This is a genomic window from Pseudomonas sp. QS1027 (assembly GCF_002814235.1).
Lineage (GTDB): Bacteria > Pseudomonadota > Gammaproteobacteria > Pseudomonadales > Pseudomonadaceae > Aquipseudomonas.
The window spans coordinates 1-57,671 of record NZ_PHSU01000024.1 but is presented as its reverse complement, the minus strand read 5'-3'; the positions used below and the strand labels follow the sequence as shown (position 1 = coordinate 57,671).

Here is a 57,671-nt window from a genome sequence, read left to right as displayed (position 1 = left end):
GGGTGGCAAGCTCAAGGCCAAGAAGGAAATCCGCATCGCCTCGCTGTTCAAGGAGGCGGCGCCGCAGTTTCTGAAGATGATCGTGGTGCACGAGTTGGCGCACCTCAAGGAATCCGATCACAACAAGGCCTTCTACCAGCTGTGCGAATACATGCAGCCCGGTTATCACCAGCTGGAGTTCGACCTGCGGGTGTACCTGACCTGGCGCGATCTGCCGGGCAAATCCGCAACCCCGTAGGCGCCAGGTGTGCGCTTGAGTCGAAGCATTGGAAGGTCAACCTTAAGGACTACCGGATGGACGTCAGCAAGACCAAGAGCAGTTTCTACCGCCGTCTGTATGTGGCCTGGCTGATTGATCGCGAGATTGCCAGCAGCGTGCCGGCCCTGACCGAAGTCACCGGCATGCCACGGCGCACGGCGCAGGATACGATCCTGGCCCTGGCGGACCTGGACATTGTTTGTGAGTTTGAGCAGGAAGACGGCGCGCGCAATCACGCCGGGCAATACCGGATTCGCAGTTGGGGGGCGATCGACAAGAGCTGGATTGGTCGACATGTGCAGCAGATCAAGGATGTGCTGGGGTATCCCTGAAGTGTTGTGGTGTCTGTGCTGGCCTCTTCGCGGGCAAGCCCTGCTCCTACAGTTATGTGTCGAACACACCTTTTGTGTACGGCCTAACTTTGTAGGAGCAGGGCTTGCCCGCGAAGAGGCCCTGGAGAACACCCAAAAACCTCAGCTTTTGCGCATGCCGATATGCGGGATATCGTCCTCCAGATATACCTCGCCCACCACCTCGAACCCATAGCGCCCGTAATAAGCCTGCAAGTGCGCCTGGGCCGACAGATAGATCGGCACCTCCGGCCAAAGCTTCCCGGCCTGCTTCAACGCCTCGCTCATCAACGCGTGCCCCAGCCCCTGGCCGCGGGCCTCGGGGGCGATCACCACTCGCCCGATCACCACGTCACCCCCCTGGGATTCCGGGTCGAGCAGACGCAGGTAAGCCACCAGTCGATCATCGCGCCAGCCCATCAGATGGCAGGTGTCGCCCTCCAGATCGCGCCCGTCGACTTCCTGGTAGGGACATTTTTGCTCGACCACGAAGACTTCGGTCCGCAGTTGCAGGATGCTGTACAACTGTTCCTTGCTCAGGTCGCCGTGATGTTTGCAGAGCCAGTCGGTGGTCATTCTCGCCTCGGGATTCAATCAGTCGCTATCGATACTAGGCGGGTTGTCGACGGTCGCCAATCGCGGATTTTCTTTGTCCGTCAGGGTTGGGGCTGGAAGGTTCTTTGCAAGGGATTCTGAACCGGTGTTCCGGTACGATGGCGGCTAGTGGCTACCATTCATTTTGCGTGGCGCCGTCATCTTTGTGTAATCTGCTGAGCCGTGCTTTTGCTCTGGCTCGGATGAGCTAATGTTAGGACCAGGGATGTGGCCGGTTGCTTCGAGACGGCCTCCTCGGGCTTCGGCTAACTCTGCTGGGCTATGTGCCCGCTAAGGATCTTTAGCATGCCGCGATTGCATCGAGCTTTTGTTTTGCTTGGATTGCTGCTGCTTTCACAGGGTGCCAGCGCGGATAAATTGCGTTTGGTGGCCGATGGCTGGCCGCCGTTTACCGATGCGACATTGGTCAACGGCGGCCTGGCCACCGATATCGTCAGCACGGCGCTGGCACGGGCCGGCTATGCCAGTGACTTCGAGCAGGTGCCCTGGGCGCGGGCGCTCAAGGGCGTGGGCGAAGGGCGCTATGACGTGCTGATCAATGCCTGGTACAGCGACGAACGCACCTTGCTGGGGCAGTTCTCGGCCGAGTACCTGGTCAACCGTGTGCTGTTTCTCAAGCGCAAGGAGTCGGCCATCGAGTTCGACAACCTGGGCCAGTTGCATGACCTGCCGATTGCGGTGGTGCGTGACTATGCCTATAGCGCCGATTTCGACGGCGACACGCAGTTGCAGAAAATCCCGGTGCACAACTTTGCCATGGCCGTGCGCATGCTCGCGGCCGACCGCGTGAAGCTGACCCTGGAAGACGAGTATGTGGCGCGCTACTACCTCAAGAGCGAGGCGCCCCGGGTGCGCAACGCCGTGGAGTTCCTGCCCAAGCCGCTGAGCGAGAACAGCCTGCATATCCTGGTGAGCCTGAAGAATCCGCAGCATGAGCAGATTGTCGCCGGCTTCGACCGCGAGATCGCGGCGATGAAGGCCGACGGCAGCTATGAGCGCCTGCTCAAGCTGCATGGGATGTAACGACCCTCGCGAAACCCTGTGGGAGCCGGCTTGCTGGCGATGGCGGCCGCAAGGGCGATGCAAGGCTCAAGGGCCTGTTCGCGGCGGTGCGGCGACCCGACAAGCCCTGCTCCTGCGGGTTTTGTCGTACGCGAAATCTGTGTCCGGTGCGGTCTGTAGGAGCCTGGCTTGCCAGCGAAGCTTTTGGCGGTCTTGAAGGCCTCATCGCCAGCAAGCCGGCTCCTACAGGGGGGAGCGTGGCGTTTTCAGGATTCTGCGTTTTCTTCCGGATCCTTGATCAGGTGCGCCGCCAAAGTACGCAACGGTCCTAGCTGGCGGCAGATCAACGCCAGTTGGGTCTGCACCAGCCGCTGGATCTCGTCGATCTCGTCCGGCATCTGTTCCAGCTCATTGGCCAGGGCTTCCTCGGCATCGCTCTGAATGGCGATGGGCGTCTTGTTCGCCAGGCCCACCGCGACTTCTTCGATACTCGCCGCCAGCGTCGCACCGACACCCTCGAGCAGATGATCGCGCACCGCTTCCGGCAGTTGGTTATCGCGGTGCGCACCCAGCCCCGAGAGGTAGCTGAGCAAGGTGTGCGAGAGCACCAGGAAGCGGAACCCCACGTCGGCTTCCTTACGGAAGTGCCCCGGCTCCATCAGCATGTTCGCCAGGGTGGTCGACAGCGCCGCATCGGCGTTGTGGGCGTTGCGTCGGGCCAGTCGGTAGGCGAGGTCGTCGCTCTTGCCCTGGGCGTACTGGCGCATGATCTGGCGCAGGTACAGGCTGTTGCAGCTCAGGGTGTTGGCCAGCACCTTGTTCAGGCGCCGACCCTGCCAGTCCGGCAGGAACAGGAACACCGCGAGGCCGGCGATCAGCGCACCGAGCAGGGTGTCCAGCAGGCGCGGCAGGAACAGGCCGTAGCCGTCGCCCACCTGGTTGAAGCAGAACAGCACCGTCAGGGTCATGGCGGCGGTCGCCAGGGTGTAGCGGGTGGTGCGGTTGATAAAGAACACCACCCCGGCGGCGATGGTGAACAAGGCCTGGATCAGCGGGCTCGGGAACAGGTCGAACAGCGCCCAGGCGGCGGTCAGGCCGATGGCCGTGCCGAGGATCCGCTGGCCCAGTTTGCGCCGGGTGGCGCCATAGCTCGGCTGGCAGACGAACAGCGTGGTGAGGATGATCCAGTAGCCCTGGGACGGGTGCACCAGGTGCACCATGCCGTAGCCGATGCTTAGCGCCAGCGGCAGGCGCAGGGCGTGGCGGAACAGCAACGAGGTCGGGGTCAGTTGGGTGCGCAGGCGCGTCCAGACATCCTTGAAGTTGCGCGGCGAACGGTCCAGCAGGCTGCTGTCGGTGGCGTCGGCGAGGCTGTCGGGGTTGCTCGCGTCGCTCAGCAGGCGGTCGAGGGTGCCGAGGTTGGCGGCCAGGGCCCGCAGCGAACGCAGCAAACCGCGCCAGGCCGGGTTGCTCTGGATGCGCAGGTGTTCCAGGGAGGCGTGCAGGTCTCCCAGGGCTTCGGCGAAGCTGGCGTTGTAGACGAACGGCTGGCGCAGCTGGATCGACACCGCCAGGGCCTGGCAGGCCTTGCCTTGCTCGCGCAGCAGGCGCTGGCAGCGGAACAGCACGTCGCTGTGGAAGAACGCGTCGGCCAGGGCGTTGTACGGGTAGTGCGAGGAACTGGCGCGCTCGTGGATATCCTGGGCGAGGAAGTAGAGCTTCAGGTAGCGACTGACCTTCGAGCCCGGCCGGCCGTTGCCGACCCGGTGCAGGATGATTTCCTTGGCGCTGTTCAGTGCCGCCACCACCTTGCCGTTCTGCTGGGCCAGCTCCAGGCGCCGGGCTTCGACGTCGAGTTGGCGGATCGGTTCGAACAGCGAGGACTTGAGCTTGAGGTAGTAACCCAGTTCGCGGAACAGCCGGGCCAGGCTCTGTTGCACCGGCTGGTTGGAGAACATCGCCTGCCAGAGCACCGAGAGCACGCCGTACCAGGCCGCGCCGGTCACCAGCAGCATCGGTTCGTGCCAGAGGTTGGCGACTTCGCCGCCGCGCTGGTCGACGCCGATCATGGTGTAGACCGAGAGGATCAGGGTTGCCGAGGCAATCGCGCCATAACGTTCGCCCAGGGCGCCGAGCATGGTCAGGGCAAAGGCGGCCAGGGCCATGGCGCAGACGAACACCAGCGGATAGGGGAACAGCAGCTCGACCGAGAAGGCCGCGACACTGAAGCACACCAGGGTCACCGCCAGGGCATTGAGGCGGCCTTGCCAACTGTCGTCGGTCTCGGCCAGGGCGCAGGCGATGACCCCGAGGAACAACGGGATCAGGAGCTTCATCTCGTTCTGGAACCAGCACAGGGTCATGATGCCGGTCAGGGCGATAAATACCCGAACGCTATAGCTGAATTTGTCCAGGGCCCAGAGACGGCGCAGGGACTGGTTGAACGAGGTGGATGCCATGAAGGTGAGAGAGCCTGCCAAGCGGTTGATCTGAATGATGGGTAGACGGGCGGCATTGCAATGGCGCCACATCGTCTACAGCAAAATTTGTTCCGTGATCAGCGATTGTCCCAAGGATCAGGCGAATTGCGCCGCCGCGTACCCCGAGGCCCAGGCCCACTGGAAGTTGAAGCCGCCCAGGTGGCCGCTGACATCCAGGACTTCCCCGATGAAATACAGCCCCGGGCTTTTCAGCGATTCCATGGTTTTCGACGACACTTCCCGGGTATCGACGCCGCCCAGGGTCACTTCGGCGGTGCGATAACCCTCGGTGCCGGCCGGCACCAGGCGCCAGTCGCCGAGTTTCTGCGCGACGTCGGCCAACTCCGCCGGGGTGTACTGTTTCATCGGCTTGGAGACGAACCAGTGGTCGGCCAGCAGGTTGGCCATCTTTTTGGTGAACAGTTCGCCCAGCAGGGTTTTCAGTTCGCTGTTGGGGCGTTCGGCCTGTTGCTGTTGCAGCCAGTCCAGCGCGTCGTGGTCCGGCAGCAGGTTGATGTGCAGCGTATCGCCGGGGTTCCAGAACGAGGAAATCTGCAGGATCGCCGGGCCGCTGAGGCCCCGGTGGGTGAACAGGATATTTTCCCGGAAGCTCTGCTCGTTGCAGCTCACCAGGCAATCCACCGAAGTCCCGGAGAGCTCGGTGCAGAGCGCCTTGAGTTGATCGGTAATGGTAAACGGCACCAGCCCGGCGCGGGTCGGTAACACCTGGTGACCGAACTGCCTGGCCACCTGATAACCGAAGCCGCTGGCGCCCAGGGTCGGGATCGACAGGCCGCCGGTGGCGATCACCAGCGACTGACAGGTGATCTGGCCGAGGGTGGTTTGCAGCAGGTAGCCGCTTTCCAGTTTTTCGATGTGCTGGATCGCGGTGTCCAGGTGCAGGCTGACGCCGGCCTGGTCGCACTCGTCGAGGAGCATGCCGAGGATGTCGCTGGACTTGTTGTCGCAGAACAGCTGGCCGAGTTTTTTCTCGTGATAGGGCACGCCGTGCTTGGCCACCATCGCGATGAAATCCCACTGGGTATAGCGGGCCAGGGCCGACTTGCAGAAATGCGGGTTCTGCGAGAGAAAGTTGCCGGGTTCACTGTACATATTGGTGAAATTGCAGCGGCCGCCGCCGGACATCAGGATTTTCTTGCCGGCCTTGTTGGCGTGGTCGATCAGCATCACCTGGCGCCCACGGGCGGCGGCGGTAAAGGCGCACATCAAGCCGGCAGCACCGGCGCCGATGATCACAACTTCAGTAACGGGCACAACGATGTCCTTCTTCAGAGAATCCGCACGCGCAGCGAACGGCCCTTGATCTTGCCGTCGTTCAGGCGCTGCAAGGCCTGCTTGGCGACGCCGCGTTCCACCGCCACATAGGCCTGGAAGTCGAAAATCGCGATCTTGCCGACCTGGGCACCGGGAATCCCGGCGTCGCCGGTCAATGCTCCGAGGATGTCGCCCGGACGGACCTTGTCCTTGCGCCCGCCACTGATGCACAGGGTGCTCATGGCCGGCAGCAGCGGGCTGCCACCCTGGGACTTGAGGTTGTCGAGCTGGTCCCAGCTCAACGGCGACTTCTGCACTTCCTCGATGGCCCGCGCGCGCAGGCTTTCGGATGGCGCCACCAGGCTGATCGCCAGGCCGGTCTCGCCCGCCCGGCCGGTACGGCCGACACGGTGGATATGCATCTCCGAATCACGGGCCAGCTCGACGTTGATCACCATGTCCAGGGCATCGATATCCAGGCCGCGGGCCGCCACATCGGTGGCCACCAGCACGGAGATGCTGCGGTTGGCGAACATCGCCAGGACCTGGTCGCGGTCGCGCTGTTCCAGGTCGCCGTGCAGGGCGACGGCGGACACGCCCTTGGCGGTCAGGTGGTCGACGGTTTCCTGGACCTGTTGCTTGGTGAAGCAGAACGCCACGCAGGACTCAGGCCGGAAATGGTTGAGCACCTTGACCACTGCTTCCATGCGCTCTTCCGGGGAGATCTCATAGAAGCGCTGCTCGATCTGGCTGTCGGCGTGCATCGCCTCGGCCTTGACCTGCTGCGGATTGCGCATGAACTTGGAAGCCAACTGCTTGATGCTCACCGGGTAGGTGGCGGAGAACAGCAGGGTTTGCCGACGTTCCGGGAGCTGGGCGATGATTTCCTCGATGGCGTCGTAGAAACCCATGTCGAGCATGCGGTCGGCTTCGTCGAGGACCAGGGTGTTGAGGCCGTGCAGGACCAGCGAACCTTTGCGCAGGTGCTGCTGGATGCGTCCCGGGGTGCCGACGATGATATGGGTGCCGTGTTCCAGGGAGGCGATCTGCGGGCCGAGGGACACACCGCCGCAGAGGGTCAGCACCTTGATGTTGTCTTCGGCGCGGGCCAGGCGACGGATTTCCTTGGCGACCTGGTCGGCCAGCTCGCGGGTAGGGCAGATCACCAGCGCCTGGCAGCCGAAGAAGCGCGGATTGATCGGGTTCAGCAGGCCGATGCCGAAGGCGGCGGTCTTGCCGCTGCCGGTCTTGGCCTGGGCGATCAGGTCCATGCCCTTGAGGATCACCGGCAAGCTTTGCGCCTGGATCGGCGTCATCTGGGCATAACCGAGGGAGTCGAGGTTAGCCAGCATGGCGGCGGACAGTGGCAAAGAGTTAAACGCGGTGGCGATGGTGGTCACGGGACTGGCCTGCAAAACAAAATGTCGCGCAGTGTATCAGTCCCGGCTGGCGGCGCCGCAAATTCTGGACGAAAAGTAGCCAAATACTGGCAGTACTGTCTTTTCAGGCGCGAGCTTTGAACTGTAGGAGCCGGCTTGCTGGCGATTCAGGCGACGTGGTCTATCAGACACACCGGGTCATCGTTCATCGCCAGCAAGCCGGCTCCTACAGGTGGCGCACCTAGTGCTCGATATGCTGCTCCTGAACCACCCTGGCCCGCCGCCCGTCCTGGGGTGAAAGCTGCAGGAAAATCGTCGCCGCCAGCATTGCCAGGATGCCAACGGTGAGGAAGGTCAGCTGGAACGCACCGAGCACCGTCTCCACCCCATCGTTGCCGACCGCGGCGGTAAAGCCGCCGAGCAGGGCGCCGGCACAGGCCACCCCGAGGCTCAGGGACAACTGCGCCACCACCGAGAGCAGGCTGTTGCCGCTGCTGGCGGATTTGTCGTCGAGGTCGATCAGGGTCACGGTGTTCATCGCCGTGAACTGCAGCGAGTTGATCGCCCCGGCAATCGCCAGCATGCACAGCAGCAAGGGATAAGGCGTGTGCTCGGTGACCAGGCCCATGACCGCGAGCATGATGCCCAGGGCCAGGGTGTTGCCGGTGAGCACGATGCGATAACCCAGGCGCTCGATCAGCGGCCGGGCAATCGACTTGGCGAACATTGCCGCCGCCGCCAGGGGCAGCATGCTCATCCCGGCCTGGGACGGCGAGTAACCCAGGGCCACTTGCAGCAGCAGCGGCACCAGGAACGGCAGGGCGCCGCTGCCCAGGCGGGCGAACAGATTGCCGAGGATGCCCACGGCAAAGGTCCGGGTCTTGAACAGCGACGGGGCGAACAACGGATTATCGATATGCCCGGCCCGCAGCCAGTACGCCGCCAGGCAGGCGAGACCGGCGAACAGCAGCAACATCACCCGCAGGTGCGGCAGTTGCAGCTCGCCCAGGCCCTCCATGGCGATGGTGATCAGCAGCATCGCCGCGCCGAACAGCAGGAAACCGATGCCGTCGAAGCGCGTGCGCTCGCTGCCGCGCAGGTCCGGGATGAACTTCCACACCGCGTAGCAGCCGAGCAGGCCCACCGGCAGGTTGATCAAAAAAATCCAGTGCCAGGTCAGGTATTGCACCATCCAGCCGCCCATGGTCGGGCCGATCAACGGGCCGAGCAGGCCGGGGATGGTGATGAAGCCCATGATCCGCACCAGCTCCGAGCGCGGGTAGGCCCGCAGCACCACCAGCCTTCCCACCGGCAGCATCAGGGAGCCGCCGAGGCCCTGGATGATCCGCGCGCCGACCAGCATGTTCAGCGAGCTCGACAGGGCGCAGAGCAGGGAGCCGATGCTGAACAACAGGATCGCGCCGAAGAAAATGTGCTTGGTGCCGAAGCGGTCGGAGAGCCAGCCCGAGGCCGGGATCAGCAGGGCCACGGTGAGCATGTAGGCGATCACCACGCCCTGCATGCGCAGGGGGTTTTCCGCCAGGTCGAGGGCCATGGCCGGGAGTGCGGTGTTGAGGATGGTCCCGTCGAGGGACTGCATGAAGAAGGCAATGGCCACCACCCACGGTAGCCAGCGAGCGGTCGTTGCATCGAGAGGGGCACGGTCGGGCATGGGCGGCTCTTTTTGTTAGCTGGCTACGTAGTTGCAGTATGCCTGATCGGTCAGGAACGGTGTAGGCGCATGCTCGTTGCCGGAGATCCTGAACACACCCGCCACCTGTGCAGGAGCCGGCTTGCTGGCGATTCAGGCAACGCGGTTTATCAGACACACCGCGTCATCGTTCATCGCCAGCAAGCCGGCTCCTACAGGGCGTGGTGCTATCCGGGGGGGAGCAGAAAACCCAGCAAGGCCTGATGCACCGCATTGGCGGACTGGCGTGATTCCAGGTCGAGCAGGTGACCGGTGTCCTCGGCGACGGCAAAGCTGCAGCGGGGGATGTACTCCTGAAACACCCGCGCACCATCGGCCGGGGTGTAGATGTCCTTGGCGCCGTTGATGAAGTGCACCGGGCTCTGGATCGCGGACAACGCCCGCAGGTAGTTGCCGTCGCCCAGTTGCAGGACCTGGTCGATATGAAAGCGCGCCTGGCGGTACTCGGTGCTGGGCATCGACGACAGATGCTGGTGGTTGGTGGCCTTGAGGCGTGGCGGCAGGAAGTGGCCGACGGTGTCGTTGAGCAGGTGGCCGATGGCGGATTTGTCGTCCACCGCGATCAACTCGTGGACCCGCTGCACGTAGGCCAGCATCGGTGGGTTCAGGTCGGGCGCCAGGGCCATCACCACCGAGCTTTCGATGGTCGGCGGGTGTCGGGTGAGGGCCAGCAGGGTGGAAATGCCGCCCCAGGAGGCGGACACCAGATGATTGACCTCGAAGCGCTGCACCAGGGCCAGAAGGATTTCCACCTCATCGTCCTTGGTCACCAACCCCGGATCGGGATTGCAGGGTTGCGAGCGCCCGGCGAAGGGCAGGTCGAACAGCACCACGTTGAAGTGTTCGGCCAGGCACTTGCTGGTGCGGGTGAAGGAACTGGTGGTGGCCAGGGCGCCGTTGACCAGCAGGACCGTCTTGCGTCGCGGATCGTCGCCGATGCGCTCGACATGGATGTTGAAGTGCCGGTAGAGGTTATTGAGGACAAAGCTTCCATGATTCATATCAAGCTCCAGCAAAGCACTTTCGGGGAGAGAAAGAGGTGCGGCATTGAGTGAGGAAATCGCGGGTCGAGCCTGGTTTTTCTGGATGTTGCCGTACGAGGGTGGCGTTATGAGGGTGTGAAAAAAGCAGAGGGGATGTATAGCGCGCCAGGCGGTGTCGGGGCAACTGGCTGAACGGATAGGTATGCGGGTGTTTCGGTCAGCAGGATCGATACGATCCTGTGGATGCGATGGATGCGATGCGATGGACGCCGTGGACCTTGTAGGAGCCGGCTTGCTGGCGATTCAGGCGACGCGGTGCATCAGGTACGCCGCGTTATCGTTCATCGCCAGCAAGCCGGCTCCTCCAGGGGGGCGCGAGAGCGGACTCCGGGTTACAGGGTCAAGGTCAACTTGCTGATCAGCGCCCCCGGCAGCAGGTTCGACGCGGTCTGCCGCTGATCGTAAGTGCTGGCCGACAGCAGCAGCTCGCGTTCCTGGGTCAGGGCTTCCAGCTGGCTGCCCAGCAGGCTGTAGACACTGTCATCGAAACGCATGGTGCTGACCGGCGCCTGGATCTCGCCGTTCTCCACCCAGAAGGTGGCGAAGCGGGTCATGCCGGTCATCCGCGCCGCCGGTTGGTCCGAGTAGTTCAGGTACCACAGGTTGCTGATGTACAAGCCGGTGCCCAGTTGCTTGAGGATATCGGCCTGGGCCAGCTGCCCGGCACGCATCTGCAAGGCCCCGGGATACTCGCCGCCGCTGGCGCCGTTGGTGGTCAAACCATATTCGGCGGCACTGCGCGAGTTGATCAATTGTTGATCAGCCGCACCCGCGGCCACCAACGACACATCGCCACGCGGATACCCTTCGTTGGAAAACGCCGGGCTCAACGAACCACTGATCTGCTCGCTGAGCCAGACGCTGGGACTGAAGCTGGCTTCGCCGGCGTAGAGCTTCTGCAAGGGGCTGTGCTTGCTGCCGATGGCCTGGGCCGAGAAACCGCCCCAACTGAGCATGCCCATGACTTCTTCCAGCGCCGCCGGAGCCAGGTAGGCGCGATAGGCGCCCGGCGCCAGGGTGCGCAACGGTCGGCCGAGAAACTCGAGCTGTTCACGGGCCTGCTGGAAGCGCCGGGCGAAGCCGTCGCTGTTCCAGTCATGGCCGGCGTAGCTGGCTTTCACCGCCTGGCCGTTTTCGTGGAACAGGCTCCAGTCGAAGTTGAAACTATTGGCCTGGTGCCAGCCGAAGGCCCCGTCGGAACTGGCAAAACCCCGGCTGATGGGGCCGGCGGCGTAGAACCCGACCAGGTCCAGGCCGACCGAGGCCTGGCTGATTTCTTCCAGTACCCGAGCCGTGTCCGGCAACGCATGGCTCTGCACGTTCTGGCTTTGCCAGGCGTTGTGGTTGAGCAGCAGGTACGGGTCCGCCGGTAACAGCGGAAGGATTTCGCGCAGTTGTTGCAGGCCGTCCGCCAGGCGCTGACGGTCCGCTGCCCGTTCACCGGAGAGGGTGATCTGCAAGTCGGCATGGCGCCCGTCGTCGATCAGCTTGAAGCTCAAGCTGGCCTGTTGCACCTGCCCGGCCTGGCGCACCCGACCGTGATTGAAGCGGATAAAGTCCGACGCTTCGGCGGCATAACCCAGGGTAAAGCGTTCCGTGGCGTGCAGTTGTTCCTGCAAACCGTCGACCAGGGCGCGGAAGTGTTCGGCCTGACTCAGTGAAGTACTCATCAGGCATCCCCTCCAAACACATCGACATTGCTGAAGACACAGGCGGGCGAGGCGTGCCCGACCCGGATCACCTGGTTCGGTTCGCCCTTGCCGCAATTCGGCGTACCCAGTACCTGGAAGGTCTCGGTGTTGCCGACGGCGCTGAGATTGCGCCAGAACTGTGCGGAAATCGCCCGGTAGTTGGGATTTTTCACCACGCCCTTGAACTCGCCGTTCTCGATCAACTGGCCCCATTCGCAACCGAACTGGAATTTGTTGCGGGCGTCGTCGATGGACCAGGAACGGTTGGTGGACATCAGGATGCCTTTCTCGATACCGCCCACCAGCTGTGCGAAGGACTGGTCGCCGGGTTCGATATTGAGGTTGGCCATGCGGTCGATGGGTGCGCGGTTCCAGCTGCAGGCGCGGCTGTTGGCGACGCCGTCGAGGCCGGAGCGGAACTGCGACAGCGCGCCGCCGAGTGGACGCAGCAGGCGACCTTCGCGAATCAGGAATTCCTTGTGGGCCGGGGTGCCGTCGTCGTCATGGCCGTAGCTGGCCAGTTGTTGCGCGATGGTCGGGTCGAAGGTCACGTTGAGCAGGGGCGAGCCATATTGCAGGCTGCCGAAGTCGCTGGCCTTGACGAAGCTGGTGCCGGCGTAATTGCGTTCGTCGCCGAGGATGCGGTCCAGCTCCAGCGGGTGGCCGATGGATTCGTGGATCTGCAGGATCATCTGGTCCGGGGTCAGCAGCAGGTCGCGCGAGCCTTGTGGGGTGTTGGGCGCCAGCAGCAATTGCAGGGCCTGGTCGGCGATCCGCGTACCGGCGCCGATCAGCCCGGAACGGCCGATGACATCGGCGCCGCCTTGCTGGCCGAAGTTTTCCCGGCCGAGGGTGCGGGTCTGGCTGTCCGCGCCGTCGTAGGCGGTGACGCTCAGGCCCGGGTAGACGAAGCGCAGGGCCTGGCGCAGTTCGGCGCCGGCGTTGTTGAGGTAGATCTGCTCGACCTGGGTCAGGCCGAGGCTGACCTCCCAGTTGACCAGCCGCTCGTCCTTGGGCACGGCGGCGGACTCGGCGCCGAGCAAGGCGTAGCAGTCGCTCAGGGAGGGGAAGGGCTGGTCGAGCTGGGGCGAGCGGTAATCGGCGCGGTCGCTGGACACGGCCTGCTGGCGCAGGTCGAGCAGGGCGTGGGGCGCCATCAACCGGGCGTAGTTTTCGGCACGTTCGAGGGCGCTTTGCAGGCCAGCCTGGGACAGGTCGTTGGTCGCGGCATAGGCTTCGACGCCGTTGACCCGCACGGTCAGCATCGCGCCTTCGTCGAGGCGCAGGCTCGGGGGTTCCGCCACGTTCTTGCGTACCGACAGGTATTGACCGGATTCGCGCACGTAACGCAGCGAGAAGAATTCAGCGCCCGTGCGCAAGCCGGCGAAACGCTGCTTGAGCTGGGGGTGGAAGTCGAACATGGGGAACCTCCCTGGAGATGGCGGTGGCCGTGGGGGACGCCTTATGGGCGGCCCCAAGTACCAGTCTGTCAGGGAAAAGGCGATTTTGCGAACGGCGCAAACCTGTAGGCGCCGGCTTGCTGGCGATTCAGACGACGCGGTGTCTCAGGGAGACCGCGTTATCGTTCATCGCCAGCAAGCCGGCTCCTACAAGGACCTACGCTGTTCCCTTTGGAGGGATTACTGCGCGGTACGGCTCACTTCACGCAACGGCTTGCCACGCACTGGCGCCTCACCGGCCACGTAGTAGTCGGCCTTGCTGCGCGGCAGCGGCTGGCGGCCACGGATCTTGTCGGCGATTTTCTCGGCGATCATGATCGTCGGCGCATTCAGGTTGCCGGTGGTGATGATCGGCATGATCGACGCATCGACCACCCGCAGGCCCTGCATGCCATGCACGCGACCCTGGCCGTCGACCACTGCCATCTCATCGGTGCCCATCTTGCACGAGCAGGACGGGTGGAACGCGGTCTCGGCGTGCTCGCGGACAAACTGGTCCAGTTGCTCGTCGGTCTGCACCTCGATGCCCGGGCTGATTTCACGCCCACGGTAAATATCCAAAGCCGGCTGCTGCATGATTTCCCGGGTCAGGCGGATGCCGTCGCGGAATTCCTGCCAGTCCTGCTCGGTGGCCATGTAGTTGAACAGGATGCTCGGGTGCTGGCGCGGGTCCTTGGACTTGGCCTGCACACGACCGCGGCTCGGCGAACGCATGGAGCCCATGTGCGCCTGGAAGCCGTGTTCTTTCACGCCGTTGCTGCCGTTGTAGTTAATCGCCACCGGCAGGAAGTGGTACTGGATATTCGGCCACTCGAATTCCGGGCGGGTACGGATGAAGCCGCCGGCTTCGAACTGGTTGCTGGCGCCGATGCCGGTGCCGTTGAGCAGCCACTCGGCGCCGATGGCCGGTTGGTTCCACCACAGCAGCGACGGGTACAGCGAGACCGGCTGGGTGCAGGCGTATTGCAGGTACAGCTCCAGGTGGTCCTGGAGGTTTTCACCGACACCCGGCAGGTCGTGGACCACCGGGATATCCAGGCTTTGCAGGAGCTTGGCCGGGCCGACGCCGGAGCGCTGGAGAATCTGCGGCGAGGCGATGGCGCCGCTGCACAGCAGGACTTCCTTGCGCGCACGGACTTCGACCGGCTCTTCGGCCGAACCCAGCAGGTAACGTACGCCGACCGCACGCTTGTCTTCGAACAGAATCTTGTCGGTCAGGGCGTGGGTGACGATGGTCAGGGTCGAGCGCTGCTTGGCGGTATCCAGGTAACCACGGGCGGTGCTGGCGCGACGGCCCTTGGGCGTCACGGTGCGGTCCATCGGACCGAAACCTTCCTGCTGGTAGCCGTTGAGGTCGACGGTACGCGGATAACCGGCCTGCACGCCGGCTTCGACCATGGCGTGGAACAGCGGGTTGTTGCCGGCCTTGGGCGTGGTCACGCTGACCGGGCCTTCGCCACCGTGGTAGTCGTTGGCGCCGATGTCACGGGTTTCGGCCTTGCGGAAATATGGCAGGCAGTCGAGGTAGGCCCAGTCTTCCAGGCCGGGCAGCTTGGCCCAGCCGTCGTAGTCCAGGGCGTTGCCACGGATGTAGCACATGCCGTTGATCAGCGAGGAGCCGCCGAGGCCCTTGCCGCGACCGCACTCCATCCGGCGACCGTCCATATGCGGTTCCGGGTCGGTTTCGTAGGCCCAGTTGTAGCGCCGGCCTTGCAGCGGGAAGGCCAGGGCGGCGGGCATCTGGGTGCGGAAGTCGAAGCGGTAGTCGGGACCGCCGGCTTCGAGCAGCAGCACGGTGACGCCGGCGTCTTCGGTCAGGCGGGTGGCCAGGGTGTTACCGGCGGAGCCGGCACCGATGATGATGTAATCGAATTCTTGGGACATGAAATGCAGCCCTCGTTGAGGTGGGTCGGGCGGGGCGTCTTGGGGCGAGTGCCTTGCACTCGATCGCCAGCAAGCCGGCTCCTACAGGTTTGCGTCGTACACCAGTCAGGTGAACGCCCCAACCTTGTAGGAGCCGGGCTTGCCCGCGAAGACGGCCTCACGGGCAATACAAGGCTCGGGGCTTAGAACACCGAAGCGTATTCGCCCAACTCGACCTGTACCGATTTGATCCGGGTGAAGTTGTTCAGCGAGCTGATGCCGTTTTCACGGCCGACACCCGACTGCTTGTAGCCGCCGACCGGCATCTTGGCGTCGGACTCGCCCCAGGCGTTGATCCAGCAGATACCGGCTTCCAGTTGATGAATCACGCGGTGGGCGCGGTTCAGGTCGCGGGTCACCACACCGGCGGCCAGGCCGAAGTCGGTGTCGTTGGCGCGGCGGATCACTTCTTCTTCGGTTTCGTAGCTGAGGATGCTCATCACCGGGCCGAAGATTTCTTCGCGGACGATGGTCATGTCATCGCTGCAATCCGTGAACACGGTCGGTGCGACGAAGGCACCCTTGGCGAACTCACCGGCGGTCAGGCGTTCGCCACCGCACAGCAGGCGCGCACCTTCTTCCTTGCCCTTGGCGATATAGCCCAGCACGCTTTCCATATGGGCGAAGCTGACCAGCGGGCCGAAGTTGGTGTTCTCGTCTTCCGGGTTACCGACGCGGATCCGCGCCACACGCTCGACGATCTTGGCTTCGAAGGCAGCTTTCAGGTGGCTCGGCACGAACACGCGGGTACCGTTGGTGCAGACCTGGCCGGAGCTGTAGAAGTTGGCCATCATCGCGGTGTCGGCGGCGCGATCGAGGTCGGCGTCGTCGAAAATGATCAGCGGCGACTTGCCGCCCAGTTCCATGGTCACGTCCTTGAGCGACGAGCTGGAAGCGCTGGCCATGACTTTCTTGCCGGTGTCGGTGCCGCCGGTGAAGGAGACTTTCTCGATGCGCGGGTGCTCGGTCAGCCAGGTGCCGACTTCACGGCCGCTGCCGGTCAGGACGTTGAACACGCCGTCCGGTACGCCGGCCGCGGTGTAGATCTCGGCCAGTTTCAGGGTGGTCAGCGAAGTGACTTCACTGGGCTTGAAGATCATCGCGTTGCCGGCGGCCAGGGCCGGGGCGGATTTCCACAGGGCGATCTGGATCGGGTAGTTCCACGCGCCGATACCGGCGACCACGCCCAGCGGCTCGCGACGGGTGTAGACGAACGAAGTGGTGCGCAGCGGGATCTGCTCGCCTTCGATCGCCGGCACCAGGCCAGCGTAGTATTCCAGCACGTCGGCACCGGTGACGATGTCGACATAACGGGTTTCCGAGTAAGCCTTGCCGGTGTCCAGGGTTTCCAGGGCGGCCAATTCGTCGTTGCGCTCACGGAGGATGTCGACGGCGCGACGCAGGATGCGCGAACGCTCCATGGCGGTCATCGCGGCCCAGATTTTCTGGCCCTTCTCGGCACTGACCACGGCCCGCTCGACGTCGTCCTTGGTCGCGCGCTGCACTTTGGCGAGAACTTCACCGTTGGCCGGGTTGATGGCATCGAAAGTGGCATCGCCGCCGGCGTCGGAGTAACCGCCGTCGATGTAGAGTTTTTGCAGTTCGAAACGGGCCATAGTGTCCTCGCAAGTGCATAAGTGGTTGGCGTTGACCGCCGGGTGCGCCAGTAACGTTCTGGCAACACCGGTCGGCAGTCGTTCAGGGGCCGAGCGTTTCTCGGTGCTCTAGCGCTCCTGCTTAGCCAGTTGGAAATCCATGTATTCGTAAGCGATCCGTTGCGCCTGCGCGGTGTCGAAAGCGTCTCCCGACAACGCGCCGCGCAACCACAAACCGTCAATCAACGCTGCCAGTCCGCGTGCCGCACTGCGGGCTGCGGGCAGCGGCAGGACGCGGCGGAACTGGCAACACAGGTTCGAATACAGACGGTGATCGTTGATCCGCTGCAACCTGTGCAAAGACGGGTGGTGCATGCTGGTGGCCCAGAAGGCCAACCAGGTTTTCATTGCCGGGCCATTGACCTGGCTGGCGTCGAAGTTGCCTTCGATAATCACCTGCAGATGCGCCCGCGGGCTGCCATCTGTCAGCGCCAGGCGGCGCGCGGCGACATTCTCGGTGAGGACATTCATCAGGTACCGCATCGTGGCGGCGATCAGGCCATTCTTGTCCTGAAAATAGTGACTGATGATGCCATTCGAGACACCGGCCAAACGGGCGATCAGCGCAATGCTGGCGTCCCCCATCCCGACCTGATCGACCGCCGTCAAGGTGGCTTCGATCAATTGCTGGCGGCGTATGGGTTGCATACCGACCTTGGGCATCGTGCACCTCTCCTTAGGCCCGACGGCAGACGTAGAACGGCTACCGGCATGTGGGCCAGTCTATTTTGTTTTGATTGAACGTTCAATCAACAAAGAATAAGATCTGCGACAAATCGTCGCTGCCTAGGGATTTTTCCTACATGCAGCTGGCGGAAAAACGACCTCCGAAACAACGCCGAACCTGCGGGGCAGACACGCTGCGCAGGCGAAGACGGACGTTGCCAACAGGCACGAAAGGCACCCGCCAGCGCGATCATTTTTCGCGCAGGGTCCTTGCGCGCCGGTTTTGGCGCAATCCCCGCAGGCTCGGGGTTTTTTCGGGGTGTCTTTATATCACCCGCCGGTCGACTGCCCACTAACCGATCGGCCGGGTGCCGTGTTGCCTTGTGTCTTTCTCCCGCACTGCCTGGAGCCTCCGTGCAATGAGTTCTGCCTCTCTTATAAAGACCCCCGCCGAAAAGGTGCGGGTCAACGGTTGGGTGTTCTACACCTCGACCGCGTTGATTCTGTTGCTCACCGCTATCCTGATCATCGCCCCGCAAGAGGCCGGCAAACTGCTCGGCGTGGCCCAGGCCTGGCTGTCGCGCAGCTTTGGCTGGTACTACATGGTGGTGATCGCGTCCTACCTGGTGTTTGTCATCGGCCTGGCGTTTTCTTCCTACGGCAAGTTGAAACTGGGCACCAAGCAGGACACCCCGGATTTCAGCTACGGCGCCTGGGCCGGGATGCTGTTCTCCTCGGGGATCGGCATTTCTTTGCTGTACTTCGGCGCTTCCGAGCCGCTGGACCACTATTTCAACCCGCCGGAAGGCGTGGCCGGCAGCCATGCCGCCGCACGCCAGGCGTTGCAGCTGACCTTCCTGCACTGGGGCCTGCATGGCTGGGCGATTTATGCGCTGGTGGGTTTGGCCGTGGCGTACTTCGCCTATCGGCACAACCAGCCGCTGGCCTTGCGCTCGGCGTTGTACCCGCTGGTGGGCGAGCGCTGGGTCAAGGGCGCGGCCGGTCATGCGGTGGACGGCTTCGGCATGTTCGTTACGCTGCTGGGGCTGGTGACCAACCTTGGCATCGGTTCGATGCAGGTGTCCTCGGGGTTGGAAAGCCTGTTCGGCATGACCCACAGCAACACCAACCTGCTGATCGTGATCCTGGTGATGAGCACCGTGGCGACCATCGCCGCCGTGTCGGGCGTGGAGAACGGCATCCGCCGTCTGTCTAACCTGAATATCGTGCTGTTCAGCGGCCTGCTGATCTTCGTGCTGCTGTTCGGCCCGACCCTGCACCTGCTCAACGGCTTCGTGCAGAACATCGGCGACTACCTCAACGGTGTGGTGCTGAAGACTTTCGATCTCTATGTCTACGAGAACGACGCCGAGAAGTCCGACCGCTGGCTGGGCCTGTGGACCCTGTTCTACTGGGCCTGGTGGATTTCCTGGGCGCCATTCGTGGGCATGTTCATCGCGCGTATTTCCCGTGGCCGTACCGTACGTGAGCTGGTGGCCGGCGTACTGCTGATCCCGTTGGGCTTCACCCTGGCGTGGCTGTCGATCTTCGGCAACTCGGCCCTGGACCTGGTGATGAACCATGATGCGGTGGCGCTGGGCAAGACGGCGCTGGAACAGCCGTCCATGGCTATCTACCAACTGCTGGAACATTACCCGGCGTCGAAAATCGTCATCGGCGTGTCGATCTTTGTCGGCTTCGTGCTGTTCCTGACCCCGGCCGACTCCGGCGCGGTGATGATGGCCAACCTGTCGTGCAAGGGCGGCGAGGTGGATGAGGATGCGCCGCACTGGTTGCGGATCTTCTGGTCGGCGGTGATCACCCTGGTGACCATCGGTTTGCTGTTCGCCGGTAACTTCGAAGCGATGCAGACCATGGTGGTGCTGGCGGGCCTGCCGTTCTCCGTGGTGCTGGTGTTCTTCATGTTCGGTTTGTACAAGGCCATGGCCCAGGACGTGCGCATCGAAGAGGAACAGGCGGAACTGGCGGCCCGTGGTCGTCGCGGTTTCAGCGAGCGCTTGAGCACGCTGGACCTGCAACCGACCCAGGCGGTGGTGCAGCGCTATATGGACAAGCAGGTGACGCCGGCGCTGGCGGAGGCCGCGGCGCAACTGGGCAAGCTGGGTTTGAGCGTGCAGACGCAGTGGGGCAAGGCCAAGCACCTGATCGGTTTGCGGGTGGAGATGGAGGAGGGCAACCCCTTCGTCTACGAAGTGAGCCTGGACGGTTACCTGGCGGCGCCGAGCGAGTCGGCCCAGGTGGCGGGTGGTGAGTCTGAAGTACAGGCACGTTACTACCGCGCCGAGGTGTACTTGCACAACGGCAGTCAGGAATACGACTTGATGGGCTTTACTCAAGAGCAGATCACCCGTGATGTGCTCGAACAGTTCGAAAGCCATCGGCAGCTCCTTGGCCGGGTTTATAGCTGAGGGTTGAGCATCCGTTGCTCCTACAGGTTCGGCGTCAGCTCGCGGAAGGTGCTGCTTCCCGCTACCCCTAAAACAAAAACGCCGCGAGACTCTCGCGGCGTTTTTGCATCGGTCTCAACCGAGGTTCTTGCCCAACAGCGCGTGATACAGCTCGCTGTCGCCGAGAATCCCCACCACCTTGTTGTTGTCGTGCAGCACCAGCTTGTGGCCGGTCTGGTAGCGGATCTGCAAGGCATCGCGCATACCGATGTTCGAGTCCACCAGGGTCGGCGTACGGCCCAGGCCTTCCACCGCTTGGCCCTGCACCCAGCTTTGCAGGTTCAGGGTCGCACCGTTCTGGCGGGCACCCTTGACGGTGTTGCCTTCGGCCAGGTCGATCCACGAATCGCCGCCCGGGTCGATGCACACCGAACCGTTGACCCGCTTGCAGTTGTCCAGGGTGCGCATCAGGCTGCGCCCGCAGAGCACGTTGAGCGGATTGGTGTGGGCGACGAAGGTGCGCACATATTCGTCCGCCGGGTTGAGCACGATGTCTTCCGGCTTGCTGTACTGGATGATCCGGCCATCTTTCATGATGGCGATGCGGCTGCCCAGCTTGAGGGCTTCATCGAGGTCGTGGCTGACGAACACGATGGTCTTTTGCAGCTTGCGTTGCAGGTCGAGCAGTTCGTCCTGCAAGCCTTGGCGGATCAGGGGGTCGAGGGCCGAAAAAGGTTCGTCCATCAACAGAATGTCGGCGTCCATCGCCAGGGCGCGGGCCAGGCCCACGCGTTGTTGCATCCCGCCGGACAGTTCGTCGGGCTTCTTGTTGCGCCATTGTTCCAGGCCCACCAGTTGCAGCTTCTCGTCCACCAGCTGGCGACGTTCCTTCTCAGGGCGACCCTGCATTTCCAGGCCGAAGCTGATGTTCTCGCGCACCGTCAGCCAGGGCATCAGGGCGAACTTCTGGAACACCATGGCGATGCGCTTGGTGCGCATCATCTTCAGCTCGGCGTCGGTGCAGTTGGCGATGTCGATCTGCCGACCTTCATGCTCGACGAACAAGTGACCGCGGCTGACCGTGTTCAAACCGTTGATGCAGCGCAGCAGACTGGACTTGCCGGAGCCGGACAGCCCCATCAGTACGCAGATCTCGCCTTTCTCGATTTCCAGGCTGGCGTTTTCCACACCGACGATCTGGCCGGTCTTTTTCAGGATCTCTTCACGCTTGAGGCCTTTGTCCAGCAGCGCGAGGGCCTCTCGCGGGTTCTTGGAGAAGATGACGTCTACCTTGTCGAAGCGAATGATGCTCATGCGTCACCCCTTACCTGTGCGTCGGGTTGTTTGCAGATACGGTCGAGCATGATTGCCAGCAGTACGATCGCCAGGCCGGCTTCGAAGCCCAGGGCGATATCAGCGGTGTTCAGTGCGTTGACCACGGGTTTGCCCAAGCCATCGGCGCCCACCAGCGCGGCGATCACCACCATCGACAACGACAGCATGATGCACTGGGTGACACCGGCGGCGATGCTCGGCATGGCGTGGGGCAGTTCAATCCGGGCGAGCAGTTGACGGCGCGAGCAGCCGAAGGCCTTGCCGGCGTCCATCAGTTCTTGCGGGACATCCTGGATACCCAGGTAGGTCAGGCGGATGGGCGCGGCAATCGCGAACACCACCGTGGAGATCAGGCCAGGGACGACACCCAGACCGAACAGGGTCAGGGTTGGAATGAGGTACACGAAGGTCGGTACGGTCTGCATCAGGTCGAGGACCGGACGCATCAGGGTGTAGAACATCGGCTTGTGCGCGGCGACGATGCCCAGCGGCACGCCGATCACCACGCATACCAGGGTGGCGAACATCACCTGGGCCAGGGTTTCCATGGTTTCCTGCCAGTACCCCAGGTTGAGGATCAGCAGGAAGGAGGCGATCACGAAGGCGGTCAGCCCCCATTTGCGCTGGATCAGGTGGGCGATCGCCGCGATCAGCGCGATCAATGCCAGCGGATTGAACCAGGCCAGCGCGAAGGTCACGCCGTGGATCATCGCTTCCAGCGTCGAGGCGATGAAATCGAAGTAGTTGGCACCGTGCTTCGTCAACCATTCGACGAACGCCGCGATGTACTGGCCCAGGGGGATTTTATGTTCAGTCAGCATGGTATTGAACGTCCACATGCGGGGAAATAAATGCCAGTCCAGGCGGGCGAACCCGCCCGGACAGGGCGGTTATTGCGCGAGCTTGGCTTTCACGGCTTCCAGGCCTGGTTTACCGTCAATGGTGGTCACGCCCGCCAGCCAGGTGGTCAACACCTGTGGGTTCTTCTGCAGCCACGCCTTGGCGGCGGCTTCAGGCTTCATCTTGTCGTCGAGGATGTTGCCCATCAGCGAGCTTTCCATGTCGACGGTGAACTCGAGGTTCTTCAGCAGTTGCCCGACGTTGCTGCATTCCTGGGTGTAACCCTTGCGGGTGTTGGTCAGGACGGTCGCAGCGCCGAAGTCAGGGCCGAAGTAGTCGTCACCCCCGGTCAGGTATTCGATCTTGAAGCGCTTGTTCATCGGATGCGGCGCCCAGCCCAGGAAGACCACGGCGGTGCCGCGTTTCTGCGCACGGTCGACCTGCGAGAGCATGCCGGCTTCGCTGGACTCGACGACTTTGAAGCCGGCGTCTTTCAGGCCGAAGGCGTTCTTGTCGATCATGCTCTGGATCAGGCGGTTGCCGTCGTTGCCTGGCTCGATGCCGTAGATCTTGCCGTCCAGTTCCTTCTTGAACTTGGCGATGTCGGCGAAGTCATGCAGGCCCTTGTCGTACAGCGCTTGAGGGACGGCGAGGGTGTACTTGGCGCCCTTGAGGTTGGTGCGCACGGTTTCCACGGTGCCGGCATCACGGTAGGCCTTGATGTCGTTTTCCATGGTCGGCATCCAGTTGCCGAGGAACACGTCCATGTTCTTGCCGTCGGCCAGGGACTTGTAGGTCACCGGCACGGAAATCATCGTGGTCTTGGTCTTGTAGCCCAGGGCGTCGAGTACCACGCTGGTGGTGGCGGTGGTGGCGGTGATGTCCGTCCAACCGACATCCGAGAAGTTAACGGTACTGCACTGTGCTGGCTCTGCGGCTTGGGCCAGCATCGGCAGACTCAGCATGGCGGCCAACAACAACGACGGGGAACCTTTCATGGGGTGGACTCCTGGATGTTTATTTTTGGCAGTGGTCCGACTGGACGATCGCGCTTAGTTATTTTGTGTTGCGGTTGTAGGCGCTGAGGACGGCTCTACCCCGGTGCCTTGCAATCGAGTCGAGACTGATCATGTACCAGCCTAAATCTGTCGCCTACAGGGTGCGTCGTATCCAGTACAGGGAGGGTCGCTTCCAGTGTCGGTGAGGTCGTTTACAGCTTTTTTCCCTGGTTTTTTCCCCTCTGCGCCGCAAAAAAACGCCGAAAATTACCTGTGCGCGGACGCTGGCGTTGCTGGGCATGGGTGCGTCGGTGTGAGACGTCGTGTGGGCTTTCAAAAGGCTGATGATGCTTTATCCCGGCGGATTGCGATGCTTGAGCGTAGCAGCTTCGCCACCGGACGCTCAGGCGTCTGGAACAGGCACTCAGAGGACTTCGCAACAATGGCAATCAGCGTGTTTGACCTGTTCAAGATCGGCATCGGCCCTTCCAGCTCCCACACCGTGGGGCCCATGCGCGCCGCGGCGCTGTTCGTCCAGGGGCTGCGTGAGCGCGGCGAGCTTGCGCAGGTGACGCGGGTTGAAGTGCAGCTTTACGGTTCGCTGTCGGCCACCGGCATCGGTCATGGCAGCGACAACGCGGTGATCATGGGCCTGATGGGCGAATGGCCGGACGCGATCGACCCGTCGCAGATCGGCCTGCGCATCGCCACCTTGCGGGAAACCGACACGCTGCTGCTGGATAACCGCCTGGCGATTCCCTTTGTCTGGGCGCGAGACATGCGCCTGATCGACGAGAACCTGGCGTTCCATCCCAATGCCATGACCCTGGTCGCTTTCGGCGAAGAAGGTAAAGAACTGCATCGCGATACCTACTATTCGGTGGGTGGCGGTTTTGTCGTCGACCAGGCCCAGGCGGAAAGCGGCGTGGCGGACATGGACCGGACGGTGCTGCCGTATGATTTTTCCAGTGCGGTGGAATTGCTCGAGCTGTGCCAGCGGCATGGCCTGAGCGTTGCCGAGCTGATGCTGGCCAATGAAAAGGTCTGGCGGGGCGAAGATGAGATTCGTAGCGGTTTGATGAAGCTCTGGCGGGCCATGCAGGATTGCGTCGAACAGGGGCTCAAGCACGAAGGCATCCTGCCTGGCGGCTTGAATGTGCGCCGGCGTGCGGCCAAGTTGCACCGCAGCTTGCAGGAGCTGAACAAGCCCAATGTCATCGGTTCGACCTTGAGCGCGATGGAGTGGGTGAACCTGTTCGCCCTGGCGGTCAACGAAGAGAACGCGGCGGGTGGGCGCATGGTCACGGCGCCAACCAACGGCGCGGCGGGGATTATCCCGGCGGTGCTGCACTACTTCATGAAGTTCAGCGAGGTGGTGACCGACGCCAATGTCGTCGACTATTTCCTCGCGGCGGCGGCGGTGGGCATCCTGTGCAAGAAGAACGCCTCGATCTCCGGGGCCGAGGTGGGTTGCCAGGGCGAAGTGGGCTCGGCTTGCGCCATGGCGGCGGCGGGCTTGGCGCAGGTGCTCGGGGCGACGCCGGAGCAGCTGTGCAACGCGGCGGAAATCGGTCTGGAACACAACCTGGGGCTGACCTGCGACCCGGTGGGCGGTCTGGTGCAGGTGCCGTGCATCGAGCGTAATGCGATTGCGGCGGTGAAAGCGATCAATGCGGCGCAGATGGCCTTGCGTGGTGATGGTCAGCACTTTATTTCCCTGGACCGGGTGATCCGCACCATGCGCGATACCGGCGCCGATATGCATGACAAATATAAAGAGACTTCGCGGGGTGGGTTGGCGGTTAGTGCGGTGGAGTGCTGAGGTCGGCCCACTGCCAAGACTGTGCATAAATCGACCACTGTCCCCGGGACGCGCCACCTTTTGGCGCGTCGCAAACAGGTAACTGGTAGGCCTTCGCAACACCCGGTTTTCACCCCGTTACCGCCGGTCGACTGTGCTTGCGGTGACACTCCTTCCCGGCGCCGCTCAGCGCCCGGCACACAAGTGCTACCGAAGTGCTCAAGCCCCTTGGGGCGGGCGCTTACAGACCTTTCCCACGCCTTATAACCCGCACTCGTGGCAAGGGCTATATAGACACACCGCGACGTCGTTTTCAGGAGTTATTGAATACCCATTCAACTTTCGGCATGGCAATTGCTCTGTCATTGCAAAGCCCCTCTCCGCGAGAGATCGAGGGCCATAACAAGAGCCTCCGCCTGAGGCCATCACCCGCTTTGTGTGAGGAGATATCGCGATGACGTCGTTCCAGTCCGGGGCTCAACCCCAGAACCGTGCGCCTCAATCCATCGGCTTCCTGCTGCTGGACAATTTCACGCTCATTTCCCTGGCTTCCGCCGTAGAACCCCTGCGGATGGCCAACCAATTGTCCGGCCGCGAGCTGTATCGCTGGACGACCCTGAGCGTCGACGGCGGACAGGTCTGGGCCAGCGACGGTCTGCAGATCACCCCTGACGCCTCCATGCACAAAGCGCCCGCCATGGACACCGTGATCGTCTGCGGCGGCATCGGCATTCAACGCACCGTAACACGTGAACATGTGTCCTGGTTGCAGAGCCAGGCGCGTCAGTCGCGTCGCCTCGGCGCCGTGTGCACCGGCAGTTGGGCCCTGGCTTGCGCCGGGTTGCTCGACGGCTTCGATTGCAGCGTGCACTGGGAATGTCTGGCCTCGATGCAGGAAGCTTTCCCGCGGGTGGCCATGAGCACTCGCCTGTTCACCCTTGACCGTAACCGTTTCACCAGTTCCGGTGGCACCGCGCCGCTGGACATGATGTTGCACCTGATCAGCCGTGACCATGGCCGTGAATTGTCGGCGGCGATCTCGGAGATGTTCGTCTACGAGCGTATCCGTAATGAACAGGATCACCAGCGTGTGCCGCTCAAGCACATGCTCGGCACCAACCAGCCGAAGCTGCAGGAAATCGTCGCGCTGATGGAAGCCAACCTGGAAGAGCCGATCGACCTGGACGAGCTGGCGGTGTATGTCGCCGTGTCCCGTCGACAGCTGGAGCGGTTGTTCCAGAAGTATCTGCATTGTTCGCCGTCGCGCTACTACCTGAAGCTGCGGCTGATCCGGGCGCGGCAATTGCTCAAGCAGACGCCGATGTCGATTATCGAAGTGGCGTCGGTGTGCGGGTTTGTTTCGACACCGCACTTCTCCAAGTGCTACCGCGAGTACTTCGGTATTCCGCCGCGTGACGAGCGTGTGGGTTCCAACACTACGCAGCAGGTGGCGATGATGCCGATTCCGCAGGCGTTGGTATTGGCGCCGTTGTCCGGGCCGATGTCGGCGTTGAGCCAGGCGCGTAATGAGTCGACGTTTGCCAGCGTAAGACTGTAAGACCGATTGCTTGGGGCGGCCCCGTGTGGCGGCTGCCCTGGTACCTATCCATGTAATTTGAACCCGAGCACGGTCTTGTGGCGAGCGGGCTTGCCCGCGCTCGGCTGCGCAGCAGCCGCAAAACCGGGCTCCTCGTTCTAACTGATAGACCGCGATCTCTGGTTTTAGGGGCGCTTCGCACCCCAGCGCGGGCAAGCCCGCTCGCCACAAATCTCGCCAGACTTTAGATCGTTCTTAACTGAACGACATCAGCGCAAGCCCTCACCACAACGAGGGCTACGTTCAGGACCGCGTTTGCTGATACTGCGCCAACGCCGGCAACAACTGCCTGTCTATCGCCTGGCGCACGGCCGGCAGGATCGTCGCGCTGCTGGTGTACATATCCTTGACCATCTTGCGCAGCTCATAGGCCCGGGCGTCGTCCAGGCCGCGTACCGCACATTCGCAGGCTTGCTCGGCGGTGGCACCGCTCGGCACTTGCAGGCCGAGGGATTTGAGCTGGCCCAACAGGTCTTCCTGGTCAATCAAATCCGCGTACATCATGGCGCTGGTCCTTGTTCCGATGTGATCGTGTTTCGATTCTGGTAGCCCTGCGCGGTGTCGGCAAGAGCCGATTGCCCGAGTGGCTCTGATACCTATGAACAGGTCGTTTTCGGCTAACTCGTGGGCAGGGCAAGCGAGCACACTGGGTACCAGTAGACCTGTCGACGGTTTGGTCACCCTCGGCGCGGGTCTCTGCGGACACACTCTCTCACCCCGATCCTGTCACGGCTTGATCGGGGTTTTTTTTGCCTGTGGAAAAGGGTGTGAGATGCCGTGCTTGGCGGGTTGTGAAACTGCTGAACGCAATGGGGGGATATTGGATGTTACATCTGCTCAACTGAAGGTGATTGCGATTGGAGCGGCAGTTGCCTAGCATCCGGCCACGACTACGCAGACAGCAGAAAATTTGTCGGCGGAGCTGCGAAGGCCTGGGCAAACCAGAGCCATATGAAGGGAAATTGCAGGCGTTTGGGTTGTTCTGCTTCAGTGCGGGAGACTTGTCTGCAAGGCCGTCCTTCCTCGTAGTCGGCGAATGTTTTGAATCTTGGCGTCGGTCGGACGATTGAGTGATAACCCTGAAGTATTTGCTCAAACATCCCGGCTCGTACTTGCTTGCACATGGCTGTGCAACGTTTCTATAGTCCTCCCTGTCATTGCCACTCAATGACTGGACGTCGCGGTCCATTTACGGAACCACACAATCGCCATCATACTGATGGCGATTGGCTGCCCAGCACCTGCGTTATGGCGGCTGTGCGAGGGACACCTTCGGGTGTGCCGGTAGGTTCCGTTTCCGGTCCGCGAACCCTTGCGCAGCTGCCACCTAATCAGCATCGCGGCTGATGGTGGTGGTTCCTTTATGAAACGGAGCCATTCATGACGAACTTCATTGCATTTCAATCCAACACCACCGATACCCCCGTCTTGTTCTTCAATCCTGATGCACCCCTGCGCGACCTTTGCGCATTCGCCAGTCGTCGACTGCGTGGTGCCCGCGATCTTTCGCAAACCTTGACCTGTGCCACGATCAACAATCTGGATGAGCATGATTTCCGGCATGTGTTGGAGGTGATGTATACGTTGCTTGATGACGGTTGTGATGTGTTGGGTGTGGTAGAGCAACGGGTGATGATGTTGGCGGATAAGGCGAGCACTCTTCGCGAGTAAACTTTAATGGCGTCAACCCAGGAAATTTAAATCTGGATACGATTTTGTAGCGGGCAGACTTGTACTTACGGGTTGCGTGACATCACGTTCAAATCAACCGATGTTATTATTGCCCGCTACTTTCATATCGCACGGCTATACCAAATGCAATGGAATGACCTGATCATTGGTGGGCGGACGTTCACGATGAAACACCTGCAGCCGTTCGAGCTGGTGTTTGATATCGCACGACAACAAGTGACGGTAAAGTTCGAGTTTGGCTTTCACTGCTTCACTGATGACAAAGGCCATGGTGAGCGGCTCACGTTCCGTGGTGAACGGCGATATTTTTGCGCTGACCGCTACCATTGCAGTACCCAGGTCGTTGACTATATACACAGACGCTTTATCGACAGCATTGTTCTGCCATTCTTTGTAGTGAACAGTCAGCGTTATTTTTGTCTGGATCTGCATGATTACGCTATTTTCTTCTCGATCAGCAAACCGGCGGGAACGAGCAACTTACTCAAGGTGCGGATCGTCTCTGCGTACGAAATAGCAACTTGGGGGCGTGGAAATCTCCCCAAGAAGGGTAAGCCCCACAATGTGCGATATATTCTGGAGATGCGGAATGCTGGTAAGTCTGTTTAAAACAGAGCATCCATATTGCTGTTCATATAAGTGCCAGGACTGGCGATTCTGTTATATTTTGCAAACAAAAACCCCGGTGCTTTCGCATCGGGATCTTTGTGAATCACTTTATCGGCCTGTCCTTTCGCGTTTCCGCTTATCCCGCTCACTGGCTGGGAGTGATTTACATCACCGAAATCAACACCCCTTGCTTCCAAGGTTCCGGTCCGTGTCGACGGGAAAAATATTAGCGCTTTGATCAACAAATAGCAATCGCCGCCAAATATCCGTTCAACCGAGATAGTGTGTTCGAACGATCAGCCCTCAGCGCTGCAACACCAATATCCGCGATAACAATTCATCCCTATCGATATAGCAGCCCTGGAAATGCCGGGCCCCGGTGGCCGGGTCGAAGGCATTGCGGGCGTGTAGCGTGCGGCGGTTGTCGAAGCACCACAGTTCGCCGGGGTTGAGCCGCCGCACGATCCGGAAACGCGCTTCGCGGGTCATGGCGATAAAGCGTCGATAGGCGTTGTACAGCAGCGGCATCTGTTCCACCGACGCCTCGAACGGGCCCCGCAGGAAGTTGGCCATGCGGATCTCGCTGACCTGCCCGGTACTGTCCAGCGCAATGACCGGCGCCAGGCAGCGGTAGTCGCTATGCCGGTCCTTGTTGCGAAACTCCACCGGGATCTCGCTCAGGGCGCGGAACGCCGCCGGATCTTCCCGGCGCAGGGCATCGGCAATGGCAAAGCCATCGACGAAAATGCTCTCGCCACCCTCGGCGTCATTCACCAGGCAATGCAGGAATTGCAGGCCCGGTTGCAGCTCGCGGGTTGGCAGGTCGCTGTGCAATGGCAGGTTGAAGGCGGTGTAGGCGTTGCTGTCGGCGTCGGCCTTGGATTGCACGTTGAACAGCACGCCGAAGTTGGTCTGGCGGATAAACGAGATCAGCTTGGCCACCTCGGTCAACGAACCTGGCTCGGTCGGTACGCCGCGGACTTGGGTCAGGCCGGTGTCGCGCAAGGCCAATAACCAGTGCAGCAAGGTTTTCGGGTCTTCCTTGAGGGCGGCGAACTCGAATACCGGCAACTCCAGGCTACTGGTCCACAACCGGCTTTTCGATTTGCCGGCCTGGCGTTCGACGCGCGACTCGTCGTCATAGGCATGCGCCCGCAACCAGCCCGGGTCGAAGCGGCTGGCGTGGCCGTCCTGCCAGTCGATGCACAGGCAGCCAGTGTTGTCGATGCGGATGGCGGCGGGGGCCAGGCCCTCGGGCACATCGACGATTTCCAGCACCTGTTCCCGGGTCACCGTGTACACGCACTGCGGACACGGGCAGTTGTCCCGTAGCCACACGTGATGGTACGGGCTGATACGCCCGTCCGCCCAATACACCTCGATGCGATCCGCCAGCGGATGCGCGGCGGTCAGGGCACTGATCAGCGGGTAACTGCGGAAATCGGCAAACGCGGAGGCGGTGTTCACGGTGAGCTCCTTTTCGGGGATTCTTATTTTTTCGCAGGCAATCCAATCACGCGGCCAATGTATTCCGGGGGCGGCAGGTCGCTCTGGTCTTCGACGATGGCCTGCAGTTTTTCCAGCACGGCGTCGGTGAAAGGCGCCGAGCGCGGGCCGGCGAGGTCGACGTGCAGCAGCATCTGTTCGTTGCCGGCGAGTTCCTTGTCGCCGCCCACCAGGTGCAGGCTGTGGTAGAGGTGCAGGCGCTTGGCGTCGTGGCCGATGATCTGGGTGCGCACTTCGACCTGGGCGCCGAGTTTGACTTCGTGCAGGTAGTTGAGGTGCAGTTCGAGGGTGAACAACGAGCTGCCGGTGGCTTCGCGGTTGTCGCTGTCCATGCCCAGGCGCAGCATCAGGGCGTCGGTGGCGTAGCTGAAGATCAGCAGGTAGAAGGCGTCGCGCAGATGGCCGTTGTAGTCGACCCAGTCAGGGATGACTTCGGTGGTGTAGGTGGTGAGGGTGGGCATGGTGGATCTTCCACAATGATGGCGTCGAATGGTATCCATGTGGCGAGCGGGCTTGTCGGAGCGCCGCACCGCCGCTCTGGGGCGCGAAGCGGCCCTGAAACCAGCGAGCGCGGTCTGTCAGGTAGACCGAGATAACCGGTTTTGCGACTGCTTCGCAGCCGAGCGCGGGCAAGCCCGCTCGCCACAGGTCCCGCGTCTATTTATTACTCGCTGAAACTCATACCATGTTTGGCCTTGGTGGTTTTCACCGCTTCCAGCACCGCCAGCAGGCAGTCGTCGCGATAGCGCTCCAGGGCCGAGATGCTGTGTTTGCCCAGTTGATCGCTGGTCCCGTCGACCACATCGTCGATCAGCTTCTCGGTCAGTTCCGGTGCAGGCAGGTAAGTCCAAGGCAACTGCAACGCAGGACCGAACTGGGCCATGAAGTGCCGCATACCCGCATCGCCACCGGCCAGGGTGTAGGTCAGGAAGGTACCCATGAACGACCAGCGCAAGCCGGCGCCAAAGCGGATCGCATCGTCGATTTCGCCGGTGGTGGCAACACCGTCGTTGACCAGGTGCAGCGCCTCGCGCCACAACGCTTCCAGCAGACGGTCGGCGATAAAGCCCGGGACTTCCTTGCGCACATGCAGGGGGCGCATGCCGAGGGATTCATAGACTTTCATCGCCGCTTGCACGGCTTCAGGGGCGGTGTTCTTGCCGCCGACCACTTCCACCAGCGGCAGCAGGTACACCGGGTTGAACGGGTGACCGACCACGCAGCGTTCCGGGTGGGTGGCGCCTTCGTAGAATTCGCTGGGCAACAGGCCCGAGGTGCTGGAGCCGATCAGGGCATTGGGCTTGGCCGCGGCGCTGATCTTGCCGTGCAGTTCGAGTTTCAGTTCCAGGCGCTCAGGGGCGCTTTCCTGGATAAAGTCGGCGTCCTTCACGCATTCTTCGATGGTCGCGACAAAACGCAGGCGGTCTTGCGAAGCGCCTGGAGCCAGGCCTTGTTTCTCCAAGGCACCCCAGGCATTGGCGACGCGCTTGCGCAGGGCCGCTTCGGCGCCGGGCGCCGGGTCCCAGGCGATCACATCCAGGCCATGGGCGAGGGCGCGGGAGACCCAGCCACTGCCGATGACACCGCTGCCCAGGGCGGCGAAGGTTTTGATTTCGGTGATAAAGCTCATGGCAACTTCCTGCGCAATTGGGTTTTGGCAATACAGTCCCTGCTGGGAGCCGGGACTAAAAAATCGTCTGTCATGACGCAAAACTGTAGGAGCCGGCTTGCTGGCGATGAGGCCAGTGAGTCTTGCATCGACAGTCCGGCCGCCATCGCCAGCAAGCCGGCTCCTGCAGGGTGTGGATCAACCGCGCTTGGTCAGCCCCATCTTCACCCGCCCTTCGGCCGGGGTCAGGACACGGGCGCCGAGGCGGCTGAGGATTTCCGAAGCGCGCTCGACCAACTGGCCGTTGGTCGCCAGCACGCCCTTGTCCAGCCACAGGTTGTCTTCCAGGCCGACCCGCACGTTGCCGCCCAGCAGCACCGCTTGTGCCGCCATCGGCATCTGCATGCGGCCGATACCGAAACCGGCCCAGACCGCGCCCGCCGGCAGGTTGTCGACCATGGCCTTCATGGTGGTGGTGTCCGCCGGAGCGCCCCACGGGATACCCAGGCACAGCTGGAACAACGGATCGTCCAGCAGGCCTTCCTTGATCAGCTGCTTGGCGAACCACAGGTGGCCGGTGTCGAAGATTTCCAGCTCGGCTTTCACGCCCAGCTCTTGGATACGTTTGGCGCCGGCGCGCAGTTGCGCCGGGGTGGAGACGTAGATGGTGTCGCCGTCGCCGAAATTCAGGGTGCCGCAATCCAGGGTGCAGATTTCCGGCAGCAGCGCCTCGACGTGGGCCAGGCGAGTCAGCGGACCGACCAGGTCGGTGTTCGGGCCGAACTCCATCGGGTTCTCGCCGGCACCGATTTCCAGGTCGCCGCCCATGCCGGCGGTGAGGTTGACGATGATGTCCACGTCCGCCTCGCGGATACGCTCCATCACTTCGCGATACAGGGCCACGTCGCGGCTGAACTTGCCGGTCTCGGGGTTGCGCACGTGGCAATGGACCACGGTGGCGCCGGCCTTGGCCGCTTCCACGGCAGCCGCTGCGATCTGTTTGGGCGTGACCGGAACGTGGGGGCTTCTGCCGGTCGTGTCGCCAGCACCGGTGAGTGCGCAGGTGATGATGACGTCGTGGTTCATGGTGCGGATTCCTTACAGGCGTGGTCGTTCACACCGCAGCCATCAGGGGCTGCGGGTGCGCTTTTCGGTGGTTTATTTGCTGGTCAATTGCAGGTTGTCGGCGGCCGGCTTGCCGTCGAAGGTGGTCACACCTTCCAGCCAGCGGGCCTTGTCTTGCGGGTGATCCTTGAGCCACTGCTTGGCCGACTCGAGGGCGTCCTTGTGGTCGAGCAGCGGTTGCATCATGCGGCTCTCGTCGGCGGCGCTGAAGGTCAGGTTGCTCAGCAGCTTGTTCACGTTCGGGCATTGTTCGGCGTAGCTCGGCGCGGTGACGGTCCAGACGGTGGCCATGCCTTCGTTCGGGCCCAGGGCGTTTTCGCTACCGGTGAGGTAGGTCATCTGCACGTTGACGTTCATCGGGTGCGGCGCCCAGCCGAAGAACACCACGGCTTCCTTGCGCCGCACGGCCCGATCCACCGCCGAGAGCATGGCCGCTTCACTGGATTCCACCAGCTGGAACTTGCCCAGGCCGAACTGGTTCTTGGCGATCATTTCCTTGATCTGGGTGTTGGCGCCCGAGCCCGGCTCGATGCCGTAGATCTTGCCGCCCAGCTCTTTTTCGAACTTGGCGATGTCGGCGAAGGTCTTCAGGCCCTTGTCGGCCAGGTAAGTGGGCACGGCCAGGGTGGCGCGAGCGTCCTTGAGGCTCGGTTCGGCCAGGACCTTGACCTGCTTGGCGTCGACGAATGGGGTGATGGTCTGGGTCATCAGCGGGTTCCAGTAGCCGAGGAACATGTCCAGGCGCTGGTCGCGGATGCCGGCGAAGATGATCTGTTGGGACGCGCTGGTCTGCTTGACCTGGTAGCCCAGGCCATCGAGCAGCACCTGGGTCATGGCGCTGGTGGCGATGACATCGGTCCAGTTGACCACACCGAGGCGAACGTTCTGGCAGGAGGCTTGCTCCGCGGCCATGACCCCTGTGCTCAGGAGCGCGGTACCGGTGAGTGCAAGCGCACAGCGGCTGATCAGTCGTTTCATGTTGGTTTCCTCGGCAGGACGTTATTGTCGGTTCCGGCGTCTTCGTGCGCCGGTGATGCCACGTTACGCAGCCCGGCCTTGCTGAAAACGCACAGCGGCGACCGACTCTTGCACAGCAGCGACCTGTGCTCTTGTGGCCGTCGTGCAACTGGCGTATCACGTCGGGAACGCTACCCGTCTTGCGAGCGCGTTCCATGTCCCAGGATTTCTATTTCTTGTTGATGCCGGGTTTTTCGGCGATGGGTTTTATCTCGGCGATCGAGCCCCTGCGGGTGGCCAATCGCTTTCGCGGCGAGCTGTATCGCTGGCACGTATTGAGTGCTGACGGCGGTGCGGTATTGGCGAGCAATGGCATGTCGGTCAACGCCGATGCGGCCCTGGAGCCGTTGAAGAAGGGCGCGACGCTGTTGGTGGTGGCGGGTTTCGAGCCGCTGAAGTTCGCCACCCCGACGTTGGCGCACTGGCTGCGGCGCCTGGATCATGAAGGTGTGACGTTGGGCGGTATCGACACCGGCAGCGTGGTGCTGGCCGAAGCCGGTCTGCTGGAAGGGCACCGCGTGACCCTGCACTGGGAAGCGCTGGAGGCCTTCAAGGAATCTTATCCACAGCTGGAAGTGACCCAGGAGCTGTTCGAGATCGACCGCCGGAGGATCACCTGCGCCGGGGGGACCGCGTCCATCGACATGATGCTCGACCTGATCGGCCAGGCCCACGGCCCGGAACTGGCGATCCAGGTCTCCGAGCAGTTCGTGCTCGGGCGTATCCGCCCGCGCAAGGACCACCAGCGCATGCAGATCGCCACGCGCTACGGCATCAGCAACAAGAAGCTGGTGCATGTGGTCGGGGAGATGGAACAGCACATGGAGCCGCCGTTGAGCACGCTGGAGTTGGCGGAGTCGATCAAGGTGACGCGGCGGCAGTTGGAGCGCCTCTTCCGTCTTTATCTGAAGGACACCCCAAGCAACTTTTACCTGGGCTTGCGGCTGGAGAAGGCGCGGCAGTTGTTGCGCCAGACGGACATGAGTGTGCTGGAGGTGAGCATTGCCAGCGGGTTCGAGTCGCCGTCGTATTTCACCCGCAGCTACCGGGCGCGATTTGCCCAGTGTCCGCGGGAGGATCGGCGCGGGATCAAGGTGTAGGCGCCAATGCCTGTCACTTACCGAAATTTGCAGTCGAGCGCGGTCTTGTGGCGAGCGGGCTTGCCCGCGTTGGGGCGCGAAGCGGCCCTAGAACCTGTGCTCGCGGTGTATCAGGTAGAGCAAGGTGGCAGGTTTTACGACTGCTGCGCAGCTGAGCGCGGCGGTGCGGCGTTCCGACAAGCCCGCTCGCCACAAATCTTGGCCAGACTCAAGATCGCCCTTAACTGACTGGCTGATTTATTTTTTCATCAGCGCCGCACAGGCCGTCTTATAGGCTTCATGCTGATATTTGTTCAGCGTGGCCGGCAAGGCGAAGTCGAACTTCTTGTTCTGCGCGTTGATGGTCTGCGGCGACAGCAGCGTCACCTCGCAGTTTTCCAGCAACTGGAAAATCCCTTCGATCTTGAAAGTGGTCGGCCCGCCGGCAAATTCACCTTTCTTGCTGCGCTTCTTGATAGCAATCCGTTCGATGCCCGCGTCCTGGACGAACGCCTTTACCTGGGCGGCGAAGGCTTTGACGTTGGCCGCCTCGTCATCCTCGTCCAGGGCGATTTTCTTGATGGCGACGGCCACGTGCGCGAGGGCGCTGCCCTGCAAGGTGGCGATGGCGAAGATGGCTTCGCTGCCTTTGATTTCGATGCCGCAGAGGGTCATTGGAGTCCTTGGAAAAAAGAGGAAAGGCTTAGAGTTCGAGTTGGTCGGCTTTGATGCCGAAGGCCGCGGCAATTTTCTCGCGAGTTGCCTTGCGGGGCTTGTTCACGGACTCCTGTTGAGCGTAGGCCGGTTGGGAGATGCCCAGGCGCTTGGCCACTTCATCTTGCGTCAGATCCAGATATTCACGCCAGGCGCGAATGGGCGTGGAACCATCCACAATACGGCTGACTACCTCGTGGGGAATCAAATCGGCTTCCGTCTGCTGCGCCACATACTGCGCATAAGGTATGACGACGAACGCCGGCCGCCCGTCGGCGCCGTTGATGATCTGGATTTCAGTAGGTACGTTCATCGCGTTTCTTGACCTCTTGAATACTGACTACTTTGATCGTTCCTTCCCAATCGAACAGAATCCTGTAGCGACCGACGCGCATACGGTAGCCGTAGTCATGTTGACTCAGCGCCTTGACGTTGCTGACGTCAGGCATACCGCTGAGGATGGTCACCGCATCGCGAATGTGGACCTGGTCCCGGGAATGCAATCTCAGAAGTTGCTTGGCCGCCTTTCGGGTCCAGAAAATCGTATTCATGGGATGATATAAGTCTTTTATAAGAATTGCGAATACTTACTTATATCTTCCCGAAGGACAACGCATGAACGTTGTCCTTATGTTACGTCGGCGGGACAAGCTATTCAGGGGCCAATCAGTAATAGACCCCCTCCTCACGAAACCTGGCCATCTGCCGGTAATTCCAGCACAACAAGCAGAGGCACAACGCGATCAGGCTCACACTGGCGCTGAAGATGTAGAAGTCCGCGCGCTTGAAGCTGAATTCGCTCTTCAGGCTGTGAAAGCTCGGAAACCAGTCGGAATAGACGATCTGCACATGATCGCCAATCTGGTACGTCGGGTTCGCCACCATCGCGTTCAGCGAGTGAACGCCCTGGCCACGGTTGCCCAGTTCGTAATCGAAGGCGTAGTAGATATCCGCCGGGGAGGCTTCTTTACGGGTATTGATGACCTGCGTGATGGTGCCGGTCACTTCCCGTGGCGCCGCCTTGATGGCGGCATACAGCAGCCCGCCGCTCTTGGACAGCGCCGCCATGCCAAAGGCCAGGAAGATCAGGAAAAGCAGCAGGACGCCTCGGGTAAAGAGGTAGTCCCGTTCGGTTTCTCGGGGCGCGTACATTCAAGTTCCTTTTGAATGAGTGGGTTCACTGCCCAGTCTAGTCGCTGTCCGTGGACCGTGCAGGGCGCGTTAATCCATGGTTTTACGCAGGTCGAGCATGATCTGGTCGAAGTAGTCGACGCGGATAACGCCGATCCGCGGATACTCGAAATCCAGGATCACATACAGCACGCAGACCATCACCAGCGCATAACCCAGGCTGTACAGCCAGTTGCGCCTGGCCGTGCCGGCCATGTCGTAGCCGATGAACAGGGCGCTGACCAGGGTCAGGGCGACCAGCATCAGGTAGATCACCAGTGGCGGGTGGGTGTCCTGGGCCACTCCCCGGGTGGTGGTGATGTCGATCATCTGGTTGAGGGCTTGCAGCAGATTGGAGCCCAGCGTCGGCGTGGGCATCTGCGGCAGCGCGGCGACCGACTGTTTCCAGATCTCCAGCTGCAAGGCATTGACCCGCGTGTTGTCCTGGCTGGAACGGTCGAGTTCGTTGAGGTCGCGGTAGTAGGCGATGCGTGCATCCACATAGTCGCGAAACGCCTGGCGCAGGGCCGGTTGGTTGGCCGGCGGCAACAGGTCCAGGCGCAACCAGGCGGTGCCCATGGCGTTGGTTTCTTCGACGATCAGGCTGCGCCGGACGTCCAGCCGGGTGGCCGCGCCGGAAAAGGTAAAGGCGATCAACAGCGCCAGCAGGCCGAAGACCGCGCCCTCGATGGCGCTGGTACCGGTCCGCGCACCCTCGGGGTCGAGGGCCAGGTGGCGGTTGCCGATGCGGCGACCGATTTCAATGAACAGCACAATGGCGAGAAAAATCGCCAAGGCATACAGCGGAATGGCTGAAAGTGAGCGCATACGAAGATCCTGTGATGATCGTCAACGACTCGCCTGTACAGCCATTTCAGGACGGGATGTGCTCCAGTGTAGACAGCCGCCCGGGATTATTCCTGGGCGATCGACTCGAGAAACTCCGACCGTTCGTCGCTCTTGCTCGCCAGGCAATCGTACTGGTCGATGGTGAACGGCTTGCTTCCGGGCTTGGCCGGCAGCGGCGCGATGGCGCAATCGGCATCCCGCGACTTGATCCAGAGCTGCTGGGCGGCCTGCAGCTTGGCGCTGATGTCGGCCGCTTGCGCCTTGTCATTGGCGTATTGCGTCTTGACCCGGTCCAGCAGCGCTTCGAAGTTTTCCTTGAGCAATTGCTCGGCGGTGTTCTTGCTGTAGGTGGCGCACTCCAGGGTCTGCTGGTCGTTTTCGACCGCGTCGCAGGGCGAGTTGTCCGCGTCTTCGGCCGCGTGGGCACCCAGGCTGACAAGCGCCAAAGCCAGGAAAATCGATTTCATTGCGGCGTCCCGATCCTTGATAAAAGAGGTGGCAGAGCGATGGAGGGCAATTCTGTCTCAAGCCCGGGCCAAAGAATAGTCGTACATGGACAAGTACTTAAACCTACGGCCCGGAAATCTGCACGGCAACGCCCCTTTGTCGCGGATTGACGCTTTCGGCAATTCCCCTGTCGTTTTTGCACCCGGCTCTCCGGTCCCCTGGGCATATGCTGATCCCAAAGCGCCGGCAGACGATTCGGCGCGTGAATCGCTAATAGGGGACAGCCTGATGAGCCCAGCCGAACTGCACGCCGACAGCATCGTTATCGACGGGCTGATCATTGCCAAGTGGAACCGCGAACTGTTCGAGGACATGCGCAAAGGTGGCTTGACCGCTGCCAACTGCACCGTGTCGGTGTGGGAGGGCTTCCAGGCCACCGTCAACAGCATCGCCTCGAGCCAGAAGCTGATCCGCGAGAACAGCGACCTGGTGATGCCGGTGCGCACCACCGCCGACATTCGCAAGGCCAAGGAGCTGGGCAAGACCGGTATCCTCTTCGGCTTCCAGAACGCCCACGCCTTCGAAGACCAGATCGGCTATGTCGAGATCTTCAAGCAGCTGGGCGTCGGCATTGTGCAGATGTGCTACAACACCCAGAACCTGGTGGGCACCGGCTGCTACGAGCGTGACGGCGGCCTGTCGGGCTTCGGTCGCGAGATCGTCGCCGAGATGAACCGGGTCGGCATCATGTGCGACCTGTCCCACGTCGGCTCCAAGACTTCCGAAGAAGTCATCCTCGAATCGAAGAAGCCGGTGACCTACTCCCACTGCCTGCCTTCGGGTCTGAAAGAGCATCCGCGCAACAAGTCCGACGCCGAACTGAAGTTCATTGCCGACCATGGCGGTTTTGTCGGCGTGACCATGTTCGCGCCGTTCCTCGCCAAGGGCATCGACTCGACCATCGACGACTACGCCGAAGCCATCGAGTACGTGATGAATATCGTCGGCGAAGACGCCATCGGCATCGGCACCGACTTCACCCAGGGCCATGGCCAGGACTTCTTCGAATACCTGACCCACGACAAGGGCTACGCCCGTCGTCTGACCAGCTTCGGCAAGATCATCAACCCGCTGGGCATCCGCACCGTGGGCGAGTTCCCCAACCTCACCGAGACCCTGCTCAAGCGCGGTCACCCTGAGCGTGTGGTGCGCAAGATCATGGGCGAAAACTGGGTCACCGTCCTCAAGGACGTCTGGGGCGAATAACGCCGCGGTCTTTTCCCACCTGACACACACCCTGCGCGCCGGTCGCGCAGGGCGTAAGCGGCCAGCCGCGATCAACGAATTCTGGAGTGTTACCCATGGCTAAAATCGCCCCGCAACTGCCTATCGAAGTCGACAGCGAAACCGGTGTCTGGACGTCCGACGCCCTGCCGATGCTCTACGTGCCACGGCATTTCTTCGTCAACAACCACATGGGCATCGAAGAAGTCCTGGGTGCCGACGCCTACGCCGAGATCCTCTACAAGGCCGGCTACAAGTCCGCCTGGCACTGGTGTGAAAAAGAAGCCGAATGCCATGGCCTGGAAGGCGTCGCGGTGTTCGAGCACTACATGAAGCGCCTGTCGCAACGCGGCTGGGGCCTGTTCAAGATCCAGGACATCGACCTCGACAAAGGCACTGCCAGCGTCAAGCTCGAACACTCGGCGTTCGTCTACGTCTACGGCAAGGTCGGGCGCAAGGTCGACTATATGTTCACCGGCTGGTTCGCCGGCGCCATGGACCAGATCCTGGCCGCACGCGGCAGCGCGATCCGTACGGTTGCCGAGCAAGTCTACGGTGGCTCCGAAGAAGGTCACGACGACGGCTTGTTCACCGTCAAGCCGTTGTAAGTCGAGGATCGTCCCATGGCTTTCGAAGCAATGTTCCAGCCGATCCAGATCGGCAAACTGACCATCCGCAACCGCGTGCTCAGTACCGCCCACGCCGAGGTGTATGCCACCGACGGCGGGATGACCACCGAACGTTATATCCGTTACTACGAAGAGAAAGCCAAGGGCGGTATCGGCCTGGCAATCTGCGGCGGTTCGTCCGTGGTCGCCATCGACAGCCCGCAGGAATGGTGGAGCTCGGTGAACCTGTCCACCGACCGCATCATCCCGCATTTCCAGAACCTGGCCGACGCCATGCACAAGCATGGCGCCAAGATCATGATCCAGATTACCCACATGGGTCGGCGTTCGCGTTGGGACGGCTTCAACTGGCCGACCCTGATGTCGCCCTCGGGCGTGCGTGAGCCGGTGCACCGTGCCACCTGCAAGACCATCGAGCCGGAAGAGATCTGGCGGGTGATCGGCAACTACGCCCAGGCCGCGCGCCGGGCCAAGGAAGGCGGCCTCGACGGCGTCGAACTGTCCGCCGTGCACCAGCACATGATCGACCAGTTCTGGAGCCCACGGGTCAACAAGCGCACCGACGAATGGGGCGGTACCTTCGAAGGCCGGATGAAGTTCGGCCTGGAAGTGCTCAAGGCCGTGCGCAAGGAAGTCGGCGACGACTTCTGCGTCGGCATGCGTATCTGTGGTGACGAATTCCACCCGGACGGCCTGTCCCACGAGGACATGAAGCAGATCGCCAAGTATTACGACGACACCGGCATGCTCGATTTCCTCGGTGTGGTCGGCTCGGGTTGCGACACCCACAACACCCTGGCCAACGTGATTCCGAACATGAGCTTCCCGCCGGAGCCGTTCCTGCACCTGGCGGCCGGGATCAAGGAAGTGGTCAAGGTCCCGGTGCTGCACGCGCAGAACATCAAGGACCCGAACCAGGCCACCCGTATCCTCGAAGGCGGTTATGTCGACATGGTCGGCATGACCCGCGCGCATATCGCCGACCCGCACCTGATCGCCAAGATCAAGATGGGCCAGATCGACCAGATCAAGCAGTGCGTCGGCGCCAACTACTGCATCGACCGCCAGTACCAGGGCCTGGACGTACTCTGCATCCAGAACGCCGCGACCTCCCGTGAATACATGGGCGTGCCGCACATCATCGAGAAATCCACCGGGGTCAAGCGCAAGGTGGTGATCGTCGGTGCCGGTCCTGCCGGGATGGAGGCCGCGCGCGTGGCCGCCGAACGTGGGCACGATGTGACCCTGTTCGAGAAGAAGGACGCCATTGGCGGGCAGATCACCACGGCTTCGAAAGCGCCGCAGCGTGACCAGATCGCCGGTATCACCCGCTGGTTCCAGCTGGAGCTGGCGCGTCTGAAGGTCGACCTGCGTCTGGGCACCGCCGCCGATGCCGCGACTATCCTCGATCTGCGTCCGGATATCGTGGTGCTGGCCGTCGGCGGGCACCCGAACCTGGAGCAGAACGAACACTGGGGCGCCGCCGAAGGGCTGGTGGTCAGCAGCTGGGACGTGCTCGATGGCAAGGTTGCACCGGGCAAGAACGTGCTGGTCTACGACACCATCTGCGAGTTCACCGGCATGTCGGTGGCCGACTTCCTCGCCGACAAGGGCAGCCAGGTGGAAATCGTCACCGACGATATCAAGCCGGGTGTAGCGATTGGCGGTACGTCGTTCCCGACTTACTACCGCAGCATGTACCCGAAAGAAGTGATCATGACCGGCGACATGATGCTGGAAAAGGTCTATCGCGAGGGCGACAAGCTGGTGGCGGTGCTGGAGAACGAATACACCGGCGCCAAGGAAGAACGTGTGGTCGACCAGGTGGTGGTGGAGAACGGCGTGCGTCCGGATGAGGAAATCTACTACGGGCTCAAGGAAGGTTCGCGCAACAAGGGCCAGATCGATGTCGAAGCCCTGTTCGCGATCAAGCCGCAGCCTTCGCTGAGCGAGGCGGGCGACGGTTACCTGCTGTTCCGCATCGGCGACTGTGTGGCCCAGCGCAACACGCACGCGGCGATCTATGACGCGTTGCGTCTGTGCAAGGATTTCTAACGGCATCACCGTGGCGAGGGGCTTGTTGTGGCGAGGGGGCTTGCCCCCGTTCGGCTGCGAAGCAGTCGCAAAGTCTGCTACCTGGGTCTACCTGATAGACCGAGGTAGCCGGTTTTAGGGCCGCTTCGCAGCCCAGCGCGGGCAAGCCCGCTCGCCACAAGTAGGTGCATGCTCTTCACCTGCATGCATATGGCCCCTTGCGAAACCCGAGGTCTTTGGGAGCTGCACCATGTTGAACACCCTTCTTCCCATCCTGCTGTTTGCCGCCCTGGGCCTTGCCGTCCTTGGCGCGCTGCGGCGGGTAGCCATGTGGCGTCGCGGCCGACCGTCGAAAGTCGATCTGCTCGGCGGCCTTTTCGCCATGCCCAAGCGTTACATGGTCGACCTGCACCACGTGGTGGCGCGGGACAAATACATCGCCAATACCCACGTCGCCACGGCCGGCGGCGCGGTGGCGTCCATTGTGCTGGCGATCCTGGTGCACGGCTTCGGCCTGCATAACCGCATCCTCGGCTATGCCTTGCTGCTGATGTCGGCAGTGATGTTTGTCGGTGCGATCTTTGTCTACCTGCGCCGCCGCAACCCTCCAAGCCGTTTGTCGAAAGGCCCGTGGATGCGCCTGCCGAAAAGCCTGCTGGCGTTTTCGGCGTCGTTCTTCCTGGTGACCCTGCCGGTGGCCGGCATCCTGCCGGAAGACTTCGGCGGCTGGGTACTGGCGCTGATCCTCGGTGTCGGTGTGCTGTGGGGCGTGTCGGAGCTGTTCTTCGGCATGACCTGGGGCGGCCCGATGAAGCATGCCTTCGCCGGTGCCCTGCACCTGGCCTGGCACCGCCGCGCCGAACGCTTCGGCGGCGGCCGTTCCACCGGCCTCAAGCCGCTGGACCTGAGCGACCCGAAAGCGCCCCTGGGCGTGGAGAAACCCAAGGACTTCACCTGGAACCAACTGCTCGGTTTCGACGCCTGCGTTCAGTGCGGTAAATGTGAAGCTGCCTGCCCGGCGTTCGCCGCCGGTCAGCCGTTGAACCCGAAAAAGCTGATTCAGGACATGGTGGTCGGCCTGGCCGGCGGCACCGACGCGAACTTCGCCGGCAGCCCGTATCCAGGCAAAGCCATCGGCGAACATTCGGGCAACCCGCACCAGCCGATCGTCAATGGCCTGGTGGACGCCGAGACCCTCTGGTCCTGCACCACCTGCCGCGCCTGCGTCGAGGAATGCCCGATGATGATCGAGCACGTCGATGCCATCGTCGACATGCGCCGTCACCTGACCCTGGAAAAAGGCGCGACCCCGAACAAGGGCGCCGAAGTCCTGGAAAACCTGATCGCCACCGACAACCCCGGCGGTTTTGCCCCAGGCGGTCGGATGAACTGGGCGGCGGACCTGAACCTCAGCCTGCTCAGCGAGAAGAAAACCACCGACGTGCTGTTCTGGGTCGGCGACGGTGCCTTCGACATGCGCAACCAGCGCACCTTGCGTGCCTTCGTCAAAGTGCTGAAAGCGGCCAAGGTCGACTTCGCGGTACTCGGCCTGGAAGAGCGCGACAGCGGTGACGTGGCCCGGCGCCTGGGCGATGAAGCGACCTTCCAGCTGTTGGCCAAGCGCAATATCCAGACCCTGGCCAAATACAGCTTCAAGCGCATCGTCACCTGCGACCCCCACAGTTTCCATGTGCTGAAAAACGAATACGGTGCTTTCGGCGGCGACTATCAGGTGCAGCACCACAGCACCTATATGGCCGAACTGATCGGCGCCGGTGCCCTGAACCTGGGGCAGCACAAAGGCAACAGCGTGACCTATCACGATCCGTGCTACCTCGGCCGCTACAACGGCGAGTACGAGGCGCCGCGCGATGTACTGAGGGCCCTGGGGATCGAGGTCAAGGAAATGCAGCGTTCCGGTTTCCGTTCCCGTTGCTGCGGCGGCGGTGGCGGTGCGCCGATCACCGATATTCCCGGCAAGCAGCGGATTCCCGATATGCGCATGGACGACATCCGCGAAACCGGCGCCGAACTGGTGGCGGTCGGTTGCCCGCAATGCACGGCGATGCTCGAAGGCGTGGTCGAACCGCGTCCGCTGATCAAGGACCTGGCCGAACTGGTGGCCGACGCCCTGCTTGAAGAAGCAGCGCCGAGCAAACCAGCCCCCAAGCGTGAACCCGCGGAGGTGCACTGATGAGCGATATTATCCGCCGCGACCCTCGCGCCGAGTGGATCGCCCGTAACCGCCTGCACCCACTGCACGCGGCCATGCAACCGCAGCAACAGAGCTGGATGGGGCCTAACGGCCTGGTCCGCAAGAATGTCCACGGCGTCGGTTTTATCGGCCCCAACGGCATCAAGCGCATCGACCGCAGCGGCGCTCAGCAGGGCGGGGCAACCAAGCGTTCGGCCAGCGTCGAAGTGCTACTGCCACTGCATCAGGTGCCGCAACCGGCGTTCTATATCAGCGTGGTGCCGGACATGGTCGGCGGTCGCCTGAGCAGCCACGACCGCGACCTGCTGGGCCTGGCCCATCAGATGGCGGGCAAGGACGGTGCGGTGCTGGCGGTGGTCTTTGGCGAGCACAAGGAATCCGCTTTCGAAACCGCCGGCGTCGACCGCCTGCTGGTGCTCGACGGCAACGAGTTCAGCGGTTATTCACCGGAACAACGGGTCCAGGGCCTGCGGGCTGTGGATAACCAGTTCAATCCCCGACACTGGTTGCTGCCGGACAGCCGCAGCGGCGGTGGTGAACTGGGCCGCCGCTTGGCCGCGAGCCTGGGCGAACGTCCGGCCACGCGGGTCTGGCAGGTCAAGGGCGAGGAGTGCATCGGCCGTGCCGGTGCTGGCCTGCAGGACCTGGCGCGGCCATTGGCACGCTTGATCCTGGCTGCCGCCGAATGCGCCGAGCCGGTCAGCGAAACCCGTCATGAAGCCTTGCCCGTGGAGTTATCCACAAGCCTGGTGCGCAGCCTGCCGCGAATCGAGGATCTCGGCGCGGTGGCGGTGGACCCGGGGGCGATTCCCATGGCCGAAGCCGAATTTATTTTCTCCGGCGGCAACGGGGTCAAGGACTGGGCGCTGTTCCACGAAACAGCGGCGGCCCTGGGCGCCACCGAGGGCGCGTCGCGGGTTGCCGTGGACGATGGCTTCATGTCCCGCGACCGTCAGGTCGGCGCCAGCGGCACCTGGGTCACCGCGCGGGTCTATGTGGCCGTGGGGATTTCCGGGGCGATCCAGCACCTGCAAGGCATCGGTGCCTGCGACAAGGTGGTGGCGATCAACCTCGATCCGGGTTGCGACATGATCAAGCGCGCCGACCTGTCGGTGATCGGCGAAAGCAGCGAGATCTTCCGCGCCCTGATCGCGGCGGTGACGGCATACCGCAACGGCGCCAAGCGCGATGCGGCTTAAGGTAGGGATGACGTCATGAGTACGAATGTAATCAGCCTGGTCTCCATCGGCGCCCACCCCACCTCCGGCCGCGCCCGTCGCGCCGAACAGGATGCCCGCGCGGTGGAGCTGGGGTTGCAACTGGCTGGGGATAACTTGCAGGTGGTGCATGCCGGCGATGTCTCGGAGCCGGCGCTGCGGGCTTACCTGGGCATGGGCCTGGACGAACTGCGGGTGCTGGAACAACCGGCCGGCGCCGATGCACTGCCGGCCCTGACCGATTATCTGCGTGATGCCGGCGCCCAACTGGTACTCACCGGCAGCCAGGCGGAAACCGGCGAAGGCTCGGGCATGCTGCCGTTCCTGCTGGCGGAAAACCTCGGTTGGCCGCTGGTGGTGGGCCTGGCCGAGGTCGAGTCCATCGAAGGCGGCGTGGCCCATGTGCTGCAAGCCTTGCCACGGGGACAGCGGCGCCGCTTGAAAGTCCGCCTGCCGTTTCTCGCCACAGTGGATAACGCCGCGCCCAAGCCACGGCAAAGTGCTTACGGCCCGGCGCAACGTGGCGTGCTGCAGGCCGAGGAAGTGGAGGTGCTGGAGGATGAGTTATTCACAGGCGCCTTGCTGCAACCGGCCAAGCCACGGCCCAAGCGCTTGAAGGTGATCAAGGCCAAGAGCGGCGCCGACCGGATGAAGGCGGCCACGGCGAAGGCCAGCGGTGGCGGCGGGCAGGTGCTCAAGGGCGTCAGCGCCGAGGCCGGGGCCGATGCCATTCTCAAGCTGCTGATCGAGGAAGGCGTACTGCGTTGAAGCCCGTTCAGCGCCGCGCCGGTCGGTACAGCAGCAACAACTCACGGTAGTAGTGCCACACCTGCAACGCATAGTGCTCGCGTCCGTCGCCTTGCTCCGGCAGGGCGCCGGCGTTGTAGGCACCCACGGCCTGCCAGCCGTAACCCAACTGCTGAACGAACTGCGCCAGAATCCAGGCCCCGACCATGACACTGGTGCAGGGCTCGCTCTGGAGTTTGTGTTCGTCGATCCCAAAGGCCGCCAGGCGTTGCAGATGCCGGCTGTTGATCTGCATCAGGCCGATATCCCGGCTGCCGTCGCGGTTGGTATTGAGTGCCGCCGGGTTCATGCCCGACTCGACCTGGGCGATGGCGTAGAGCAGCAGCGGGTCGATGTGATAACGCTCGCCGGCGTCCTGAAAGCAGTTGGCCTCGGCGCTGCCGGCCATGACCAGGTAGAAGACGACGAGCAGGGTGTATGGATGGCGCATCAGGTTCCCTCGCAAAGCGTGTGGCCAAGACACCTCCATACCTCCACTGCAAGAACATGGCGCGTTGTGGACAGAGTGTAGTCGGATGCTCAAGGGCTTCATTTCCCGCCGTGTAAAACCACAAGCCTTCGCTTGACGGCCAAGTGTCCACAGAGACTGTGGGCCGGCCTGTGGATAAGGTGTTTGTGCATGGCTACAGCCCTTGCCAATCAACGTCTGTAGCCCTTCGTACGAAAAATGATCAACCTAACTGACGGTTTTTATTCGAATTTTTATGTGGATAAGGGCGTTACCGGGTCTCGCGCGAGCGCCGACTTGTTAACAAAGTCTGTTGGCGTATATGTGGATAAGATGTTTGCTGTCCTCTGTAGACCTTGTTTTATATGGCTTGTAGAGGTTTGTTCAAAAAACATCCAAATAGGCCTTTTGCGGCATTCGATCGGCCTGAAACCTTCATATCTCGCGGCTTTCAGCGGTTTTCCACAGATGGCTGGGAAAATGCCCGACTTGCACACAAAGTCTGTTGGCCTTTCTGTGGATAAGGTGTTCGCGGTCCGCCACAGGCCTCTGAAACCGTGGCCTGTAACAATATGGTTAAAAACTGATCAATAGCTGCCGGAATCGGCCTTTCTGAATAAGTCACGGATTTTATTCAGATTCTCTTGCCGTCGATGGTGCATAAACCGCGACTTGCCCACATTTGCTGTGGGTGGCTCTGTGGATAAGTTGTTCGCTAAGGGCGCAAAGCCCCGGTTCTTATAGCCCATAGTGCTATAGATCAAATTTCATACAGTTCTAAGGGTGTTTATTGACACCCCCCGGCGCAAAGTCTTCACTCATGGCACAAGGACAGAACGTTGCCGGCGTCCACGCCAGGTTCAGGGAGAACGGTTTATGGGTTCCCATTTGTCTTACCGCTTGCTGCAAATCCCCATCGCCAATGCCTTGGCCAGGACCTTCATCCTGGTGCGCGGGCGTGTCCATCGTGATGCCTCCAACCAGCGTGCGCGCCTATAGCGCCTGACCCGGCGCCTGTGCGCCATCTCGATCTTCGCCTGCATGCCCGGCTTGTCTGGAGAACCCGCGCGCGCGTTGGTTTGTTGCATCACCGTCTGCCCCTGTAGCGGCAACCGCAGAGTTGCCCGACCTAGCCTGATAGAGGAAATAGCCATGCCACGGATTTCGACATCCATCAGTGAGATCAAGGAACGCTACGACGTCATCGTGATCGGTTCCGGCTACGGCGGTGGTATCGCCGCGTCGCGGCTGGCGCGGGCCGGGAAAAGTGTCTGCCTGCTGGAGCGCGGGCGCGAGATCCAGCCAGGGGAATACCCCAACACCATGATCGCGGCGACGGAGGAGTTGCAGGTGCATGACCCGGACGGCCATATCGGCTCGCGTACCGGCTTGTTCGACCTGCACGTCAATGCCCAGCAGAACGTGGTGGTCGGTTGCGGCCTGGGCGGCACCTCGCTGATCAATGCCAATGTGTCCCTGGAACCGGAGCCGGGGGTCTTCGATGACCCGCGCTGGCCCCAGGCGGTGCGTGAACACCGGGACACACTGCTCGCCGAAGGTTATGCGCGGGCCCGGGAAATGCTCAAGCCCAATCCGTATCCGGCCTCCGGACCGAAATTGCCGAAGCTGGACGCGAATCGCAAGTCGGCGGACTTCCTCGAGGAGAAAGCGCATTTCTATACACCGCCGATCAACGTCACCTTCGACAAGCTGCCGAACAACCTCAACCATGTCGGCGTCGAACAGCTGCCGTGCAACCAGTGCGGCGACTGCGTCTCGGGCTGTAACAACAAGGCCAAGAACACCACCCTGATGAACTACCTGCCGGATGCCTGGAACCATGGCGCGGAGATTTTCTGCCAGGCCGAGGTGCGGCACCTGGAACGCGACGGTGACGGTTGGATCGTGCACTTCCAGTACCTGGACAGCGGCCGGGAAAAATTCTCGGCACCGACCCTGTTCGTCAAAGCCAACATCGTGGTGGTCTCCGCCGGCACCCTGGGCTCCACGGAGATCCTCCTGCGCTCGCGCAGCAAGGGCGTGCCGATGTCCGACCAGCTCGGTGAAAACATGAGCGGCAACGGCGATATCCTCGGTTTCGGCCACAACTGCGAACAGACCATCAACGGCATCGGTTTCGGCGCCCATTCGGCCAAGGAGATGGAGCCGGTCGGGCCGTGCATCACCTCGGTCATTGATATGCGCACCGAAGGTGACTGGCGCAGCCGCATGGTGATCGAAGAGGGCTCGATCCCGGGCGCGCTGGGGCGGCCGATGGTGCCGGCCATGGCCGGGTTTGCCGGGATGATCGGCGAGGCCACCGACAAGGGTGTCAGCGCCCAACTGCACTACAAGGCCCGTGAGGCCGAGAGCTTTCTGCGTGGTCCGTATTACGGCGCGCTGCACAATATGCAGACCTACCTGATCATGAGCCATGACGACGGCAAGGGCCGCATGCTGCTGGATGACAAGGACCAGTTGCGCATCGACTGGCCGGGCGTGGGCGAGCAGGAAAACTTCAAGCTCGGCAACGAGCGCCTGCACCAGTCGACCAGGGCCCTGGGCGGGGTCTGGGTGCCGAACCCGATCTGGACCAAGCTGCTCAAGCACAGCATTGTTTCGGTGCACCCGCTGGGTGGCTGCGTGATGGGCGAAAATGCCGCGCAAGGCGTGGTCAATCACAAGGGCCAGGTGTTCAGCGGGACCTACGGCGATGCGGTCTATCCGGGGCTGTATGTGACCGACGGCGCGGTGATTCCGACTTCCCTGGCGGTCAATCCGCTGCTGACCATTTCGGCGGTCAGCGAGCGCAACATGGGCCTGCTGGCCGCCGATCGCGGTTGGGTCATCGACTACCGGCTGCCCTCGGCACCGCGCAAGCCGGTAGCGCCACCGACCCTGGGGGTGCAGTTCACCGAAACCATGAAGGGCTATTTTTCCAGGGACTTCACCCAACCCCAGGGCACCGACCTGGCGACCTACCAGGCCGCGGCCAAGAGCGGCGAGGCGCAGAACTCGCCCATCGAATTCACCCTGACCATCACCGGCAACGACCTCAATCGCCTGATCAAGGAGCCTGAGCATGCCGCGACCCTGGTCGGCACCCTCAATGCCCCGGCGCTGTCGCCTTATCCGCTGACGGCCAGCAATGGTGTGTTCAACCTGTTCGAGCAGTACCAGGAACAGGTCGGCGTGCGGCATATGAACTACGACATGAAGCTGACTGCCGAGGACGGTCGCGACTATTACTTCAGCGCCTTCAAGACCGTGCCCGAAGACAACGGCGTGCTGAATATCTGGCCGGACACCAGCACCCTTTACGTCACGCTCTACCAAGGCCCGGACAAGACCGGCGCGGTGATCGGCTCCGGGGTCATGCATATCAAGCCCGCCGACTTCGCCAAGCAGATGACCACCATGAAGGTGCTCAATGCCCGCAACGAACGCGAGCGGATCGAAGCCCTGGCGCGTTTCGGCAAGTTCTTCGCCGGGATTCTCTGGGAAAGCTACGGCGGGGTGTTTGCCGGCGATATCTACTTCAACCCGGACGCGCCGCCCCGGCACAAGCGGCCGCTGGATGCGCCGGTGCCGACCGTGCATTTCTTCGAGACCGAGGACCAGGTCCAGCTGCGCCTGACCCGTTACCAGGCCGGCAGCAAAGGCCCGGTGATGCTGGTGCATGGCTTGGGCGTGGGCTCGAATATCTTCTCCACCGATACCATCCAGACCAACCTGCTGGAGTACCTGTGCAAGCACGGCTATGACGTCTGGCTGCTGGATTTCCGGGTCAGCATCCTGTTGCCGGCGAGCAAGCACGAGTGGAACGGCGACCAGATCGCCCAGTACGACTACAAGGCGGCCATCGCGCAGATTCGCCAGGCCACCGGTGCCCGCGACGTGCAGTGCGTGGTGCATTGCTATGGCGCCACGACCTTTTTCATGTCGATGCTGGCTGGGCTGCAGGACGTGCGTTCGGTGGTCTGCTCGCAGATTGCCGCGGACACGGTAGTGGCCACGGCGACCGGGATCAAGGCCGGCCTGCACCTGCCGGGAGCGCTGGATGCGGTGGGTATCAAGTCGCTGACCGCCTATGCCGACAGCAAGGAGAGCTGGTTCAACAAGCTCTATGACAAGGCCCTCAACGTCTATGCGCGGATCGAGGCCCAGGGTTATTGCACCAACCCGGTCTGTCACCGGATCACCTTCATGTATGCCTCGCTGTACCGTCACGACACCCTCAACGAAACCCTGCACGACAACCTGCATGAGCTGTTCGGCCAATCGAATATCCAGACCTTCGAGCACCTGGCGCTGATCTGTCGCAAGGGGCATCTGGTGGACTTCAAGGGCAACGATGTCTACATGCCGCATTTCAGCCGGCTGCAATTGCCGATCTGTTTTATCAGCGGTGCCGACAACCAGTGCTATTTGCCGCAGAGCACGGAGAAGACCTACGACCGCCTGGTCGAGCTGCATGGCCCCGAGTTGTTCAGCCGCCATGTGGTGCCGGGTTACGGCCATATCGACTGCATGTTCGGCAAGAACGCGGTGGTCGATGTGTATCCGCTGATCCTTGAACATCTGGAGAAAACCGCGCTGGGCTGATGCGCTGCGGTCTCGAAAACGCCGCCACACCTGTAGGAGCCGGCTTGCTGGCGATGAGGCCCGTAAGCCTTGCATCGATCTTGCGGACGCCATCGCCGGCAAGCCAGCTCCCACATGGACCGTGATCGGCCGGTAAAAACGGATTGGCAAGGAAGGGTGATATGGACAATTACATCCGCTGGTTCCAACGCTTTATCTGGATAGGCATCGTGATGAACATGGTGTTCGCACTGCCTGCCCTGTTCGCCCCGGCGCTGCTGACCTCGGTGGTCGGCCTGCCGCCGGTGCTCTCGGACCCCTGGCTGGAAAACGCCGGCATGTTGCTGGTGGGCATCAGCCTGTTCTACATGCCGTCGGGCTTCAACGCCCCGCGCTTCGTGATCCACTCCTGGTTATGCGTCTTGAGCCGGCTGGTCGCCGTGGCGTTCTGGATCTACCTGATCGACACCAGCACCACCCCCACGGTGTTCGTGCCCATGCTCTACGGCGACCTGAGCATGTTCCTGATCCTGGGCGTCACGCTCTTCATGGGCAGCACGCCGGCCCACCGGCCCTGGGCCTTGCTGGTCGATGGCTGGCATGCCTGGTGCCAGGGTTGGGAAGCCCGCTGGCATCGCCACGGCTTTCGGGTCGGCCTGCTGATCACCCTGCTGGTGCTGGGTTTTATCGGCTACGAAACCTGGTACAACATGCTGCGGGTGGTACCCGAAGAGAAATTCGCCTCCGACGAAGACCACTTCAAGTACGCCGCCATCGGCCTGGGCATCGAGGCGCGAATCCCTTATTACCTGTTTGCCGTGCTGCCGCAGATGTGCCCGGAAAAAATGCCCAAGCCCGGTGGCTGGGAGGCGTTCGGCTTCCTCTATGAAAACGGTCGCGACCTGCCCATCGGCATGGCCAAGCGGCAGATCGGCTACCCGACCGTGGAACCCAACTGCGCGCTGTGCCACACCGGTTCCTATCGCGCCTCGGCGAGCGATGTGGCCAAGCCGATCGCCACCGCGCCGGCCAATACCCTGCAACTGCAAGCCTTCCAGTGGTTCGCCTACGATTGCGCCAGCGACCCGAAATTCACCACCGATGCGGTGATGACGGCGATCAACGCCAAGTTCCAGCTGGGCTTTTTCGAGCGCCTGTACAACCGCTACCTGATCATCCCCATGGCCAAGACCGCGCTGCTCAAGCAGAAGCAGGCCTACGCCTGGCAGAAACTGCGGCCGGCACAGGGCCCGGGGCGCACCGACACCTTCAACCCGACCAAGATGGTGGTCTTCGGTTTCCCGGATGACTCGACCATCGGCACCGTCGACCTGCCGCAGATCTGGAACCAGAAACCGCGCGAATCGCTGTACCTGCACTGGGACGGCAACAACAACGATATCCACGAACGCAACTACGCTGCGGCCATGGCGGTGGGCGCGACACCGCAGTCGGTGCTGCCGGAGAGTTTCAATCGAGTGACCAACTGGCTGCTCGGCACCAAGCCGCCGGCCTGGCCGTTCGCCCTGGATCAGGCGCGGGTGGCCCAGGGCAAACCGCTCTGGGACAACAACTGCGCGGGCTGCCATGAGTTCGGCAAGGCCGACACCGGCCAGGTCACCACCAGTATCGACCAACTGGGCACCGACCCCCATCGCCTGGATTCCTTCACCGTCGGCCTGGTGCAGGCGTTCCATGGCTTCAAGAAACCGCCTTTCGATTTCAACGCCTACCGCAAGACCCAGAGCTACAGCAACACCCCCACCGACGGCATCTGGATGCGTGCGCCGTACCTGCACAACGGTTCGGTGCCGAGCCTGTGGGACCTGTTGCAGACACCGGACAAACGGCCCGTGGTGTTCAACACCGGCTCGGATGTCTACGACCCGGTCAAGGTCGGGTTCGTCACCAGCGGTGCCCAGGTCCAGGCGCCGACCTACTTCAGGTATGACACCCGCCTGGAGGGCAACCACAACAGTGGTCATCTGTACGGGACCCAACTGACCGACGCCGAGAAATGGGCGCTGATCGAATTCATGAAGACGTTGTAGGGAGAGCGCCATGAACTTGCCTCACTTGGAACATGAACTTGCGAAAATCCGCGTCCGCCTCAGTGGCCTGAAAGCCCGGTTGGAGTTGTCCTGGCAAAAGCTCGTCAGCGATATCGAGCCCGAGGAATTCCAGGCCATCCAGGCGTTGTTGCAACGCGGGCACGATCAGGCCCAGTACGTTCTGGACCACGGCGAGCTGCCGACGGACGAGCCGACAGTGCCGTGGGAGCTGTCCCATGGCTTGTCGATCCTGCATATGGGCAACGCCAAGGCCTTGCCGACCTCGGAGTCGCAGTTGCAGACCCGGGTGCTCAAGGACGGTACGTTGCTGGGCTGTCGCAAATGGGAGTTGCTCGACCTGTTGTGGAGCGAGGCGCTGATCAAGTGGATCGAGAACCTGCGGCGCCACGCCCCGTTCGCCACCACGCCGATGGTGATGATGATCGACAACGACGTGACCCTGGCGATTGCCGGCGACTGGGGCACCGGGCCCTTTGAAAGCCATGCCCCGGCGGTCAATGTCGCCAACCAGATGCAACTGGCCCAGGCCGATTTCACCATTCACCTGGGCGATGTCTACTACGCCGGCACCGGCTCCTCCGAGCACGTCGACATGGCCGGCTGGCCGATGGGCAAGCACGGCGCCTTCACCCTCAACTCCAACCATGAGATGTACAGCGGCGCCCACGGTTATTTCGCGGAACTCAACTCACGTTTCCCGGCGCAGCAGGGCACCAGTTACTTCGCCTTGTACAACGATGACTGGCTGATTGTCGGGCTGGATTCGGCCTATGCCTCGGCGCCGCTCGGTCTCTATATGGACGGTACCCTGAACCAGCAGCAGATCGACTGGATGAAGGGCCTGCCCAAACGCAAGAAGTTGCTGGTGCTCAGTCATCACCAGGGCTTCGATATCAGTGGGGAAAACAAGACCACGCTGTATCAGCCGGTATGTGATGCCTTGGGCCGGGTGCCGGATTATTGGTACTGGGGGCACCTGCACAATGGGATTGTGTATGCCGAGCAGGGCGGGTTGCGGGCACGCTGCGCCGGGCACGGGGCGATTCCCTATGGCGTGACCAGCGAGCTGGATGGCAATGAGCGGGTGCTGTTTTCCGAAGTGCAGAATGCCATGGACGACGAATACCCGGAGCGGGTGCTCAATGGGTATGTGAAGGTGCGGTTGAGCGGGGAGAGTATTGTCGAGGAGTTTATTGGCGAGGATGGGTCGGTGAGGTGGTCGTCTCACGGCTAGGTCGGTGCTGACCGGCCTATGCTTGAAATACAAACCTTGTAGGAGCCGGCTTGCTGGCGATGGCGTCCGGTTGGGCGACGCAAGGCTTACTGGCCCCATCGCCAGCAAGCCGGCTCCTACAGGATTGCGGTGTTTTCAGTACTGGTGTCAGCCGTGAACGGGAACACCCTTGAGGTACGGCGCAGGCTCCGCCCCCAGGTTGCTCAACAGCCGCTCGCTGTACCAATCCACAAAGTTGACCACGCCAAACTCATAGGTCTTCGAGTACGGCCCCGGCTGGTAGGCCGTGGAGTTGATACCGCGCTGGTTTTCTTCCGCCAGGCGACGGTCCTGGTCGTTGGTCGCGTCCCAGACTTCACGCATGCGCGCCACGTCATAGTCCACGCCCTCCACCGCATCCTTGTGCACCAGCCACTTGGTGGTGACCATGGTTTCCTGGGCGCTGATCGGCCACACGGTGAACACGATGATGTGGTCGCCCATGCAGTGGTTCCACGAATGCGGCAGGTGCAGGATACGCATCGAACCCAGGTCCGGGTTCTTGATCCGGCCCATCAGTTTCTTGCAGCCCTGCTGGCCGTCCATGGTCATGGACACGGTGCCCTTGAGCAGCGGCATGCGCACGATACGGTTTCGCAGGCCGAAGCTGGCGTGGGCGTAAGGGATCTTTTCGGCTTCCCAGGCCACGGTGCATTCGGCCACGTGGTCCTTGAATTTCTGGTCGGCCCGCGGGTCGGTGACGTCGTCCCATTCCAGCAGGGTCTTCAGCAGTTCCGGGTGGGAGCCGCCGCAGTGGTAGCACTCGCGGTTGTTCTCCAGCACCAGTTTCCAGTTGGCCTTTTCCATCAAGGTGGTTTGCACCGCCACCTTGGTGTTTTCCATGTCGTAGGGTTCCATGTAGTGGTTCAGGGTCGCCAGGAACTCGTCGATCGGCGGCGGGGTCTGCGCCAGGCTGATGAAGATGTAGCCGCCCGAGGTCTTCACGTGCACCGGCTTGAGGCCGTATTGCTTCATGTCGAAGTCGGCACCCATCTCGGTACCGGCGAACAGCAGGCGCCCGTCCAGCTCGTAGGTCCACTGGTGGTAGTGGCAGACCAGCTTGGCAACCTTGCCCTTGTCGCTGGTGCACAAGCGTGAGCCGCGGTGGCGGCAGACGTTGTGGAAGGCGTGGACCACGCCGTCGGCGCCGCGAATCACGATGATCGGGTTCTTGCCGATCTGCAGGGTGATGTAGTTGCCCTTGGTCGGGATTTCGCAGGTCATGCCGGCGATCAACCACTCTTTCTGGAAGATTTCCTGCATATCGATTTCGAACAGCCGCTCATCGGAGTAGAACGGTTGCGGCAGGGAGTAGGTGCGCTCGCGCTCTTGCAACATTTGCGCGGTGGCCTTGCGTGCGGGTTCCAGCGGATCGCCCAGGCTCAGGGTTGCGGTGACGTCCATCGATTTAGTCCTCATGGCCATGCGGTGTGGCCGGCGAATAGTGGCTGATACGGTTAGCACGCAAGCACAGAAATACAGCAGAACATTTGCGATGGAGTGTGCGGCTGGCAGCGACACGAACCTTATCCATGGGCGACATGGCCGAATCCGTTCCCGACGCGCAACCCCCGGTCGTTGCGGGCTGGTCGCGATAAGCATGCCAGTGTCGCGGATAGGTAAATGGTCGCTTCGACCCTTGCGCAGAATCGCCAACATAGAGCCGACAGTCGGCGGTGGAGAACAATATGTCGAACAACTTCCTCAATCCGGTAACAACCCAGACCTGGGCCAATGGTCGGCATATCGTGCGTTGCGTGAAGGTCATCCAGGAAACCTGGGACGTGCGCACCTTCTGCTTCATGGCCGACCAGCCGATCATGTTCTTTTTCAAGCCGGGGCAGTTCGTCACCCTGGAGCTGGAAATCGAAGGCCAGCCGATCATGCGCTCCTACACCATTTCCAGCTCGCCGTCGGTGCCCTACAGCTTTTCGGTGACCATCAAGCGCGTGCCCGGCGGCAAGGTTTCCAACTGGTTGCACGACACCCTGCACGAAGGCCAGGAGCTGGCGGTGCACGGGCCGGTGGGCTTGTTCAACGCCATCGACTTCCCGAGCCCGAAAGTGCTGTACCTGAGCGGCGGCGTCGGTATCACCCCGGTGATGTCCATGGCCCGCTGGTTCTACGACACCAACGCGAATGTCGACATGGTGTTTATCCACAGCGCCCGTTCGCCGAAAGACATCATCTATCACCGCGAGCTGGAACATATGGCGTCGCGGATCGACAACTTCAGCCTGCACCTGATTTGTGAAAAGCATGGTTTGGGCGAGCCGTGGGCCGGTTATCGCGGCTATCTGAACCACAAGATGCTGGAGTTGATGACGCCGGACTTCCTTGAGCGTGAGGTGTTCTGTTGCGGACCGACGCCGTACATGAATGCGGTGAAGCGTCTGCTGGAAACCGCCGGGTTCGATATGAGCCGTTATCACGAGGAGTCGTTCGGCGCGACGCCGCCGGAAGCCCGTGCCGACGCGGTGGAACAGGCCGAACAGGCTGCCGAGGCACCGGAAGTGGATGCCGCCGACCTGCATCAGGTGGAATTCACCGCCACCGGCAAGAGCATTCGCGTGGCGCCGGGGGAAACCGTGCACGCGGCGGCGGCCAAGCTTGGCCTGATGATTCCCAAGGCCTGCGGCATGGGCATCTGCGGGACCTGCAAGGTGCTGAAGCTGGGCGGCGAAGTGGAGATGGAGCACAACGGCGGGATCACCGACGACGATGTGGCCGAGGGTTATATCCTGTCGTGCTGCAGCGTGCCGAAGGGTGATGTGCGGATTGAGTACTGACTGAAGCACAGCGG

The 57,671-nt window shown here is 62.1% G+C and carries 49 protein-coding genes and 1 pseudogene (1 of these 50 running past the window's edge); 21 read left to right on the top strand and 29 right to left on the bottom strand.

Annotation, left to right across the window (positions count from 1 at the left end):
* On the top strand, positions 1-238 hold the end of the coding sequence (locus CWE01_RS21485) for a YgjP-like metallopeptidase domain-containing protein (protein ID WP_100942553.1). Its footprint begins 272 nt before the window's first position; 238 of the gene's 510 nt are visible here — the last part of the coding sequence; the start codon falls outside the window, past its left edge; it ends in the stop codon at positions 236-238.
* A 56-nt stretch (positions 239-294) separates the two neighbouring features.
* The gene (locus CWE01_RS21480) at positions 295-591 is read left to right on the top strand and encodes a helix-turn-helix domain-containing protein (protein WP_100942552.1); all 297 of its coding nucleotides are present in this window, start codon (positions 295-297) and stop codon (positions 589-591) included.
* Positions 592-732: 141 nt separating this feature from the next.
* On the opposite strand, the gene CWE01_RS21475 is transcribed toward CWE01_RS21480, so the two are convergent.
* The gene (locus tag CWE01_RS21475; RefSeq protein WP_100942551.1) at positions 733-1,185 is read right to left on the bottom strand and encodes a GNAT family N-acetyltransferase; all 453 of its coding nucleotides are present in this window, start codon (positions 1,183-1,185) and stop codon (positions 733-735) included.
* A 324-nt stretch (positions 1,186-1,509) separates the two neighbouring features.
* On the opposite strand from CWE01_RS21475, the gene CWE01_RS21470 reads away from it, so the two are divergent.
* Positions 1,510-2,247 carry an ABC transporter substrate-binding protein gene (locus CWE01_RS21470; protein WP_100942550.1) on the top strand — a complete coding sequence of 246 codons (738 nt, stop codon included), beginning with the start codon at positions 1,510-1,512 and terminating at the stop codon, positions 2,245-2,247.
* Positions 2,248-2,492: 245 nt separating this feature from the next.
* Here CWE01_RS21470 and yccS read toward each other — a convergent pair whose 3' ends face one another.
* The 10 genes from yccS to betI form a co-directional block, all read right to left on the bottom strand.
* Entirely contained in the window at positions 2,493-4,685 is a 2,193-nt protein-coding gene (gene yccS, locus CWE01_RS21465) for a YccS family putative transporter (RefSeq protein WP_100942576.1), read from the bottom strand.
* 117 nt (positions 4,686-4,802) lie between these two features.
* On the bottom strand, positions 4,803-5,981 hold the full coding sequence (locus CWE01_RS21460) for an NAD(P)/FAD-dependent oxidoreductase (RefSeq protein ID WP_100942549.1): 1,179 nt from the start codon (positions 5,979-5,981) through the stop codon (positions 4,803-4,805).
* 14 nt (positions 5,982-5,995) lie between these two features.
* Positions 5,996-7,333: an ATP-dependent RNA helicase DbpA gene (gene dbpA / locus CWE01_RS21455; protein WP_256145637.1), complete on the bottom strand. Its 1,338-nt coding sequence runs from the start codon at positions 7,331-7,333 to the stop codon at positions 5,996-5,998.
* 268 nt (positions 7,334-7,601) lie between these two features.
* Positions 7,602-9,032 carry a multidrug transporter subunit MdtD gene (gene mdtD, locus CWE01_RS21450; protein WP_100942547.1) on the bottom strand — a complete coding sequence of 477 codons (1,431 nt, stop codon included), beginning with the start codon at positions 9,030-9,032 and terminating at the stop codon, positions 7,602-7,604.
* Between the two features lie 206 nt (positions 9,033-9,238).
* The gene (locus CWE01_RS21445) at positions 9,239-10,072 is read right to left on the bottom strand and encodes an alpha/beta fold hydrolase (protein ID WP_100942546.1); all 834 of its coding nucleotides are present in this window, start codon (positions 10,070-10,072) and stop codon (positions 9,239-9,241) included.
* 374 nt (positions 10,073-10,446) lie between these two features.
* Positions 10,447-11,784, bottom strand: coding sequence for a TldD/PmbA family protein (locus tag CWE01_RS21440; protein ID WP_100942545.1), 1,338 nt, complete (start codon positions 11,782-11,784; stop codon positions 10,447-10,449).
* A complete protein-coding gene (locus CWE01_RS21435) occupies positions 11,784-13,226 on the bottom strand; it encodes a TldD/PmbA family protein (RefSeq protein WP_100942544.1) in 1,443 nt (480 codons plus the stop codon). Before CWE01_RS21435 ends, CWE01_RS21440 begins: the two co-directional genes overlap by 1 nt.
* Before the next feature lie 219 nt (positions 13,227-13,445).
* Positions 13,446-15,149: a choline dehydrogenase gene (betA, locus tag CWE01_RS21430; RefSeq protein ID WP_100942543.1), complete on the bottom strand. Its 1,704-nt coding sequence runs from the start codon at positions 15,147-15,149 to the stop codon at positions 13,446-13,448.
* Between the two features lie 182 nt (positions 15,150-15,331).
* Positions 15,332-16,804: a betaine-aldehyde dehydrogenase gene (gene betB / locus CWE01_RS21425; protein ID WP_100942542.1), complete on the bottom strand. Its 1,473-nt coding sequence runs from the start codon at positions 16,802-16,804 to the stop codon at positions 15,332-15,334.
* A gap of 108 nt (positions 16,805-16,912) precedes the next feature.
* Positions 16,913-17,506, bottom strand: coding sequence for a transcriptional regulator BetI (betI, locus tag CWE01_RS21420; RefSeq protein WP_100942541.1), 594 nt, complete (start codon positions 17,504-17,506; stop codon positions 16,913-16,915).
* A 479-nt stretch (positions 17,507-17,985) separates the two neighbouring features.
* On the opposite strand from betI, the pseudogene CWE01_RS21415 reads away from it, so the two are divergent.
* Positions 17,986-19,531 (top strand): annotated as a pseudogene (locus CWE01_RS21415) (BCCT family transporter).
* Positions 19,528-19,938, top strand: a complete 411-nt coding sequence (locus CWE01_RS33615) for a hypothetical protein (RefSeq protein ID WP_177145713.1) — start codon at positions 19,528-19,530, stop codon at positions 19,936-19,938. The pseudogene CWE01_RS21415 and the gene CWE01_RS33615 overlap by 4 nt, the downstream one beginning before the upstream one ends.
* A gap of 114 nt (positions 19,939-20,052) precedes the next feature.
* Here the strand turns inward: CWE01_RS33615 and choV are convergent, their stop codons facing one another.
* The 3 genes from choV to CWE01_RS21400 all read right to left on the bottom strand — a co-directional run bounded on the left by choV (position 20,053) and on the right by CWE01_RS21400 (position 23,090).
* On the bottom strand, positions 20,053-21,231 hold the full coding sequence (gene choV / locus CWE01_RS21410; protein ID WP_100942539.1) for a choline ABC transporter ATP-binding protein: 1,179 nt from the start codon (positions 21,229-21,231) through the stop codon (positions 20,053-20,055).
* Positions 21,228-22,073, bottom strand: coding sequence for a choline ABC transporter permease subunit (gene choW, locus CWE01_RS21405; protein WP_100942575.1), 846 nt, complete (start codon positions 22,071-22,073; stop codon positions 21,228-21,230). The genes choV and choW overlap by 4 nt, the downstream gene beginning before the upstream one ends.
* Before the next feature lie 69 nt (positions 22,074-22,142).
* The gene (locus CWE01_RS21400; protein WP_100942538.1) at positions 22,143-23,090 is read right to left on the bottom strand and encodes a choline ABC transporter substrate-binding protein; all 948 of its coding nucleotides are present in this window, start codon (positions 23,088-23,090) and stop codon (positions 22,143-22,145) included.
* A gap of 442 nt (positions 23,091-23,532) precedes the next feature.
* Here CWE01_RS21400 and CWE01_RS21395 point away from each other — a divergent pair, with 442 nt between their 5' ends.
* Both CWE01_RS21395 and CWE01_RS21390 read left to right on the top strand, forming a co-directional pair.
* Positions 23,533-24,912: an L-serine ammonia-lyase gene (locus tag CWE01_RS21395; protein ID WP_100942537.1), complete on the top strand. Its 1,380-nt coding sequence runs from the start codon at positions 23,533-23,535 to the stop codon at positions 24,910-24,912.
* Positions 24,913-25,345: 433 nt separating this feature from the next.
* On the top strand, positions 25,346-26,449 hold the full coding sequence (locus CWE01_RS21390; protein ID WP_017128334.1) for a GlxA family transcriptional regulator: 1,104 nt from the start codon (positions 25,346-25,348) through the stop codon (positions 26,447-26,449).
* Positions 26,450-26,731: 282 nt separating this feature from the next.
* Here the strand turns inward: CWE01_RS21390 and CWE01_RS21385 are convergent, their stop codons facing one another.
* Entirely contained in the window at positions 26,732-26,992 is a 261-nt protein-coding gene (locus CWE01_RS21385; RefSeq protein ID WP_100942536.1) for a hypothetical protein, read from the bottom strand.
* Between the two features lie 876 nt (positions 26,993-27,868).
* On the opposite strand from CWE01_RS21385, the gene CWE01_RS21380 reads away from it, so the two are divergent.
* Positions 27,869-28,159 carry a hypothetical protein gene (locus CWE01_RS21380; protein WP_100942535.1) on the top strand — a complete coding sequence of 97 codons (291 nt, stop codon included), beginning with the start codon at positions 27,869-27,871 and terminating at the stop codon, positions 28,157-28,159.
* 186 nt (positions 28,160-28,345) lie between these two features.
* Positions 28,346-28,789 carry a hypothetical protein gene (locus CWE01_RS33705; protein WP_100942574.1) on the top strand — a complete coding sequence of 148 codons (444 nt, stop codon included), beginning with the start codon at positions 28,346-28,348 and terminating at the stop codon, positions 28,787-28,789.
* Here CWE01_RS33705 and CWE01_RS33340 read toward each other — a convergent pair.
* The 6 genes from CWE01_RS33340 to choX all read right to left on the bottom strand — a co-directional run bounded on the left by CWE01_RS33340 (position 28,786) and on the right by choX (position 34,007).
* Entirely contained in the window at positions 28,786-28,986 is a 201-nt protein-coding gene (locus CWE01_RS33340) for a hypothetical protein (RefSeq protein ID WP_157815254.1), read from the bottom strand. The two genes, CWE01_RS33705 and CWE01_RS33340, sit on opposite strands and share 4 nt — an antisense overlap.
* 106 nt (positions 28,987-29,092) lie before the next feature.
* Positions 29,093-30,256 carry a gamma-butyrobetaine dioxygenase gene (locus CWE01_RS21370; RefSeq protein ID WP_100942534.1) on the bottom strand — a complete coding sequence of 388 codons (1,164 nt, stop codon included), beginning with the start codon at positions 30,254-30,256 and terminating at the stop codon, positions 29,093-29,095.
* 23 nt (positions 30,257-30,279) lie between these two features.
* Positions 30,280-30,756, bottom strand: coding sequence for a thioesterase family protein (locus CWE01_RS21365; RefSeq protein WP_100942533.1), 477 nt, complete (start codon positions 30,754-30,756; stop codon positions 30,280-30,282).
* A 203-nt stretch (positions 30,757-30,959) separates the two neighbouring features.
* A complete protein-coding gene (locus CWE01_RS21360) occupies positions 30,960-31,925 on the bottom strand; it encodes an L-carnitine dehydrogenase (protein WP_100942532.1) in 966 nt (321 codons plus the stop codon).
* A gap of 177 nt (positions 31,926-32,102) precedes the next feature.
* Positions 32,103-32,990, bottom strand: a complete 888-nt coding sequence (locus tag CWE01_RS21355) for a 3-keto-5-aminohexanoate cleavage protein (protein WP_100942531.1) — start codon at positions 32,988-32,990, stop codon at positions 32,103-32,105.
* Positions 32,991-33,062: 72 nt separating this feature from the next.
* Complete coding sequence (gene choX / locus CWE01_RS21350; protein ID WP_100942530.1) at positions 33,063-34,007, bottom strand: choline ABC transporter substrate-binding protein; 945 nt, start codon at positions 34,005-34,007, stop codon at positions 33,063-33,065.
* A gap of 194 nt (positions 34,008-34,201) precedes the next feature.
* Here choX and CWE01_RS21345 point away from each other — a divergent pair, with 194 nt between their 5' ends.
* The gene (locus CWE01_RS21345) at positions 34,202-35,146 is read left to right on the top strand and encodes a GlxA family transcriptional regulator (protein WP_100942529.1); all 945 of its coding nucleotides are present in this window, start codon (positions 34,202-34,204) and stop codon (positions 35,144-35,146) included.
* A gap of 237 nt (positions 35,147-35,383) precedes the next feature.
* Here the strand turns inward: CWE01_RS21345 and CWE01_RS21335 are convergent, their stop codons facing one another.
* The 6 genes from CWE01_RS21335 to CWE01_RS21310 form a co-directional block, all read right to left on the bottom strand.
* Entirely contained in the window at positions 35,384-35,800 is a 417-nt protein-coding gene (locus CWE01_RS21335) for a DUF3010 family protein (RefSeq protein ID WP_100942527.1), read from the bottom strand.
* A gap of 28 nt (positions 35,801-35,828) precedes the next feature.
* Positions 35,829-36,152 carry a helix-turn-helix domain-containing protein gene (locus CWE01_RS21330; protein ID WP_100942526.1) on the bottom strand — a complete coding sequence of 108 codons (324 nt, stop codon included), beginning with the start codon at positions 36,150-36,152 and terminating at the stop codon, positions 35,829-35,831.
* Positions 36,136-36,390 (bottom strand): type II toxin-antitoxin system RelE/ParE family toxin, encoded by a 255-nt coding sequence (locus CWE01_RS21325; protein ID WP_100942525.1) that lies wholly within the window; start codon positions 36,388-36,390, stop codon positions 36,136-36,138. Before CWE01_RS21325 ends, CWE01_RS21330 begins: the two co-directional genes overlap by 17 nt.
* 115 nt (positions 36,391-36,505) lie before the next feature.
* The gene (locus CWE01_RS21320; RefSeq protein ID WP_100942524.1) at positions 36,506-36,991 is read right to left on the bottom strand and encodes a DUF3592 domain-containing protein; all 486 of its coding nucleotides are present in this window, start codon (positions 36,989-36,991) and stop codon (positions 36,506-36,508) included.
* A 69-nt stretch (positions 36,992-37,060) separates the two neighbouring features.
* Positions 37,061-37,837 carry a DUF4239 domain-containing protein gene (locus CWE01_RS21315; RefSeq protein WP_100942523.1) on the bottom strand — a complete coding sequence of 259 codons (777 nt, stop codon included), beginning with the start codon at positions 37,835-37,837 and terminating at the stop codon, positions 37,061-37,063.
* A gap of 86 nt (positions 37,838-37,923) precedes the next feature.
* The gene (locus tag CWE01_RS21310; protein WP_100942522.1) at positions 37,924-38,325 is read right to left on the bottom strand and encodes a lysozyme inhibitor LprI family protein; all 402 of its coding nucleotides are present in this window, start codon (positions 38,323-38,325) and stop codon (positions 37,924-37,926) included.
* A gap of 268 nt (positions 38,326-38,593) precedes the next feature.
* On the opposite strand from CWE01_RS21310, the gene CWE01_RS21305 reads away from it, so the two are divergent.
* The 6 genes from CWE01_RS21305 (at position 38,594) to CWE01_RS21280 (ending at position 46,452) form a co-directional block, all read left to right on the top strand.
* Positions 38,594-39,571, top strand: a complete 978-nt coding sequence (locus tag CWE01_RS21305) for a dipeptidase (protein WP_100942521.1) — start codon at positions 38,594-38,596, stop codon at positions 39,569-39,571.
* Positions 39,572-39,666: 95 nt separating this feature from the next.
* Entirely contained in the window at positions 39,667-40,197 is a 531-nt protein-coding gene (locus tag CWE01_RS21300) for a DUF5943 domain-containing protein (protein ID WP_100942520.1), read from the top strand.
* 15 nt (positions 40,198-40,212) lie between these two features.
* The gene (dgcA, locus tag CWE01_RS21295) at positions 40,213-42,273 is read left to right on the top strand and encodes a dimethylglycine demethylation protein DgcA (RefSeq protein ID WP_100942519.1); all 2,061 of its coding nucleotides are present in this window, start codon (positions 40,213-40,215) and stop codon (positions 42,271-42,273) included.
* Between the two features lie 229 nt (positions 42,274-42,502).
* On the top strand, positions 42,503-44,446 hold the full coding sequence (dgcB, locus tag CWE01_RS21290) for a dimethylglycine demethylation protein DgcB (protein ID WP_100942518.1): 1,944 nt from the start codon (positions 42,503-42,505) through the stop codon (positions 44,444-44,446).
* On the top strand, positions 44,446-45,666 hold the full coding sequence (locus CWE01_RS21285) for an electron transfer flavoprotein subunit alpha/FixB family protein (RefSeq protein WP_100942517.1): 1,221 nt from the start codon (positions 44,446-44,448) through the stop codon (positions 45,664-45,666). Before dgcB ends, CWE01_RS21285 begins: the two co-directional genes overlap by 1 nt.
* A 15-nt stretch (positions 45,667-45,681) precedes the next feature.
* Positions 45,682-46,452: an electron transfer flavoprotein subunit beta gene (locus CWE01_RS21280; RefSeq protein WP_100942516.1), complete on the top strand. Its 771-nt coding sequence runs from the start codon at positions 45,682-45,684 to the stop codon at positions 46,450-46,452.
* Between the two features lie 7 nt (positions 46,453-46,459).
* On the opposite strand, the gene CWE01_RS21275 is transcribed toward CWE01_RS21280, so the two are convergent.
* Complete coding sequence (locus tag CWE01_RS21275; RefSeq protein ID WP_100942515.1) at positions 46,460-46,921, bottom strand: transglycosylase SLT domain-containing protein; 462 nt, start codon at positions 46,919-46,921, stop codon at positions 46,460-46,462.
* Between the two features lie 894 nt (positions 46,922-47,815).
* Between CWE01_RS21275 and CWE01_RS33950 the strand changes: the two genes are divergently transcribed.
* The 4 genes from CWE01_RS33950 (at position 47,816) to CWE01_RS21260 (ending at position 54,829) form a co-directional block, all read left to right on the top strand.
* A complete protein-coding gene (locus tag CWE01_RS33950) occupies positions 47,816-47,938 on the top strand; it encodes a hypothetical protein (protein WP_256347001.1) in 123 nt (40 codons plus the stop codon).
* Between the two features lie 153 nt (positions 47,939-48,091).
* Entirely contained in the window at positions 48,092-51,544 is a 3,453-nt protein-coding gene (locus tag CWE01_RS21270; RefSeq protein WP_100942514.1) for an alpha/beta fold hydrolase, read from the top strand.
* Between the two features lie 161 nt (positions 51,545-51,705).
* The gene (locus CWE01_RS21265; RefSeq protein ID WP_100942513.1) at positions 51,706-53,574 is read left to right on the top strand and encodes a hypothetical protein; all 1,869 of its coding nucleotides are present in this window, start codon (positions 51,706-51,708) and stop codon (positions 53,572-53,574) included.
* 10 nt (positions 53,575-53,584) lie between these two features.
* Entirely contained in the window at positions 53,585-54,829 is a 1,245-nt protein-coding gene (locus CWE01_RS21260) for a metallophosphoesterase (RefSeq protein WP_100942512.1), read from the top strand.
* A 147-nt stretch (positions 54,830-54,976) separates the two neighbouring features.
* Here CWE01_RS21260 and gbcA read toward each other — a convergent pair whose 3' ends face one another.
* Positions 54,977-56,272, bottom strand: a complete 1,296-nt coding sequence (gene gbcA / locus CWE01_RS21250) for a glycine-betaine demethylase subunit GbcA (protein WP_100942511.1) — start codon at positions 56,270-56,272, stop codon at positions 54,977-54,979.
* A 284-nt stretch (positions 56,273-56,556) separates the two neighbouring features.
* Between gbcA and gbcB the strand changes: the two genes are divergently transcribed.
* Positions 56,557-57,657 (top strand): glycine-betaine demethylase subunit GbcB, encoded by a 1,101-nt coding sequence (gene gbcB, locus CWE01_RS21245; protein WP_100942510.1) that lies wholly within the window; start codon positions 56,557-56,559, stop codon positions 57,655-57,657.
* Positions 57,658-57,671 lie beyond the last annotated feature (14 nt).

Bases quoted from the DNA above. Each gene is read 5' to 3' on its own strand.
- CWE01_RS21315 (WP_100942523.1), bottom strand. From the start codon at position 37,837: ATGCGCTCACTTTCAGCCATTCCGCTGTATGCCTTGGCGATTTTTCTC.
- CWE01_RS21355 (WP_100942531.1), bottom strand. From the start codon at position 32,990: ATGAACCACGACGTCATCATCACCTGCGCACTCACCGGTGCTGGCGAC.
- CWE01_RS21320 (WP_100942524.1), bottom strand. From the start codon at position 36,991: ATGTACGCGCCCCGAGAAACCGAACGGGACTACCTCTTTACCCGAGGC.
- CWE01_RS21380 (WP_100942535.1), top strand. From the start codon at position 27,869: ATGACGAACTTCATTGCATTTCAATCCAACACCACCGATACCCCCGTC.
- CWE01_RS21325 (WP_100942525.1), bottom strand. From the start codon at position 36,390: ATGAATACGATTTTCTGGACCCGAAAGGCGGCCAAGCAACTTCTGAGA.
- CWE01_RS21330 (WP_100942526.1), bottom strand. From the start codon at position 36,152: ATGAACGTACCTACTGAAATCCAGATCATCAACGGCGCCGACGGGCGG.
- CWE01_RS21260 (WP_100942512.1), top strand. From the start codon at position 53,585: ATGAACTTGCCTCACTTGGAACATGAACTTGCGAAAATCCGCGTCCGC.
- betA (WP_100942543.1), bottom strand. From the start codon at position 15,149: ATGTCCCAAGAATTCGATTACATCATCATCGGTGCCGGCTCCGCCGGT.
- CWE01_RS21400 (WP_100942538.1), bottom strand. From the start codon at position 23,090: ATGAAAGGTTCCCCGTCGTTGTTGTTGGCCGCCATGCTGAGTCTGCCG.
- CWE01_RS21310 (WP_100942522.1), bottom strand. From the start codon at position 38,325: ATGAAATCGATTTTCCTGGCTTTGGCGCTTGTCAGCCTGGGTGCCCAC.
- CWE01_RS21390 (WP_017128334.1), top strand. From the start codon at position 25,346: ATGACGTCGTTCCAGTCCGGGGCTCAACCCCAGAACCGTGCGCCTCAA.
- dgcB (WP_100942518.1), top strand. From the start codon at position 42,503: ATGTTGAACACCCTTCTTCCCATCCTGCTGTTTGCCGCCCTGGGCCTT.
- CWE01_RS21475 (WP_100942551.1), bottom strand. From the start codon at position 1,185: ATGACCACCGACTGGCTCTGCAAACATCACGGCGACCTGAGCAAGGAA.
- dbpA (WP_256145637.1), bottom strand. From the start codon at position 7,333: ATGCTGGCTAACCTCGACTCCCTCGGTTATGCCCAGATGACGCCGATC.
- gbcA (WP_100942511.1), bottom strand. From the start codon at position 56,272: ATGGACGTCACCGCAACCCTGAGCCTGGGCGATCCGCTGGAACCCGCA.
- choX (WP_100942530.1), bottom strand. From the start codon at position 34,007: ATGAAACGACTGATCAGCCGCTGTGCGCTTGCACTCACCGGTACCGCG.
- CWE01_RS21385 (WP_100942536.1), bottom strand. From the start codon at position 26,992: ATGATGTACGCGGATTTGATTGACCAGGAAGACCTGTTGGGCCAGCTC.
- betB (WP_100942542.1), bottom strand. From the start codon at position 16,804: ATGGCCCGTTTCGAACTGCAAAAACTCTACATCGACGGCGGTTACTCC.
- choW (WP_100942575.1), bottom strand. From the start codon at position 22,073: ATGCTGACTGAACATAAAATCCCCCTGGGCCAGTACATCGCGGCGTTC.
- CWE01_RS21270 (WP_100942514.1), top strand. From the start codon at position 48,092: ATGCCACGGATTTCGACATCCATCAGTGAGATCAAGGAACGCTACGAC.
- CWE01_RS21300 (WP_100942520.1), top strand. From the start codon at position 39,667: ATGGCTAAAATCGCCCCGCAACTGCCTATCGAAGTCGACAGCGAAACC.
- CWE01_RS21395 (WP_100942537.1), top strand. From the start codon at position 23,533: ATGGCAATCAGCGTGTTTGACCTGTTCAAGATCGGCATCGGCCCTTCC.
- CWE01_RS21360 (WP_100942532.1), bottom strand. From the start codon at position 31,925: ATGAGCTTTATCACCGAAATCAAAACCTTCGCCGCCCTGGGCAGCGGT.
- CWE01_RS21435 (WP_100942544.1), bottom strand. From the start codon at position 13,226: ATGTTCGACTTCCACCCCCAGCTCAAGCAGCGTTTCGCCGGCTTGCGC.
- CWE01_RS33705 (WP_100942574.1), top strand. From the start codon at position 28,346: ATGAAACACCTGCAGCCGTTCGAGCTGGTGTTTGATATCGCACGACAA.
- CWE01_RS21285 (WP_100942517.1), top strand. From the start codon at position 44,446: ATGAGCGATATTATCCGCCGCGACCCTCGCGCCGAGTGGATCGCCCGT.
- CWE01_RS21345 (WP_100942529.1), top strand. From the start codon at position 34,202: ATGTCCCAGGATTTCTATTTCTTGTTGATGCCGGGTTTTTCGGCGATG.
- CWE01_RS21280 (WP_100942516.1), top strand. From the start codon at position 45,682: ATGAGTACGAATGTAATCAGCCTGGTCTCCATCGGCGCCCACCCCACC.
- mdtD (WP_100942547.1), bottom strand. From the start codon at position 9,032: ATGCCCGACCGTGCCCCTCTCGATGCAACGACCGCTCGCTGGCTACCG.
- CWE01_RS21445 (WP_100942546.1), bottom strand. From the start codon at position 10,072: ATGAATCATGGAAGCTTTGTCCTCAATAACCTCTACCGGCACTTCAAC.
- gbcB (WP_100942510.1), top strand. From the start codon at position 56,557: ATGTCGAACAACTTCCTCAATCCGGTAACAACCCAGACCTGGGCCAAT.
- dgcA (WP_100942519.1), top strand. From the start codon at position 40,213: ATGGCTTTCGAAGCAATGTTCCAGCCGATCCAGATCGGCAAACTGACC.
- CWE01_RS21275 (WP_100942515.1), bottom strand. From the start codon at position 46,921: ATGCGCCATCCATACACCCTGCTCGTCGTCTTCTACCTGGTCATGGCC.
- CWE01_RS21470 (WP_100942550.1), top strand. From the start codon at position 1,510: ATGCCGCGATTGCATCGAGCTTTTGTTTTGCTTGGATTGCTGCTGCTT.
- yccS (WP_100942576.1), bottom strand. From the start codon at position 4,685: ATGGCATCCACCTCGTTCAACCAGTCCCTGCGCCGTCTCTGGGCCCTG.
- CWE01_RS21440 (WP_100942545.1), bottom strand. From the start codon at position 11,784: ATGAGTACTTCACTGAGTCAGGCCGAACACTTCCGCGCCCTGGTCGAC.
- CWE01_RS21305 (WP_100942521.1), top strand. From the start codon at position 38,594: ATGAGCCCAGCCGAACTGCACGCCGACAGCATCGTTATCGACGGGCTG.
- CWE01_RS33950 (WP_256347001.1), top strand. From the start codon at position 47,816: ATGGGTTCCCATTTGTCTTACCGCTTGCTGCAAATCCCCATCGCCAAT.
- CWE01_RS21335 (WP_100942527.1), bottom strand. From the start codon at position 35,800: ATGACCCTCTGCGGCATCGAAATCAAAGGCAGCGAAGCCATCTTCGCC.
- CWE01_RS21265 (WP_100942513.1), top strand. From the start codon at position 51,706: ATGGACAATTACATCCGCTGGTTCCAACGCTTTATCTGGATAGGCATC.
- CWE01_RS21480 (WP_100942552.1), top strand. From the start codon at position 295: ATGGACGTCAGCAAGACCAAGAGCAGTTTCTACCGCCGTCTGTATGTG.
- CWE01_RS21365 (WP_100942533.1), bottom strand. From the start codon at position 30,756: ATGCCCACCCTCACCACCTACACCACCGAAGTCATCCCTGACTGGGTC.
- betI (WP_100942541.1), bottom strand. From the start codon at position 17,506: ATGCCCAAGGTCGGTATGCAACCCATACGCCGCCAGCAATTGATCGAA.
- choV (WP_100942539.1), bottom strand. From the start codon at position 21,231: ATGAGCATCATTCGCTTCGACAAGGTAGACGTCATCTTCTCCAAGAAC.